We start from the raw sequence: 57,671 nt of genomic DNA, 5'->3' as shown, positions 1-57,671 counted from the left end.
GGTTTATCCAGTAAGTTCTGCACGATCAAGGCAATACTCAGCTCATTTTGGGGAGAGAGTCTGAAGCCTTTGGATATTTTCAGATCAGTTCGATGGTAAGGGGCATTGGGTGTTTCACTGTCTTTTCTGGTTGCCTCAATCCAGCGGACAGAGCTTAAATAGTAATGGCTCAGGCTGATCTGCAGATTGTCCGGCAGCGTTATGCTGGTGAGTAATGATGCCGTATGTTCCGGGTTACGTGTATCTAAAGAGTCATGCCAATAGTGGTCGTAATTGTCGCTGGTGCGGGCATCCAGAATTCGATAACCTCGGCTTTGGATAAAACCATAATTGAAAATAATCAGGGGCTTGTAGCTGCTATTGCCCTGATATTTCAGCTGTAGCTCTACCCCTTTGTTGTTCCATGCAGACTGGTTCGTGTAGGTGAGTGTGCCATCGTTATCGCCTTCCCGTTTGGTTTCAGTGATGCCATCCGTAATCTCTTCATAAAACCAGCGAATGTCCAGATCACTGTTATATTGTGGCCATACTAAGAGCATTCCCAGATCGATAGAATCCAGCTGTTCCGGTTTGAGGTTTTCATTGGCTTCATAGACGGTATCATAGATGGTGCCAAAGAGATCCTGAAGGTTTCCGGGAGGGAGGGTGAGCGCTGGTGTATAGATCCTGATGCTGGAATTGGACTCCAGCATTGATGGCATTCGATAGGCGCGATTCGCTGAGGAGCGCAGAGTCAAATCATTACTGAGTTGATAGTTGACTGCGAACCTGGGTGATACTCGGGTCGAATTTTCCCCCCCATGTTCTGCAGAGACACCAAGATTAAAGGTCCAGTCTGGTATCCGGGTGTTTTCCCAGTGGGCGAATAACCTGTAGTTGTCCTCTGATACCATGTTATGCGTATCAAACATCTGATAGTTCCGGGCTGATTGGTGATGGTACTCCGCTCCCGTTAAGAGTTGATCGTAATCAGAGGGGGTTGATTTGATATTCAGTTCCAGCTGGTGTTGTTCGATGTTGCCAAATTCCGATGTGACTCTGTATGGATTAGCCTCCATAAATGCGGTTCCCAGAGATTCTTTATAGATATCAGGAAGTCCGTTGTCATCTGCGACATTATCAGTGTATTTAGCTCTGATCTCGGCAACGGAAAGGCGTGCTGCGTCATAATCCGTTGTGCTATGGGAGTAGCGAATCTGTACCTCATTCTGGTTATTTAGCTGGTGCTTCCACTCGATATTCTGGAATGATGATTCAAACTCCCTGCGTTTCGGGTCCGGCTGCTCTGGATCCTTAGCGGTACTTTTTATATCACCAACTGAAGAATAACCAGCATTCACCCCCAGATTGACGGTGAAAGTATCGAGTAACGTTGGTGAGATGGAGGTGTTGAAGGTGAGGTGCCGATTAAAATAAGGATCGGAATTTCCACTACTAAAGCGGTTGCCTTCGTTACCGGTAATGCCTGCTGAAAGGCTGTAGTTACCTAAGTCATGGGACGCACTATAGCGGCTATAGACCGTTTTATTGTCAAACTCTCCCTGTTGGTATTTCACAATATTTTCCCGGGGCGAGAATGCTGAGTGGGTAATAATATTGATGGCGCCAAGAAATGCATTTGATCCCTGAGTAACGGTATTGGTACCGCGAACCACTTCGATTCGTTCGATATCATCGATACTGATTGGCAGGGATTCCCAGATGACAGCAGAGAACAGGGGAATATAGACTGACCGGCCATCGATCATTACCTCCATTCGGGAGGGAAACTTGTCACTCATACCGTGATAGGCGACCGCAGACGCGTTTGTAGCGATATGGTATGACTGCATACCCGGAACCAGTCTGAACAGTTCTGAGATAGTGGTCGCGCTGGATGCTTCTATCGTTCGTCGGTCAATAATGGTGATTGAGGCGGGTGCTTCGTTGAGGGTTTGCGGTAAACGTGTTGCTGAAAAGGTAACCGGAATATCACTAAGATAATCCAGCTCGGAGAGTTCGCTCTGAACTGCACAAAATGCAGGCAGGGAGATACAGGTAAGAATGACAGACAGCGCGCTGACAGTTCGGCGTATATTCACAAATGACATGGTTGTGGTTTTACCTGCAATTAGGTTTGATCAGATCCGTGTGCCAACCCAAATAACAATAACACCCATCAATATTGCTTCGATAATAAAACCGTTGTGTTCGATTATCCATTGCATACTCAGAACCTACGTCATGTTTACCTGTTCCTGATAAACAAATGGTCAGATGAATCAGGGAAAATAAGGGCTACGAATATACCTGATATGATTAAATCGGTCGATTGAGATTCCGGCGAATGTTTGAAGAAAAAGTAAACATCCGTTTTAAAACAGGTGGGTATTGAACGCTTCTGAGCTAAAACCTTGTGCAGACCTCTGTTTATAAACGATCTTCGATACCTGTCAGACCGGCCGGGATAGTTATCGTTTAATCGCTTTCAGGATAACAAATTTGCTATTGCTGGCGACTGTTGTGCAGTTACCGAAAAGTTTTTTCAGTTTGGCGTGGTAGTTAAGGTGGCGGTTGCCGATAACCCAGAGTTCGCCGCTTGTTTTAAGTGTTGTTTTGGCTTCGGTGAACATCTGCCAGGCGATAAAGTCGCCGATGGCGTTCTGTTGGTGAAAGGGCGGATTGTTAAGGATCAGGTCACAGCTGTCTGGTGTTAATCCGTAGAGGCAATCAGTGACTCTGAATATGGCCTGGCGCCCAGGAAATGCTTCGTTAAAGTTAGTTTCAGCAGAAGCGACCGCCATATAAGACTCATCGACAAAGTGGAGGGTAGCGCCGGGGTTTGCCGCTGCAGCCATGAGTCCGACAATGCCATTCCCGCAGCCAAGATCGACTATCTGTTTAAAGCGGTTATCCGAGGGCAGGTTTTCAATCAAAAAACGGGTGCCAATATCCAGTTTTTCCCGTGAAAAGACATTGGCATGATTGAGAATCTGATACTCAGTATTTTCCAGTCGGTACGATTTTGGATAGCTATTTTCAGGAGGATAAAGTGCCCGGTCGAATTGGGCGAAGATCAGTCGGGCTTTTTTTCTGGCCAGTGAGGTTTTTGTCTCACCAATAATTTTTTCAAATAACTGCAGGGTTGAACTGTGAATGCCCTTGACCATGCCAGCGGCGATGATCCGGCTGCTCGGTGTCAGGTAGGGGCGGAGACGATGCAACTGATCCTCCAGTTGTCCCAGGCTTTTAGTCACCTTTAAGATCACCAGGTCGTAAGGTTGATCTATCTGCCCGTAATCCATCAGCGAGTGCCTGAATTCAACCGACCCGTTGTCAAGCTGGTTCTGGCTGAGATTAAGCTGTAAACCCTGTTGCGCAATATAGGAGTCACTGATAGAAATAACCGGGTATTTGGAGAGCGCACAGGCCAGCGCGCCGAAGCTATCGTTCAGAATCAGGATGCGGCTGGCGCTGTGCAGCAGTTGTGCATCATCCAGATAACCCAGCAGATATTCGTCTGCTGCATCCCAGGCACGTAGTGTTTCCTGCGGCCGGATGGGAAAGCGAGACAGTTCAAAACGTCCCTGAGGGACAGCAAGGGTTTCCATTGTGATCCTGTGGTCTGAAAGCTGGAGCGCTGATTATAAAGGACTAACTGCGTGATACCAGATAAACACCGGCACCCATCATAATACTTCCGGCAGACTGATTAAGCCGTTTCATTGCCGTTGGTGACTGTAATCGCTTACTGGCCCAGTGAGCACAAAAAGCGATGAGCATCAGGCCAAGCATCAGGGCAAACAGGGTCAGTCCTGCCGCCAGGGCAATGTCATTATGGTCGAGAGCTCCCAGATCCATAAATGTGGGTAGAAAGGCGATATAGAACAGGATCACTTTTGGGTTGGACGCCGAGATAAGAAAGCCCTGAATAAATTCCAGTGAAGAGCGTTTGGCAACGGATGCGGTTGTAGGGTCAATATGGGGTTTACTGGTAAACAGCTTGAAACCCAGATAGATCAGGTAAGCGGCACCAACCCAGCGGATCAGGGTGAACAGTCCACTCCAGTGCTCGGCGATAGTCGCCAGGCCCAGGCAGGCAAGGGTAAGGTAGATAATGTCGCTGCAAGTCATTCCCAGTGCCAGCATAAAACAGCGCCGGGAGCCCTCTACCATAGCCTTTGCCAGAATAGCAAAGACGCCGGGACCGGGGGTTATACCGAAGATAAATATAGCGATAAAAAAGGTGATGGCACTTTCGAAAGACATGAAGATTCCCCTCGGTGAACAGGAGAACAGTTTACCGCTCGACGGCGTTTATGGCTATCCTGGTAAATGGGATTAGTCGCTGAGCTGCAGCTCGCTGACCGCTGTTTTTTGCGGCGGTGATTTTTGCATAGCTGAATAGTTGAAATATCGATCGCCTGAGCGGCATCAGATGATCTGTAGAGTGTTGTGATGGGGAGTGCCGGGTACTGCGAAGTCAGTTACTCAAATCCGGTTCGTCTTAGCCTGTCCAGCATCCGTATTCACCAACATGATCTTTGCCATCTGATCATGACTGCAGTGCAGCATAGCTGGTTGTTTATATTTTTTGTCTAAGAGTCTAAATATATCAAACAGATGTTGATGTTCGGGATTGGATTTTTTAGCTTTAATGATGAAACAAGCTGCATTCATATAGGGGATTGTGCGAAAATGGCCGCCTTAATTTTACTGCTTTTTCAGGAATAAAAATGCTTAAAATATTGCTCCGTGGGTTATCTCTTATGTTGCTGGCAGGTGCGGTTCATGCAGCGCCAGCTTTCGTGTTTACCGCTATTCCTGACCAGGATGAAACGCAGTTGAAGCAGCGTTTTCAGAAAGTTGCTGATTATCTGCAGCAACAACTGAATACCGAGGTGAAGTTTATTCCGGTTAAATCCTATGCTGCGTCTATTACCGCGTTCAGAAATAATCAGGTGCAACTCGCCTGGTTTGGTGGACTGTCAGGTGTGCAGGCCAGAGAGCTTGTGCCGGGGTCCCGCGCTGTGGCTCAGGGGGTTGAAGATCCTGAATTCAAATCCTTTTTTATTGTCAATACCAGTACCGGTATTCTGCCTTCTGATCACCTGCCGGAATCTCTGCGGGGGCTGACCTTTACCTTCGGTTCAAAGGGTTCTACCTCCGGGCGTCTGATGCCTGAGTATAACCTGCGGGAACAGTTTGGTATCAGCCCCGATGAGTTGTTCAGCCGGGTCGGTTTCAGTGGTAACCACTCCCGTACGATTGCGCTGGTCGAGTCCGGAGCCTATCAGGTCGGTGCGCTGAACTATAAAGTCTGGGAAAAGGCCGTTGCCGATGGCAAGGTTGATACCTCTAAAGTCCAGGTTATCTGGGAAACACCTACTTATCCTGACTATCAGTGGACCGTGCGCGGCGATCTCGATGCGGCCTACGGCGAAGGTTTTACTGCCCGGCTGGAGAAAGCGTTGTTGGATATGAAAGATCCTGAACTGCTTAACAGCTTTCCACGTTCTGGCTTTATTCCCGCATCCAATGAAGATTTTGCACCGGTACGCAAGGTTGCCAAACAGGTAGGTTTGCTGGATTAATGACGGTACTGGCGATACAGAGCAACGCGCTGGGCTATGCTGGTCAGCGTGTTCTGGGGCCCGTCAGTCTGGATATCCGGGCTGGCGAGCACCTGATTCTGTTGGGCAAGAGTGGTTGCGGTAAATCAACCCTGCTGAATCATATCTATACCGAAAATCGGAGCGAGTGCGCTCTGATTCCGCAGGGGTTAGGGCTGGTTGAAAGCCTGAGTGTTTTTCATAACGTCTATATGGGGCGTTTATCCCGCTACAGTGTTTGGCACAATATTCGTAATCTGTTACTTCCGTCTCCAGCGCGGGTTGCCGAAATTCTGCCGCTGCTTGAGCGGTTGGGTTTAGGAGATAAGTGTTTTTCCGCAGTAGCTGATCTCTCTGGTGGGCAGCAACAGCGGGTGGCTGTTGCCCGGGCTCTTTTTCAGGACGCTTCGGTGTTACTTGCAGATGAACCGGTGTCAGCATTAGACGGGCCGGAAGCAGATCGGGTAATGTCGCTGCTGGGGCAAAACTTCACCACCGCCGTAATAACCCTGCATGATGTTGACCGGGCATTACGCTATGGTCAGCGAATTGTTGCCATTCAGAATGGTGAGCTTGTTCTGGATGAGCGCGCTGAACGGCTGACAGTCAGTGTTCTGAATGAGTTCTACTAAAATCGTGTCTGCGCCACGTTACCGCTGGCCTGGCGGTGTGCGTACTGGTCTGTGGTTTGTGCTGGTTGCGCTGATCTGTTTACCATTTGCGGATCTTGAGGTTTCCAGCCTCGACCCCTGGACCGATCTGGGACGTTTATTACAGGGCTTTATTTCGCCAGGGCTGATGGCTGCAGATCAGGTTATCGAGGCGCTACTGGCAACACTGGCGTTTGCTTTTGCCGGGGTGGCACTGGCGGTTGTCTGTGGTTTTTGCTTGGCACTGGCTTTTCAAAATACCGCTATCCGTGCGCTCTGCGCTCTGACACGCTCAATCCATGAACTGTTCTGGGCATTGATCTTTTTACAGTTTTTTGGTCTGCACCCGTTAACCGGCCTGTTGGCGATTGCTGTTCCCTATTCCGGGATATTTGCCCGTATGTATGCCGAGATTCTCGGGCAGGTGTCAAAGCAGCCGGGATATGCTCTACCCGTGGCGAGTGATTTTTTCAGTGCGTTACTCTATACCCGGCTCCCCCTGGCCTGGCCCCACCTGGTGAGCTATACCTCATATCGCCTTGAATGTGGTATCCGCAGTAGTGCGATTCTCGGATTTGTTGGACTGCCAACCCTGGGCTACTACCTGGAGTCCTCCTTTTCTCAGGGTTACTATCCTGAAGTTGCGGGTTTGATGATCCTTTTTTATCTGTTAATTGCGACAAAGAAACTCTGGCTCAGGCGCTGGACTCTGCCGCTATTTCTGCTGGGGGCGCCGTTTTTTATGGGTTCGGGGATGCCGATTATCTGGGGGAATGTCGGACGCTTCTTTTCTCAGGATATTATCCCGGCGCCTTTGCGTAATGGAGACGCAACTCTGCACTCTCTGGCGGATTGGGCGGGCTCGATTATTATTGATCAGGCACTGCCTGGAATCTGGAACACTCTGCTGCTGTCGCAGATTGCACTGGTGCTAACCGGATTATGTGCCTTGTTGTTTTTTCCATTGATCAGCCGCCACTGTTTTGGCCCCGTGGGACGCTTTCCGGGCCATATATTTCTGGTGATTGCACGTTCTACCCCGGAATATCTGCTGGCATATATCCTGTTGCAGTTGCTGGGGCCCTCAATGCTGCCTGCGGTGATCGCTCTGGCGATTCACAATGGCGCCCTCATCGGTTATCTGACCGGGCGTAATAGCAATGAGATACAACTAAGACCCGATGCGCCAGTCAGGCGTATCGACCGATATTTTTATGAGCTTCTGCCCCGTAGTTATCCGGCATTTTTATCCTTTATGCTTTACCGCTGGGAGGTGATCATGCGGGAGACTGCTATTCTGGGAATTCTGGGCATTCAGACGATCGGATTTTTTGTCGATAGCGCGATCCAGTCGATCCGATTTGATGTTGCTTTGCTGCTGATTCTGATCGCGGCGATGATGAATATCATGGTTGACCTGCTGTCGCGAAAGATTCAACAGCACATCTGATAGATATCCCTCATACATCCTGTTCTGGGATGATCTGCTAAAGCCGCCTGGCAACAGGCTGTTTTGAGTTTCCCCTGGTGCGCTGCTATTGTTCTACCGCACTGATGATCCCGTTGCCGTCCAGGATGTGGCTGGATATTGTCGTTGTTCAGGGGCGGCCGGTATTTGATTTATTGTGTGAGCAGATGGTAGATTGCTGCTCAAATAATAATTTAAACATTTGTTTGGTTTCTATTATCTTTAGACTGACCCAGGTATAGCCTCGCTGCGGATTAGGGAGTTTCTGTTTTCTGCCAGGGCAATGTGTTTTTCAGGCTGTAATCCTGACAGGCCGAATTTATACAGGTCAGGATACTGAAGCATTAAACCAACACTATCGGGAACCTTTATGAAATTAGTTCCGTTTGTGAAGTACACATCATGCGGTAACAACTTTGTTATCGTGGATGCAACGGAGCAACTCCTGCTCTCCGAGGCTGAAATGTCGCGGTTTGCTTTTCAGGCAACCAGTACCTGTTTTGGTGTGGGTTGTGACAACTTGCTGGTTATTCAGCGTTGCACCGCCGAAGCATTAAAGTCGATTGCGGACTCAAGAGAGTATTGGCCCACCCTGCCGGATGCCCATCAGGCTGATTATCTGTTTCGGATGTTTGAGCCGGATGGCAAAGAAGCGCTGTGTTGTGGTAACGGTCTGATGTGCGTGGCCAGCCATCTGTTTAACCAGCACGGGGTGTCATCTGCTTCGATTCTGACGGAGATCCCGCTGGAGACGCCGAAAGTTATTCAGATTGGGGCGGGTAAAGATAAGCAGGGTGGCTGGGTTAACCTTGGGCATCCCCGCCGGACGCCAGCAGAGCTCGCAGTGCCTGAACATTCTCTCTCTTTCAATAGCAGTATTGATCTGTACCCTGAAATCACTATCCGTTTTCGTGAGGGCGATCTGCGCAGTGCCGGTAATACAAAACAATTAAAAGTTAAAGCGCATCTGGTGTTTACCGGTGAGCCCCATTTAGTCATCTTTCCGGATACCGACTTTTCTATTCCTGAACTGGCGGATTACATTTTCAGCCGTTCGGAGCAATGGCCGGCCAGGGATCGCCGTGAGAGTTTTGGCACCTGGCTGGTTGAGCATATTGGTCAATATTTTAATACTCGCTATAAAGGGCTATTTCCGGCAGGTATCAATGTTAATCTGGCCCGGCAATTAAGCTCATGCATTATTGAAAACCGCTGTTTTGAGCGGGGAATCAACCGGGAAACGCTGGCCTGTGGTACCGGTGCCCTGGCGGTAGCGTATATCTATAGCCAGATAAATCAGCTCAGCCCGGAGACCATTGATATCTTGCCGCACCGTTGTCGTTGGCATGATAACCAGGCACAGATTCGGATCTGTCGCAGCGATAACGGGTGGTCTTTGGCCAGCGTGCCGGTGATGCTGTTTGACGGCGTTTATCGGTTGTTACCCGTTAATCATCGGGCGCTGGAAAATTTTGCAGTTTCACCAGCTCCCCTGACGGCGCTTAAGAGACTGACGTCGTGAGGGCCGGGCCTGCCCGAGCCGGATCGCTCCGACTGCTGTTAGCCGGTTGCCTCCAGCTGTTGGGTGTCCAGATGCTGGCGGTGTTACTGCTATTTGCGGCATATCAGCGTGGAGGCTTCGATATATCATTAACTGAGATTGCCCGCTGGGGAGTCTTTGCGGCGTTGGCTGCGTCGTTGCTCTTAGTGATCGTGTTGATCTACCGCCGCAATATGGACGCTTTCGGGGGGAAAGGACTCAGCCGGTTGATGATGGGGCTGAGTAGCCTCTCACTGGTATTACTCAGTTTGCAGCATCTCTGGTTCGGCAACATACAGCTGAAACTGTTTGATCTTGCCACTGTACTGTTAATTGCGTTTCTGGTGTCGCTGGAGTTGGCCGTGTTGCAGCAGGGGCGTTGCCAATATCAGCGATCGGACTCCGAGCGCTACAAGCAGATGCGGCCAGCGATTTTTCTTTTTCTGTTTGGTATCGACCTGTCGATGGCATTTATTCCATTGCATATGGAGGCGTTACCCCGGAGTTTTAATGGGTTTAGCCCCGATCTGCTGATCGGATTACCTATATCAGTCGAATTCTTCTGCGTTGGCATGGCCATTTTACTCTGTGGCGTATGGCTGGACAGGCAGGGTTGGAAGCCGCCGTTTTATACCGGCCTGGCTCTGACCGGGCTGGGCTGTTTGTATTCCTGGCTGGCACCGGATGCCTTGCAGTTTATTCTTTCCCGGGGGGTATTGGGTTTTGGTTATGGTCTGACCCTGCTAGCGTCTCAGAGCTATGTTATCCGGCATACGGATAATCGTAATAAAGCCCGGGGGCTGGCGCATCTGTTTGCCGGCCTGTATTCCGGCAGTATCTGCGGCGCGGCGACAGGGGCTGTGCTTGCCGATCAGTTTGGTTATGGCCCGGTTTTCTTACTGGGAGCTGTAATTGTGTTTAGTGTTATGGTTTACGGTTGGCTGGTGCTGAACGCAGCCCGGGTTGTCCCGCTGGTTCAGAACGTTCCTCCGGGGGGCGCAGCAAAACTGCGCAGTACTACCTCGTTTCTCAGATTTCTTGGTGACCGCCAGGTTTTGGCGACGGTGTTATTCAGTAGTATGCCCGCGTCAATTGCGGTGGTCGGCTTTCTTAACTATTTCAGTCCGGTTTACCTAAACCGGGCAGGGGTGAATGATGCATCTATTGGTCAGGTGCTGATGCTGTTTGGCGTTATTCTGGCACTGTTTGGGCCAGCCATCGGACGTCTGGCTGATCTGAGTGAAACGAAGCGCATCCCGATCATCGTTGGCTGTATTCTGGGAGGTCTGGCCTTTATGGTGTTCACCGTATTTGATGGCGTTATTGCCGTGACTCTGGCAATTCTGTTGTTGGGACTTTCCAACTGTCTGGTGCTATCCGCCCAGAGTGCATTTGTATTGAAACAACCGGTTACCACTGAATATGGCGAGGGCAAGGCGATGGGGATCTTCCGTTCCAGTAGTCGGGTTGGTCAGATGCTTGGACCAGTGCTATTTGCCAGTATTATCACCCTGGCCGATATTGAATCCGGGGTTATGCTGTTTGGTATTGCCTATCTGATAACCGCGCTTCTGTTTGCTTTACTAACATGGGCACCAAGAGGCCAGAGAGTGTCCTCTCAGGTAACGGTTGTCTCTCATGAGTAGTTCTGAGGTCGCTGCCGCGATGAGTATGGTTCAGCAGTTACTTAGTGCGGTGCGTCAACAGGTTCCGGTGGTTGACAAGGTGTTGACCTCGGCGGGTGATTGCTCGGTGTCTGAATATCTTCAGCAAATCTGTGAAGTGAGCCAGCAGAGTTATCAGCCGCGCTCCGATGTGGCTGAAGTCATCTATGAATATCTGGCCCCTCTGTTGGGCGAACAACTTGCCGAACGGAGCGCTGCTGATTTTCTTCAGCATCCGGTAGCCCTGACCACTAATCATCATGGCGTGGACTTTTTTGCGCAGTCAGTGCAGGGCAGCTTACTGTTTGGCCTGGCTAAACGACGGATCGAGGGTGTTACCACCATTCCGGTATTCTCCTGTGCGAATATCCCGCTGGATAATCTGACCTACCCGCGCGGAGCATTGCTGTATGCCTGCCATACGGATGATGGCAGCTGGCCGCTACGGGTTCCGCTATTTACCAACAAGTACAGACGGCAACTGGTGGCTCGGGTTAAGGGACTGGACCGTTCAATGTTAGAACAGGCAGCTAAACGGCTGGATGGAATCTCGGTAGCAGGGATCAATCCTCTGCTGTCAGAGACGTTGCGGAACCTTTTACTCAGCGAGTATCAGGCTGACGATGTACTGTCACAGAATAGCTACGCTGCCCAATCTGTGATCTTAAATCAACGGATATGGAACCGACTCTTTTGTTCCTCTGCTACTATGCCTGAATTGGTGACGATTGAGTTGGAGCGATTAGCTGAAGGGTTGTTGCTGAAAGATTTACTTAACCCTAGCAGCCTGATCTCGGTATTGTTTACCAAACCGCTGATAGTGGCACTGTATCAGCAGCTGGATTCGGTTTCCGGATGTTGGAGTCCGTCCATGTTGGAACAGCGCTGGGCGAGCAGAGCTGCAGCTGAACAACTGAGAACATCCGGTTGCGGGACCTTCTGTTTTTGGGGGGTTGATAGTCGTTCTCGGCGGATTCCACTTATGCTGAACGATCAACTGGGAGCGCCAATATTATCGGGTTGCGATGATAATGGAACCGAGTACCACTATAGCCTGGATCCCGACGCGCTAGCGGTAGCGCTAAATACGGGTCAGCTAATCCCCTCGGTGTTCAGCTGCTTTCTGGTGATTGCGCTGGCCCGGGGGGTGACCTGTCTGGGGGGCTACTATCAGGCAGCGTACCTGCCGCAGATGCAGGCGGGGGTTACTGAGGTGTTGCAGCGGTATGATCAGGCGCAACTTGCAGAGGTCATTTCTACAAGTGTGACCGATGGTTATCTATCCGGTATGCAAACGATCATGGTTGCAGAGGGAGACACTCTGTTGCCTGCCGGGCTGCTTGAGATACTGGGGAGCGGTGCCATTACGGCAGCAGAACTTGAGTTGATCTCAAATACCACCCTGCACGATGCACATGTTGCTTCGCTGGCAGAAACGGTTGCTGATGTGATGCCGCACAGCGGACTGGATGAGAATTGGCAGAGACAGTTGTCAACAGAGCAGCGGAGCCTGTTATCAGCGAAAATAGTTTTAAGATATCTGGGTCAATGTCATTCTGTTTTAAACGGGTGTATAAAAGAAAATAATATTCCTGTGACTGTATAGGAGAGAGTATGAGATCTATCAAGTATTTTGGTCTGGTGTTGCTCTGCCTGTTGATCATGCCTGCCACGCAGGCTGGTGTACCAGCGGATAAAGACGTCTTTTCAACAGCACCGGTAACAAATAATGGTGAGCGCTGGAGAGTTGGATATTTCGAGGGTGGAGAGTACATCGATTACCAGAAAATCTTCATAGAAACGATTAAGGGATTAATGCAGTTAGGCTGGATTGAAAAGTCTGAAATTCCTGAACAGCAGGGCGAGCAGACCGCACAACTGTGGCAATGGCTGCAGCATGGTATACGTAGTCAGTATATTGAATTTGTGCCGGATGCACATTACTCCGCAGAATGGAACGAAGCTCTCCGCAGCCAGTTAACTGAAAAGATAATTACCAGGCTCAATAAAAAGGACCTCGATCTGATGATCGCCATGGGGACTTGGGCAGGTAAGTCTCTCTCCAATGATCGTCACCATACCCCGACGATGGTGTTGTCTGCCAGTGATCCGCTTACCACTGGCATTATCAAAAGCATTAATGATTCAGGGCATGATCATGTTCATGCCACGGTTGATCCTAACCGCTATGACCGTCAGGTGCGGGTGTTTCAGGATATCGTTAATTTCAAAAAGCTGGGTGTCGCCTATGAGGACACTGAGAATGGCCGCAGTTATGCGGCGTTAGATGTTATCGAAAAACTGAGCAGGGAACGGGGCTTCGATATCGTTCGCTGCCACACTCTGAGTGATATCAGCGAGATTGCCAGGGCTGAAGCCAGTGTGGTGGATTGCTTCCGTTCACTTGCGCCTAAGGTGGATGCGATTTATGTGACCGCCCAGGGTGGGGTGAATGGTCACAGCATTGCTCAGCTGGTCAGGATCGCTAATAAATACCGGGTGCCGACCTTTTCCCAGTCCGGATCGGACGAGGTAAAAAAGGGCTTCCTGCTGAGCTTATCCCAGGCAGGCTTTCGCTATATCGGTGAGTTTCATGCTTCCACTTTCGCCAAAGTATTTAATGGTGCCATGCCAAATCAGTTAACGCAGTTTTTTGAAGAGCCGCCGAGAATGGCGGTTAACCTGAAAACAGCCGAAATTGTCGGTTTTAATCCGCCGTTATTGCTGTTAGGCGCAGCTGATGAGGTGTATCGGGAAATTCCTGAAGAATAAAGCCATTTAAGGATATAAAACTGGCTATGAAATTAATACCAGGAAAAAATAGATTGTTTGCCTGGCTGACAGGAATTTTTCTGTTGCTATCAGGGATCGCCCTTCAGGCTGCTGAATTGAACGATCCTTCCATGCTGAATAAGCAGCATAAATGGCGGATAGCGTACTATCAGGGTGGAGAATACTATGATTACTACCAATACCTGAAGGCCACTACTGAGGGGCTGATGGCGCAGGGGTGGATTGCCCCGCAGACCATTCCTAAAGAGTTGAAAACAGCCAGGGAGTTGTGGCATTGGCTGGCAGTAAATAGCCGCAGTGACTTTATCGAGTTTATCCCCGATGGTTTTTACAGTGCAGACTGGGACCGAAGCTACCGCTTGCAACTACGACAGATTACGCTGCAACGGCTGCAGCAGAAACATGAGGTCGATCTGTTGTTGGCAATGGGCAGTTGGGCGGGGGTCGATATGGCCGTTGATCGTCACTCAGTTCCGACCATGGTGATCTCTGTTAATGACCCTCGCAGTTTAGGTCTGATACGTGATCAGGGGGCTGCTTATCAGCATGTCTATGTTACTGAGGACCCACAGCGTTATGAACGCCAGGTTAGCTTGTTTCATGACCTGATTCGTTTTGAAACCCTGGGTGTTGCCTATGAAGACAGTTTTGAAGGCCGAAGTTACGCTTCAATAGATATCATTGAACGGTTAGCTGAAGAGCGAGGCTTTAAAGTGATTAGCTGCTTCACCAAGAGTGATGTGGCGGATCAGCAACAGGCTAACGATTCAGTGATTAGCTGTTTCAGAGACCTTGCTGAGCAGGTGGATGCGATCTACGTGACGACACAGGGCGGGGTTAATAATGACACTATTCCTCTGTTGGTGGAGATTGCTAACCAGCACCGTATTCCAACTTTTTCCCAGTATGGCCAGCGTGAGGTGAAGCAGGGGTATCTGATGAGTCTGTCACAATCCGAAGGGTTTATGGATGAGGGCAAGGTACTTTCTGATGTCGCAATACGTATTTTGAAGGGGGTGGAGCCAGCGTCATTAGCGAAGCGCTCTTCAGAGGCAAACAGGATAACCCTTAACCTGAAAACGGCAGAGCAGATAGGACTTTACCTGAATGCAGAACTTTTAGCCGCAGCTGACCAGCTTTACTGGCAGATAGAGCAACCTTGAGTACTGAGTATGTTGTCCAGTTTCAAATTTAAAATTATCGCCCTGATTGTGACAGTGCTGCTGTGTACTGCTGCAGGGGTTATGTATTTCACCCAACGGGATGTGGGGCAGGCGATGCTGGTGGCAGAGCAGAAGTCTGCCCGCAATGTGCTGCAATTGGCGGACCTGAATATCCGTGCCGGATATGATCAGCTGATCAGTCAGAAGGTAGATATTCTCAGTAAGATTAAAGCCGATATGCGTCAGTTGACGCGCCTGGGGCAAACGGTGCTGGATAGCTATGCAGGGGTCTCGGCGAAGGGGCTGCTGAGTGAGGATGCGGCGAAAGAGATTGCCCGCCAATGGCTTTCGGATGTGACCTTTAATAATGGTGATCTGATTTTGTTTGGCCCGGATGGGATGATCGTGGGGTCAACTGACCCAAAGCTTACCGATACTTCGATCGCGGGTTTGCGGGACTTAAAGGGGCGCCAGCTGCATCAGTCGATGCGTTTCGATCAGTTAAACCCTGAAGGCGACAGCGGTATCTTTTTCTGGCACAAGCCTGGGGAGCCCGAAGGGGGACGGTATATGGGGTATTTTCTCCCATTAACCAACTGGGGCTGGACCATGGGGATTATTGTCAGTTTTGCAGATGTTGAAGAGGAGAGCCAGAAGCAGATGAACCGCATTGTCGATGCGTTGCGTCTGACTTTCAACAAGCTTCAGGTTGCCGAGTCCGGCTATGCCATTTTGTTCACGGGAGACCGGAAAATACTGATTGAACCCCCCAGGCAGACCCTGAGTGAAACAATTACAACGGATGATCTCGACTGGAATAAAGCTGGCGTGCTGGAGCAAATTATTGCTGCCGATAAACGAGGGGAGAACTCTGTCAGCCATCAGAGTGCCTTTACCGGGGGGCGACAGGTACAGATCTTTTTCAGCTACTTTAAAGCGTTCGACTGGTATTCCGCGGTGGTGGTGCCTGTTGAGGAGATCGCGGCGCCAGGGCGGGCCGTGGTGGCTCAGCAGAGCCTGATTATCGGGCTGATCTTTCTGGCCAGTATCAGTGCTGCGTTTATTCTTGTACTGCGCATGGCGGCACCGTTAAACAGTCTGGCATCGTATGCCAAATCGCTTCCCGATCAGGACTTCATCCGCCCCGGCGAGCAGAGCCAGAAAATACTGAATCTGGCACTGAAAAATCCAGATGAGATCGGCCGCCTGGCAGAGTCATTTCTATTTATGGAGAAAGCGATCAGGAGCACCATTCAGCAGGTGCATAAAGAGAAAGAGATTGCGGTGCAAGCCAGTAAAGCGAAGAGTGAGTTTCTGGCAACGATGAGCCATGAGATTCGCACCCCGATGAATGGTGTCCTGGGGATGACTGATCTGGTATTGGATACCGATCTGACCAATGAACAGCGCCGTTTTATACAGATGATTCGCTATTCTGGTGAAGGTTTGCTGGAGATCATCAATGACATCCTCGATTTCTCCAAGATTGAAGCGGGGAAATTACACCTGGATTATCGGCCACTGAATCTGGCCGAGCTGATTCAGACTCAGGTCTCAATTCTTAATCTTCAGGCACAGAAGAAGGGCCTGACGATGACGAGCAACCTGCCACCTGAGCTGAGTACCGTGATTATGGGAGATACGGTACGGTTGCGGCAGGTGCTTACCAATCTGATCGGTAATGCGATTAAATTTACCCCGGATGGCTCCGTGACAGTGAGTGCGGTGGTGTTTGAAGAGACGGCTGAATCTATCTCTTTTCAGCTACGGGTTACTGATACCGGAGTGGGTATTTCGCCTGAATATCAGAGTGTTATTTTTGAATCCTTTGCTCAGGCTGATAGCACCACAACCCGAAACTACGGTGGTACCGGACTGGGGCTGGCGATCTCTCGTCAGCTGATTGAGATGATGGGCGGAACGATAGACTTCTCCAGCGAACCGGGCAAAGGCACAACCTTCTGGTTTGGTCTGCAACTGGCGAAAACCGATCAGCCGCCTGAAGCCGAAATGCCTGAATTCAAGCAACCGGTAGCGTCGGGGGGGATAGAGGGGCATATTCTGCTGGTTGAGGATCATCCTGTTAATCAGGAGTATGCACTGCAGACGCTCAGGGGGTTAGGCATAGGTGTTGATCTCGCCGCCAATGGGGTGCAGGCGTTAAAGATGATCTGTGAGAATGACTACCAGTTGGTGCTGATGGATTGCCAGATGCCGGAGATGGATGGCTATCAGGCGACTGCCGAGATTCGTAAGCGGGAAGCGGCGGAACAACGTCCCCGTTTGCCGGTGATTGCGCTGACCGCGAATGCCATGGCGGATGACCGGCAGCGTTGTTTGCAGGCGGGCATGGATGACTATCTGGCGAAACCGTTTAATAAAACGCAGATCATGCATATTCTCAAACACTGGTTGCCTCAGAGTATACCTGTCGATACCGGCGTTACCCCCACTGGGGCTGAACACCCGGGCAGCCACGCCGACAGGCAGTTGTTCCTTGATAAAGCGGTCATCGATGAGCTGGTTATATCGCAACTAATTGAGATGGATGCCGATGGCGCATTTCTGCGCAAAATTATCGCGGCCTATCTGGAGAAGTCCCCTGATGACCTGAACCGTTTGCAAGTCGCAGTGTCAGAGCAGGATCAGGAGATGCTGAGAGTTGCGGCCCATAGTTTCAAATCCAGCAGCTATAACCTGGGAGCGACAGCACTGGCGGAGCTGTGTAAAGCGCTGGAACAGGTTGGCAGAAGCGGAGTGCTGCAGCAAGCGCCAGCATTGTTGCAAGAGATAGAGACAGAGTATCAAAAGGTTGAACAGGTGTTGACGAGGATCAGACAGACAGAGGGTGGGCATGACTGACGTAAGTGAAAACAAGCAGACCTCTTTCAGGGTACTGGTTGTTGACGATGATCTCACAGCCCGCATTCTGGCGACTCACTCTCTTGAACAGGAGGGTTTTGAGGTCTTGCTGGCCGACAATGGCGTGATGGCGCTCCAGACGTTTCAGGAGGCGCAGCCGGATATTGTCCTGATGGATGTGGAAATGCCCGGCCTTAACGGCTTTGATGTCTGTCGGCAGTTGCGCAAAATGCCCTGTGGCAAATTGGTACCGATTCTGATGGCGACCGGGCAGGATGATATCGATTCCGTCCGTGAAGCCTATGCCGCTGGTGCCACTGATTTCGTTGCCAAACCATTCAACTGGAAAGTGCTTGGGCATCGTCTCAGTTATATGATTCGTGCCAGTAACACCACGGAGCAGCTGCGCCAGCTGCAGAAGAGTGAAGCGCGGCTGGGCAATGCTCAGCGGATTGCCCGGCTGGGCAATTGGGAGTGGCATCTGAAAAGCGGAGAGATCTACTGGTCGGATCAGTTTTACCACCTGCTGGGCGGTAAGCGGGGGCTGACTCATACCGGTATGCGCACGTTCTTGCGCTGTGTTCCCGCGCAGGAACGGCCGCAGGTACGCCACTGGCTTAAACAGCTACTCAACTGTCATTATTCTGGTTTTATGTCAGGAATTAATCACAGTATCAGCCTGCCGGGCCAGTGTGTTAAGAGTGTTCAGCATCAGGCCGAAGTCTTTTGTGACGACCAGGGCAGTGCAACGATTATTGCTGGCACCATGCTGGATGTCTCTGAACTGAAGCGGGCGCAGGATCAGGTTCTGAAGCTGGCACGATTCGATAGCCTGACAGGCCTTTCAAACCGCAGCGTATTTTGTGATCGGGTGCAGCTGGCCATCGATCAGGCGGAACGCAAAGGCTGTCTTGGCGCAGTACTGTTTCTTGATCTGGATAATTTTAAGCGGATTAACGATACTTTTGGTCATGGCATCGGTGACCTGTTATTGCAGGAGGTAGCGCAGCGCCTGACGTACAGCGTGCGTTTCAATGATCGGGGTGATGACGATGCTACCCCGACCGAACCGACAGAACTGCCCGACGGCGTTGAAGCGCAAATGTGGGAGGGCGACCGGGGTGTGCCGCTGGTGGCCCGTTTTGGCGGTGATGAGTTTACCGTTCTGCTGCCGGAAATTAATCAGATTCGCGACGCTGAAAATGTTGCCCGCCGGGTTCTCGAAGCGATAGGGCTTTCTATCGATCTTGCGGGTCATGAAGTCGTCATTACCCCCAGCATCGGCATCGCCATCTTTCCCCATCATGGAGAGAACGTCGACAGCCTGATGAAAAATGTTGATGCCGCTATGTATTATGTAAAGCATACGGGCAAAAACGGCTATGAACTGTTTGTTAAGTCGATGAATGTTGTGGCGAAGCGCCGTCTGGAGCTGGAAAGTCACCTGCGTCACGCCATTGAATTGAATGAACTGTCAATTAACTATCAGCCCCAGGTGGAGATGTGCAGCGGTAAAATCGTTGGGGTTGAAGCTCTGCTTCGCTGGAACTGTCACCAGTTGGGGTTTATTTCACCGGTAGAGTTTATTCCCATTGCTGAAGAAACCGGGCTGATTACACCGATTGGCGAATGGGTGATGCGTGAAGCCTGTCGACAAACACGGCAGTGGCAGCTGGAGGGGCTGCCGCAGATCAGGGTTGCGGTTAACCTGTCTGTGCGTCAGTTTGCCAAGCAAAATCTGGAAAAGCTGGTGAGTCAGGTGCTGCAGGATACCGGATTGCCGGTTAATTGTCTGGAGCTTGAGATCACTGAAAATATGCTGATGGATGATGTTGAAGGCTCTGTTGAAACACTGCATCGGCTAAAAGCGCTGGGTGTACAGCTGGCAATAGACGATTTTGGCACGGGCTATTCAAGCCTGAGTTATCTGAAGCGCTTTCCGATCGACCGTTTAAAAGTGGACCGCTCTTTTATTACCCATGTGACCACCGATCAGGGTGATGCCTCGGTAACTCAGGCGATTATTGCGGTCGCTCATAATCTGGGGTTGAGTGTTACTGCAGAAGGTGTGGAAGACGAGGCTCAGCTGGCTTTTCTGCAGCAATACGCCTGTGAAGAGGTGCAGGGGTTTCTGTTCAGCAAACCGCTCGTCGCGGACGACTTAGCTGAGTTACTCAGAACCACTCATGGCTATATGTCACTTAATACTGATACTAGCGCGGACTAAGAGACGTTGTTAGCTGTAGACAACGCTATTCCGTCAGTTTTGTCTAGTCATAATTTAATCGCCGTTAGTGCCCTACATTTTCGTTATTCCCTCACTTTTATCGCGTAATTATTCTGATTTAACGCTTCTTTTAAAATAGCCCGTCTACACTGTCTTTAACTAAACAGTTAAAGATGGCTATGAACTATCTCGTGTTAGCAGTGGTTATTTCTGCCTTGTTGCTCTCTGGTCGAGTCTTTGCCGACCCTCGGGACAGTGTGGATCCTGATTATGCGGTTGAGCTTGTTAAACAGGGATTGATTGTCTCGTTTGATCAGCTATTGGCGCGGCATCAGGTGCTGGCCCGTAACCGGGTATTAGATCTTGAGCTGGAACAGACCGATGGGGTATTTACCTATGAGGTACTGGTGTTTCATTGGGACGGGCATATCAACGTATATGTCTTTGATGCGGTAACCGGTGAGCTGTTGAGCAACGATTAGGAGAGTAATCGTCATGGGTGTATCTGACTTTGATGAGAAAACCAAAAGTTTGCCGCAACTTTTTGCGTGCTGTAGCCAGTCCGGCTGGGAGGGCAACCGTTTTAAGGCAGAAGGATTAGCGTCATGAACCCGCCAGGCTCGTCGCTGGAACATCGGATTCGACGGGAGTTGATGATACTGATGGTGCCTGCATTTGTACTTCTGCTGTTGCTGTTGCACCTGACGATGAGCCGTATCACCGATGAGTATGTCGGCTCCCGGCTGGGGGATGATGTTGAAAATATTATCACCGCGCTGAAGTGGACGGATCAGGGGTGGCAGATTGATGATAACCAGCTTGGCGAAGCATTTAAGCGGGTCAGAAGTGGTCACTACTTTATCGTGGGTTGGGATGGTGGGCAGATACGTTCCCGCAGCCTTTGGGATACCGCCCCAGATGTCGGCCTGTTGCCTACCGGTAAACAGTTACAGTTTCAGGTTACCGGATCGGGTGACGAGCGCTGGCTGGTGTGGCAGCAAGGGGTCAGCAAAGGGGCCCGGGATTTTACCATCTGGGTGGCTGAAGATATTACTGCGTTTATTGCTAAACAGAATGAATACGAATACTCATTGCTAACGATTCTGGTTGGGTTAACCCTGTTGATTATGTTGCTGCAGCGACGCATTTTACACTGGGGTTTTGCCAGCCTTAAACCGATGCAAACCGCGTTGCTGAGGGGAAAGATTGATGGCGTACTGACGCTGCCGAAAGCGGTTCCGCAGGAGGTTCAGCCCTTGGCGGATGCGATTGAGCGTCTGGTGGATCATTCCAGAAAGCAGTTAAGCCGTTCAAGAACTGCAACCAGTAATCTGGCTCATGAGTTAAAACTGCCGCTGCAGCATCTTAAACTGCTGGCGGAGGCAACCGGGGTTGAAGATAACCGTGACAGTCTGAAGCAGATATACACTCAGCTGCAGCGGCGTATTGAAGGGGAGTTGCGACGGGCGAAAATATCGGGTTCGCCTGCGCCGGTTGATCTGTTCAATCCCCAGGAGGAACTGCCCTACCTGGTAGAGCTATTAAACCGGAAGCGGGGCGGCGATGAGATCGATTTGGTGCAACATATTCCAGAGTTTGCCATTCCGTTTGATCGGGATGATATGCTGGAACTGGTGGGAAATCTGCTTGATAACGCCTGGGAACACGCCAATTCCAGAGTCTTACTGAGCATCCGTGAGAGTCGGGGGGTATGGACCATTATCGTCAGCGATGATGGCCCGGATATCGCTCCGGAAACGATTGCGGCGATGGAGAATACTGAATCACCTCAACAGCACGACCATCATGCTCTGGGGCTGTCAATATGCCGCTCGGTGGTACATAGCTACGGGGGCAAAATGCAGCTGCATGCGGCGCGTTTAGGTGGTCTGCAGGTGATTATTGATCTGCCGCTGTCTGGTAGTGAATCCCCGGATGATAACGACAGCAACAGGGAGGTGTGACAGCTGTGGGGGCCCTTTGTCTTCAGGTTAAATGTGCAGCCAGATGATCAACCAGCATGCGGACTTTAGAGGACAGGTGGCGATTTTGGGGGTAGAGCGCCCAGACCCCTTCGCTTGAATGCTGGTAGTTTTGTAATAACGAGATCAACTCTCCCTCTTTGATGTAGGGTTCGACATAGTAGTCGGGCAGCTGCACGATGCCAATTCCTTTCAGAGCAGCATCCAGGAGTGCCTGACCACTGTTGCAGTGCAGATTGCCGCTGACCCGGATATTACGCTCCTGTCCCTGTTCCAGAAAGCGCCAGTAGTCCAGCGTGCCCAGCAGACAGTTGTGATGTTTCAGTTCGTTCAGCACATGGGGTTCACCATGGGTTGCCAGATAGACCGGCGCTGCACAGACATATAGCTGTCGTGAGATCAGTTGCCGGGCGATCATGCTGGAGTCTTCCAGCTTGCCCAGACGAATGGCCAGGTCGTAGCCGGATGCGACCAGATCGACGGTCTGATTGGTCAGATGACATTGCACCTCCAGTTCCGGATAGAGACGGATAAAGTCATTGATCAATGGGGCAATTTTTTGCTCCCCATAAGTTGCGGGGGCGGTGATTTTTAACTTACCCCGGGGAGTATTCTGCAGGTTAGTCACGGCCCGTTCTGCTTCTTCCAGCCCGCTTAGCAACTGCCGACAATATTGATAATAGGTTTCGCCCGCCTCGGTTGCGGTCACCTTACGGGTGGTGCGGTAGAACAGCTTGGTGCCAAGACGGTTTTCCAGCGCGCTGATCTGACGGCTGACCTGCGCAGTCGAAACCCCCAGCTGTTTAGCTGCAGCGGTAAAACTTGCGGTTTCGGTAACGGCGATCAGTTCGGAAACCCCTTCCCAGCGGCTCATTGTTACTCTCTCGTAAAAGTATATTGATAAAACGCTAGATTATCTTGTTTCCATTAACAACTACAATGGCTAGTTATTAATTGTTGCTACTATTACGTTCTATCCTGAAATTTAACCCGCAAAGAGTTGACGAAAATGACCATGATTAAATCTAGAGCGGCTATCGCCTGGGGGCCAAATCAGCCCCTGTCTATTGAAGAAGTGGATGTTATGCCACCTAAGGCGGGCGAGGTGCTGGTGCGCATCGTCGCTACCGGTGTGTGTCATACCGATGCGTTTACCCTGTCCGGTGAAGATCCTGAAGGTATTTTCCCGGCGATTCTGGGCCATGAGGGCGGTGGTATTGTCGAGCAGATCGGTGAAGGCGTGACCAGTGTTGCTGTGGGTGATCACGTTATCCCGCTGTACACCCCTGAGTGTGGTGAGTGTAAATTCTGTAAATCGGGTAAAACTAACCTGTGTCAGAAGATTCGTGAGACCCAGGGTAAGGGCCTGATGCCCGATGGCACCACCCGTTTTTATAAAGATGGTCAGCCGATCTATCACTACATGGGTTGCTCTACCTTCTCTGAATATACCGTCCTGCCTGAGATCTCTCTGGCGAAGGTGAATAAAGAAGCGCCACTGGAAGAGGTCTGCCTGCTGGGTTGTGGTGTGACCACCGGTATGGGCGCGGTAATGAATACCGCTAAGGTGGAAGAGGGCGCCACTGTGGCGATCTTCGGTATCGGTGGTATCGGCCTGTCCGCAATTATCGGTGCAACGATGGCAAAAGCCAGCCGAATCATCGCGATCGATATCAATGAATCGAAGTTTGATCTGGCGCGCAAACTGGGTGCGACCGACTGCATCAATCCAAAAGATTATGACAAGCCGATTCAGGACGTGATTGTTGAACTGACCGATGGTGGTGTGGATTACTCCTTTGAGTGTATCGGTAATGTTAACGTGATGCGTTCTGCGCTGGAATGCTGCCACAAAGGCTGGGGTGAGTCTGTCATCATCGGTGTGGCCGGTGCCGGGCAGGAGATCTCTACCCGTCCGTTCCAGCTGGTGACCGGGCGTGTATGGCGTGGTTCAGCGTTTGGTGGTGTTAAAGGCCGCTCTGAGCTGCCAGAGATCGTTGAACGTTACATGAACGGTGAGTTCGCGCTGAATGACTTTATTACCCATACCATGGGGCTGGAAGATATCAACAGTGCCTTCGATCTGATGCATGAAGGTAAGAGTATCCGTAGCGTTATTCATTACGATAAGTAACCGTCAGCGTAGCGGCTGTTGTCATCAGGACGACAGCCCTTAAGGAAAGCATCTATGAGTCTTGAACTTGTAAGCCAGACGAAGAGCTTTGGCGGTTGGCATAAGCAATATAATCACCACTCTTCCGCATTGGGTGTCAGCATGCGGTTTGCCATCTATCTGCCGCCGCAGGCGCAGAGTGGCGAGAAGGTGCCGGTACTGTACTGGCTCTCCGGGCTGACCTGCAGTGATGAAAACTTTATGCAGAAGGCGGGCGCACACCGCATCGCCGCTGAACTGGGTATCGCCATTGTGGCACCGGATACCAGCCCCCGTGGCGATGGTGTCGCCAACGATGAAGGTTATGATCTCGGGCAAGGTGCAGGTTTCTACGTCAATGCGACAGAAGCCCCCTGGAGCGAGCATTACCGGATGTATGATTACGTTGTCGAGGAGCTGCCAACGCTGATCGAAACGACCTTTCCCGTGTCACAGAAGCGTGCCATTGCCGGTCACTCAATGGGTGGGCATGGTGCATTGATGATCAGCCTGCGTAATCCCGGGCGTTATACTTCGGTTTCCGCCTTTAGCCCGATCAGTAATCCGGTCAACTGTCCCTGGGGACGCAAAGCGTTTACCGCCTATCTGGGGACGGATGAGAGCTGCTGGCAGCAATATGATACGACGGTGTTGTTGCGTAACAACCCGGTCGCGCTGCCAACCCGTGTCGATCAGGGGCTGGCGGATGATTTTCTGGCTGAACAGTTGCAGCCGGAAAAACTGGTAGCGGCAGCCGCAGAATCGGGTTATCCGCTGCAGCTTGAACAGCATGAAGGCTATGATCACAGCTACTATTTCATTGCCAGTTTTATTGAAGAGCAGTTGCGGTTTCATCAGCGTTATCTGCAGGCTGACTGATAACAGCCAGCTTTACCTGTTGAGGTATGTTTTGGGGCTCTTAATGAGCCCTTTTTTTATATCTGTGGGGGCGGCCTAGCTCAGCACACTCAAGAGCAGGGCGATCAGCGAATCACTGCTGTTCTGATACTGGTCGAACAGCAGTTTGGCCGACATAATCAGCGTCACCACGACCACCAGTGGCCGGATCAGACGGGTTCCCTGATTAACCACCATTTGTGCGCCTATCTGGCCACCAATCAGCTGCCCGGCTGCCATAATAAACCCTGCCAGCCAGAGTATATTGCCTCCCAGAGCAAAGAAAATCAGCGCAGCCAGATTGGAGGTAAAGTTGAGAATTTTAGTATGGGCGGTGGCCCGTGCCATGCTAAAACCGAGCAGTGATACAAAGGCGAGGGCAAAAAAGGTGCCAGTGCCCGGCCCGAAAAAACCATCATAAAAACCGATTGCGCTGGTAAACAGGAAGGCAAACAGAGCGTGGCTGATTTTGCGGTCGCGATCCAGGTCGCCAATCCGTTTGGAAAACATAAAGTACAGCGCAATGATCACCAGCAGGAGCGGCATAATCGATGCCAGCAGGTGGGTGTCTAATCGCTGCACAATCACCGTGCCCGACACTGCTCCGAGGAAGGTGCAGAGGATCATCAGCTTCATCTGTGTCAGGTCGATCAGCTTTTTCCGGATAAAGTAGACAGAGGCGGCAAAGGTGCCAAAACTGCCCTGCAGCTTATTGGTCGCCAGCGCTTCCACCGGGCTCATACCGGACGCCAGCAGCACTGGCAGAGTAATCATTCCGCCACCACCGGCGATCGCATCAATAATGCCCGCACCAAGGCCGGTCAGCACAAACAGTACTACGAGCGTTAGGTCCAGCTCCATCGTTACCTCCTTGATTGAAGCTTCGCACTTTAGCAGCCACGCCCTGTCAGTAATAGCTAAATTCAGCGGGTAGTTTGATAAACCGGTTGTTGTTCCGTTTAAAACTTAAACCGGCTGATCAGGTCGTTCTGTGCTCTGCCCATCGAGGTGATCTCATCGCTGAGGCGGGCTGAATCTTTTGCCAGGCCGGTGACTTCATCGGCAACTGTGCGGATAGTCTGCAGGGTCTGACTGATATCACCAGCTACCATGCTTTGCTCCTCGGCTGCGGTAGCAATCTGAGTCGAACGGTGGTTAATCTCTTCCACCGCACTGCCGATGGTATCAAACATATTACTGGCATCGAGCACCTGCACGGCGGAGTCTTTGGCTAAAGAGGAGCTTTCCTGAATGCTGCTGACCACCGAGCTGGTGGCTTTTTGCAGGTTATTAATCACCGTTTCAATTTCGCTGACCGACATCGCTGTGCGTGCTGCCAGCGCCCGGACCTCATCGGCAACTACCGCAAATCCACGGCCCTGATCACCGGCTCTGGCGGCTTCAATGGCGGCGTTGAGTGCCAGCAGATTGGTCTGCTCCGCCACCGAACGGATCACCAGCAACACTTCCGCGATATTTTCACTGTCGGCAGCCAGTCCCTCAACCTGCGTCATCGAGACCTGCATCTGTTGCGCCAGCGCTTCAATATTGCGGGTGGTGGTCTGGATCGACTGTCGTCCGGAGAGTGAGGCCAGCTCTGCCCGGTGAGAAGCGTCGGCTGCGTGGGCCGCATTTTTTGCCACATCCACTGAGGACTGAGACATCTCTTCAGACGCAGTAGCAACCATGACGATCTGTTGCTGCTGTTGCTCGACGTCGTGATTGGTTTTGAATGCAAGTTTTGTCGCTTGTTCCGATTTGGCCAGTGCCTCCTTAATGGAGTAGGCCATGCTCTGTATCATCTCCGCCAGCTGGGCAACAAACAGGTTAAAGTGGCCGGACAATACACCGACTTCATCCTGCGACTGCACGGCGATGCGTTGAGTCAGATCGCCTTCGCCGCTGGAGATCTGCTCCAATGCGTTGGTTACCTGACGCAGCGGTCTGGTAATACGGATGGCCAGCCAGATGACGATCAGTGAGCCAAACAGGACAATCAGCAGGCCGGCAATGATAACCCCGGTGGTCTGTTTGCTTTGTCCCTGTTGGAGCACGGAGATAACACTATCGACCCGTTGTAAAACATGGCTGGCGGGGACGTCAATATAGAGTTTCCAGGTGGCCAGTTTATTCAGGTTTAGGTGACGGATCAGGGTGTAACGTTCATCGTTCTGTTGTGTCACTGGCTGGTTGAGCTGAACATCTGGTGGTAGCAGGTCGGTAACTTTTTCTCCGGCAGTGCCTTTGTTCTGACTGTCTGCTACCAGGGTATTGGATGCGGAGATCAGCATCACCCGGCCCTGACCGTCCGCCAGTTTACGGCCAAAGGCTTCCGCCGAGGCCTGCATCTGCGACATTGGCAGGTCGATTCCGATCACACCGACCAGGCGGTCTGCAAAGTAGATTGGCACTGCGACTGAGGTCATCAGCGTTTTTTTGCCGTCCACTTCATCGGTATAGGGGTCGATAATGCAGGGGCCTTTGCGTTCAATCGGACAGCTGTACCAGCTATTGTATGGTTGCCCACTGCTGCTGGGGGTTGTGTCACTGATCATCTGTTCTGTGAGGATCACCTGAATGGCTTCCCCTTTGGCATTATGTGCCCAGTACACAGCGAAACGTCCGGCGTCATTGGACGCCAGATCATCTTCCCCTTTATGCTCATCGTCAGCTCCATCCAGTGCTTTAGGCAGAAACACCGCATAGATACCCAGCACCTCGGGGTTGTTTTGCAGTGCGCCTGCAATGTACTGATTGATGATATGACGCACATCATCCGATGATATATACAGTGAGCGAAACTGATCGCGGAGGAAAGCGATGTCGCGGGCATAACCTGCCGCGGCTAAAGCGTTGGAAGCAAACAATTTCTCAATGCGCAGCTGTTCTGCGCTGGCAACGGTCTCCATTTTATCCTGCGCCGCCCGACTTAATTCGGGTTCAATGGTGTTGCGCAGCTGCTCGGTGGTCGAGTTGATTAGCAGGGTGGAGATGATCAGCTGGATGATTACGGTCAGTCCCAGCAAGAACGCAACAGGCAGGGAGATTTTACGTATTAAAGAGGTCCAGCGCATAGGTCACCTGTTTTTTAATTAAGCTCTGGATCGTCTAATCTATTGGCTTGATGTTCAATACCCATCTTGGGGTATGGAGGGGTGAGATGAAGAACTTTCCAGCTTTCTGGTCGCAGACTTTCTCCGTCTCCAGGGGAACAGGCTGATTGTCCACGCAATCACCGCCACCCCGGCGGTGCTGCAACCTGTGTTGCTTCGGCGCTTCAAATCTCTGCATTCAGAGCGGCACTTTTAAGGCTGCTCATGACAACCGCAATGTTTAAAATAAGCTGGAAAAATCACAGGCCAGTTTCATAATTCAAGGCCAAAAGTTGGGCTGTTCTGATCCAGTTGCGTAACAAAATCGCTGATTAGCGCCTGAACTTTAAGTACCTCGGGACGTTCATTATGTTCCAGCGATGACCACAGGGCGATATCGCGACGGGATGAGTTGACACCGTCTATCCTGAGCATCTGCTCTGGCGCGATCTCTTGAGTCATTAATGCTAACCGGGCAGGCAGCCAGACCAGCATATCGGTGGTGTTCAGCAGATGGATCACCGAGCGGATGCTGCCGGTAAAGGCGATCTGGGCGGCATTGGCACCGGTCACTTCCGCCTGGCTGCCAAGAAACCCGGCACTGGCACCGGCGATAAACCACTTTTGCCGGGCGATATCCTCTTTAGTGACGGGCTCTTTTGATCCGATCAGTTTAGATTTTTTACCGGCAAAAATGCCAGACCGGTCGCGGAACAGAATCTGCCGCTCCAGTGACTTCTGCGACACTGATAAATGTGCCGGTGCCAGCAGAAAATCCAGTTCGCCCTCCTGTAACAGGGAGATCTGTGCCGCGGCAGAACCGGTGCGGAAATGAAACGCATAGCGTTTTTCCTGCAGAAAGTAATCGGTCATGCGATTCACCGTGGCAAACTCCCAGAGGGGATCAATGCCGACAACAAACTCGCTTTTATAACCGCTGTGAAATTGACGGATAACCTCTTCACCCCTGACCGTTTCTGCCAGAATCCGTTCACCAATCTGCGATAGCCGCGCTCCGATCTCCGTGGGAATAACGCCATAACGGGTGCGCTTTAACAGCGGTGCACCCACCTTCATCTCCAGTTGCTGGATGCTGCGGGTGAGGGTGGGCTGAGTGACGTGCAGCTGTTCGCAGGCGCTGGTGAGAGATCCCTGCTTAACGACGATCGCTAATTGCTTCAACAGGTTAGGGTTCATATATACGTATTCTTTGTGTCTTGGGTTAAAAACTGATTATTCCTTATATTGTCTGTGGTTTAAAGTGATCATTCTAATAATAAGAACGGCAGATTGACGATGCAGCTCTATGGTGAAAATTCTCATCGGGGTTATCCCCACCTCTCTGATCCTCAGGATCGTTTTTTTAGCGCCTGTTACCAGGCTTTACCCATTAAAGAACGGGGCGCGGTCAGCGGGTCTGGCGTTAAATTCTAATAAAACAGAACAAAAATAATCTAAATGGAATCTATGCAATGAAAAAATTAATTCTAGGCAGCGTTCTGGCTTTAACAGCAGGGGCGATGGTTCAAACCGCTCAGGCGGCTGATTACACCTTGCGTCTGGCGCATTTCTTTCCGCCAGTGGCGGGGATCCACAAAAACGTTGCTCAGGCCTGGGCAGACAAGGTGACCGCCGACTCCAACGGCCGTATTGCGGTAGAGGTGTATCCCTCTTCAACGTTAGCTAAACCTCCGGCGCTCTATGATGCGGTGACCAGTCGCATCGCCGATGTGTCACTCACCGTACAGGGCTACACAGCCAACCGTTTCCCGCTGACTCAGGTGGTTGAACTGCCGGGTATTACCAAAAGTGCGGCTCAGGGCTCCTGTATTCTTCAGCACCTTTACGATGAAAAACTGATCAGTGATGAGTATAGCGATACCCGGCCCCTGTTTCTCTTCACCCATGGCCCTGGCCATATCCACACCACTGAAAAAATGATTAAAGAACCCGCTGACTTTGACGGGCTGAGAATTCGTCGGCCTACTGCGGTGGTGGCAAAACTGTTGGAAGGATTGGGCGCGCAGCCTGTAGGAATGCCTGCGCCGCAGGCGTTTCAATCGGTTCAGCGGGGCGTTATTGACGGCGTTGCATTGCCATGGGAGGGACAACTGACCTTTCGTATGAATGAGCTGACACCGAAACACACAGAGGTAGGTGGTTTGTACACCCTGTCGTTTCTGGTCACTATGAACAAGGATGTGTACAACAGTATGCCCGCCGATTTGCAAAAGGTCATTGATGAGAACTCCGGTGAAACCTGGTCTCAGATCGCCGCCGGTGTGTTTGATGATGCAGATATTAAAGGGCGTGCCCAGGCGGTAGCGCTGGGACATGAGATCTATACGGTTGTCGGGGGCAGTGAAAATCCGGCCTGGAAACCGGTGTTGGATAAAGCGTCTGAAGACTATCTGGCCGAACTGGAAGCGAAAGGATTACCTGCAAGGGCGGTCTATGCACGTGCCAAGGAACTGGCTGAAAGCTGTCAATAACGGCTCTTCAACTGGCTTGTGAATAAACCGGCGTGGTCTGCTCTATCAGACCGCGCCGGTTTTTTTTGACCGGCTGTGAGCCCAGATCGTCAAAAAGGGCTTGCTCCTAAAAGGCTGCTAAGGGTTTAACCACAGCACTTTTTGTATTTTTTGCCGCTGCCACATGAGCAGGGGGCGTTACGTTCCGGTGTTTTTTCGATCTGCACTGTTTTAGGTGTAGCTAACAGCGCTGTCAGCTCTACGATGTTCTCTTCTGCCTCAGCATCGACAACAATCGTTGCCACCAGATCGTGCTCTGCAACAAGGGCTGCAACCTCCTGCTTGCGCTCTTCCGAGGGGACGCTCAGCAATAATGGGCTGCTTTCGCTACCCGGTTTCACTTTCGCCTTGGTGTTGTAACCACTCTTACCGTAGTTACCCATAATATCGGGAGTACCTTTATAGAAACATTTAGACATGGGTGACTCCTGAAGTTGTGTCATTGTGCTGAGGGGGCAGCATTCTAGCAGGAAACGGAGGGAAGCGGTGAATTGATTGATCTCATTCTCAGGTTGGGGCGTATAGTCTATTGCGTTTTGTAGTGTAAATCAGGACATGTTTACTGAGTCAGACTATTTTTCACGGGGAATGGTTCTTCACGTATAAAGTTAACGATTCCTTTAGTCTTTATGATTTGCTCTATATGATTTACTTATAGGTTTATATGAACCTATAATTAGTTCATTTGACCTGATGTAAGTGCACAAGGCTTAATAGGTCTTTGGCTTCAAGTCGGTAATCTAAGCGAGTGAGGCGATGCTGGAAGGTATTTTAGGCAATATTAACAAAGAACGGGTGCTCGTTTATGTGATCGCACGTGGCCAAGGCTATCCTCGAGAGATCGCTACATTCTTTGATGCACCCCTTACGCCTATTCAGAAGCAAACAGAGAAGCTGGAAACCGCAGGGGTACTTTACAGCCGGTTTGTCGGTAGATCCCGAGTCTATGCACTAAATCCAAGGTGCGTATATATTAACGAACTGAAGGCATTGATAAACCGGATACTGGAATTCTATCCGGAAGATGTCCAGAATGCGTTGATGAATAACCGTCGTCGTCCCCGCAAACCTGAAAAGCCATTGACGAGAACCGGTGCTAATGGCTGATCTGGCTGTAATCCATAAAGGTATTAGCGCCAGAGATCTGGCAGGGTTGATTGCTTCACATCTGGCGCTAAAGGGGATTGATGTGACTCTGGTGGGTGGAACCTGCGTATCAATCTACTCAGATAATTTCTATCAATCTGACGATCTGGATTTCGTTGACCGTTCCTATACTCCCAGCAAAAAGCTCAAAGGTGCCATGTTAGAAATTGGATTTACACCGATTGGACGATACTACGAACACCCGGATTCCCCTTTTGTTGTTGAGTTTCCGCCGGGACCCTTGTCAGTGGGTGATGAGCCTGTCCGAAAATGGTCAACGTTGGTTACTCCACTGTGAACCTTCACATTAATAACGCCGGAAGACTGTATAAAAGATCGTCTGGCTGCTTATTTCCATTGGAGTGACAGGCAGGCTCTCGATCAGGCAGTGTGGGTTGCCAACGATCAGGTTGGGAAATATAGCCTTGAAGAGATTGAACAGTGGGCTGAGCGGGAAGGGGAAGTAGAAAAGTTTAAGAAATTTATCACTCGCCTGGACGGCTAAAAAGACCTGCTCCCCCTTATTACCAGAATGCCATGATGTAGCAAATAGTGGGGAAGCAGCGGTTCTGTCCACGTTAAATGAAGGTGTCTCTATGAAAAATCGATTCTCCCAGGAAAATTCGGCAACCGTTGAGACCCTCGAAGATCTCGCCGCGTTGTCAAACTACTCGCTCATGGACAGGCTCAACGCCGACCCTAAGGCGACAGCAAACGGGAATGATCATCAGCCGCGGCAGGTGTTCTCGGGTCACTATGTCCCGGTAAAACCCACGCCAATCGCCGATCCGGAGTACATCACTCACAGTAAAGCACTCTTTAGTGAACTGGGTTTTGCTGACACTCTGGCACAGTCGGACGACTTTATGCGGATGTTCTCCGGTGATCTCTCTCAGGTGCCTGCGCCTCTGCGCAGGGCTGGCTGGGCCTGTGGTTATGCACTGTCTATCTATGGCACTGAATACTATCAGCAGTGTCCGTTCCAGACCGGTAATGGCTACGGTGATGGTCGTGCAGTGTCCGTACTTGAGGCGGTCATCAACGGCAAGCGCTGGGAGATGCAGCTCAAAGGTGGCGGCCGGACGCCTTACTGTCGTGGTGCGGATGGTCGTGCCGTGCTGCGTTCCAGTGTGCGGGAGTTTCTGGCACAGGAACATATGCATGCCCTTGGCGTGCCAACCTCCCGCTCGCTGAGTCTGTATGTGTCTAAAATTGAGCAGATCCGGCGGCCCTGGTACACAGAGGGTTCGCACTCGTTGGATCCTGACACCATGGTATCGGAGCCAGTTGCCATCTCAACCCGCGTCGCACCGTCGTTCCTGCGGGTCGGCCAACTGGAGCTGTTCGCTCGTCGTGCCCGCAAGCAGGAACACCCGCAAGCGCTGCAGGAGCTGGAGATGATCGTGTTGCACCTGATTGAACGTGAGTACGCTGAGGTCATCGACACGACACTGAGTCTTGCCGAGAAAGTGGTGCTGTTGGCGAATGAGTTTCGCGACCGCCTGACCTCGCTGGTGGCGAACTGGATCCGTGTCGGTTACTGCCAGGGCAACTTCAACAGTGATAACTGCGCTGCTGGTGGCTTCACCCTTGACTACGGCCCCTTCGGATTCTGCGAGCTGTTCGACCCACAATGTCAACCCTGGACCGGCGGCGGACAGCACTTCTCATTTCTCAATCAGCCCGCGGCAGCCGAACGTAACTTCCACATGTTCTGGACCGCCTTGCGGCCGTTGCTGATGTCTAATGACAATGCTTTGCAGCAGCTCGACGAGATTCGCAGCGGTTTTGATGCCGTGATGCAAACGAAAATGAGACAGATGTGGGCGACCAAACTAGGACTGGACAGATTCGATATGGCGCTGTTCAGAGAGCTTGCCGCTCTGATGATGGCAACTTCCGTGGATTACACCATCCTCTTTCGTGAACTCTCGCATCTGCCTGACGATATCGCACCACTCCAAAAAAGCTTCTACAACAGCGCGGCCTATCAGGCAGACCCGCAAGGGATGGACCAACGCTGGTCAGCGTGGTTGGCACAATGGAATGCGCTGATCGACAGCCAGCCCCTCTCCCGTGAGGAGATCTCTGTGCAGATGAAAGGCGTCAATCCAAAATACAGCTGGCGCGAATGGTTCGTGGTGCCCGCCTATCAGCTGGCAAGTGTTGGCAATTACGCACTAGTGCGGGAGCTACAGAAGGTGATGACCCAGCCCTACGCTGAGCAATCAAAAGAGGTGGAGGATAAATACTACCGGCTGAAACCGTCTCAATTCAGTGAGCTTGGCGGACTGTCGCACTACAGCTGTTCGTCGTGAATTTTTTGCAGCGGGTGGGGTGGTTACTGTTGGACTGCCCCGATACCTTTCTTCATCTTAATAAACAGATCTGTTTCCTTGGTTTTTCTTTATCCTGGGCGTACCCAGCGCCCTTTCTTTTGTGACTGTCTGTCGTTAACGCTTAAGATCCCTGTAGAAATTTTCATGACTGCCCAGAGCGATCAGTTGTAGTGTCAGTTCGCCCTCTTCGAAGCTGTAACCCAGAAGTGTGAGCTGACTCACCATTTTGAACTTATATACACGCAGATAAGCCAGATCACCTTTCTTTTGTTCTCCGGCCTCCGGGGTCATCTGTAGTTGTTTGACGGCGCTGTCTAAGTCTTTTTTCTGGTTTGCTTTGAGCTTTTTGACTGCTTTAGAGAAAGAGCGGGTCTGCAGAATCCTGATTGTCTCAGCCAAACTGGTATTCCTCTACCAGACCTGCATCAGCTTCAGCCTTTGCGATCATAGCGTTGCGCACGAATTCGTAAGTCAGATCCGGGTTTTCTTCCATGATACGACCGATCTTCGCCCAGTGTTCAACCTGCTTGGCAGCAGAACGACTCATGACTTCACCCATAATTTTGGCGTTAGAGACTAGCTCTTGATCAAGACGTAAGTTTGCGGTGGACATGACACACTCCTGCTAATCAATGTTGTTTATAGCTAAGTGTAGCATATTGCCTCAATATGTAACTATGCGCATCGTTAATGCAGGTCAACTCAAACAAGAACTGTCGTGTACAGAGTCTGCCTTTCTTCTCTTAATAAATAAGGGCGCACCCTTTTCTCATTCTCTGTGTTCTCTGTGGTGGAAGGCTCTTCTATCAGCAGGTCGACGGCTGATAAAAGATAGTCGTTTATGATCATTATGCACATATATTGTCAAAATAGTGCTTTATGCACTCATGTCAGCCTATTACCGCTTTGTTTTCCTGCGGGCGATGGAGGGCGAACCACCCGCTAAGCGACTCAATACAGAGCATACACTGTTTACCATCGGCTACAGTGCTCAACGGGGGATACAGCTTCAGCATCCACCCTTTGAGGACTATACCAATCAGCTCACCCATCCCCGGGATTACGCCCCGTCGCAGACGCTTGGCGCGCAGATGCGAGAGTGGAAGCGTTTCAGTATCGCTCTGCCCATTCAATGGAGTCAGGAATATGCGCCGCACTCTATACTGCCGCCTCGTTTACCAACACTCAGCCTGACACCACCTGTTGTTACAGTTTGAAGTCGATGGTGAGTTTCCATTGCCTGCGTGATTGGTTGAGGTTTTGGGCCGGGATACGATAAAACTTAGAAAGAGAATGGTCGTCTGACTTCAATAAATAAATCTGTCCTCTTTTTTACCTATTTGTGATGCTACTTATAGTCTGTAGACCTATAGGCATCAATCGCGTTGAAATGTTGCACAAACCTTTGCGGAACGACAATGCGAAAGCCTAGCACCGACATAACTCAAACCCTTTCTCACAATATCAAAAAAATACGTGATGAAATGGGGCTGTCGCAAGAAGGGCTTGCTGATAAATGCGGCCTACATCGAACCTATATAGGGGCGGTTGAGCGCGGCGAGAGAAATGTTACTCTTAGTTCACTCGAACTTATTGCTTCAGCTTTGGGCGTTGATGTTCCAACCTTGCTAAGCAATAATTCGGAGTGAGCTACATGGATGGTGAGTTAAAAGTTCCACCAAAAGAAAAAAGTTTTTTAACCCCGCCGAGAGAATTAGCAGAAAAACTAAATGTTCTAGTTGGGCAGCGTTTTGAGTTAACTGGCAAGTCAAGAACGGATGGCTCCAATTTAAGAAAGCTAGTTGCTTCGACCTTGCTGGCGAACAGTGCGCCCGATGGTGCATCACGAAATACTTTTGAAGTAATTCCCCCAAAGGGTGTACCAAAAATATTACTGGAATATGTTGATACGTATATCGCAACCAGTGGGAGATCGTACAATTTACAGGTATGGAATCGAAACCCAAGCTCTGAGTCAGTTCAGGTAGAGTACACTTCTGGTGAGACGCTTCAGTCTGGCGAAGTTCGATTTGTTCTGGTTAAAGTTTCACCTTTGACGAGTCTTATTACTGCTGTAGCAGTTTTAACACCTGACTATGTTGTGAATAAGTTTGGGGTTTTCGGAAAGCCTACAGTTAAGCATCAACTTATAATTTCGTCATCAGCGCGGCGATCAGTTTTAGCTAACCCTGAAAACATTTTTTTTTATGACGACCCTGTGAGTGTAGGGTGTTCTTCAAATATTTCAAATTTGTCTAAGTATAGTATCCACGATAAGCCGACCAAAGACTCATTACTTCCGTTATCAACAATCAAAGATATTATTCAGGATCAAATAATTGGGTTAACAATAGAGTCAGCGGCAACAAAAAGCCGCGGCCAGATGTTAGAAGGGATCTTTGCTAAAGCACTTGGTTATAACGTCCAAGATGGTGAGTTGTTGGCGGGTGGCTATCCTGATATTCGCAATCAGGCTTTAGAGGTTAAGATTCAAGATTCCGCTACTGTAGACTTGGGAATGTATAGCCCAGAGTTTGAAGTGGCTGTTCCAGGTTGCGATGGCTTTACAACGCGAAACATGCGCTACTTTATCGCTTTAACTAATTCAGATACAAATCTAGTGGTAGGTGGGATTCTGTGTTCGGGTAGTAAGCTTGGGCTGCACTTTACCTATGTTTCTGATAAAAGTTACAAATGTCAAAGGTCGATTCCTATGGCATTTTTTGACGATATTTATGGGCGGTCAGTGTTTAATCCATAATATTTTCAATGTGCGGTACATCGAATATTGACCATACTATTTTGTCAATTTTTTGTTCGATTATACCGCGCTTTATTTCATCATTTTCATCGTAACACTGCTTTGCTAGGGTGATTAGCTCTATTGATTTCGTCAGGCTAGGATCAGGTATTGGGAATTGCTCGACGTACTGGGTGATAAATCTCCGCCTATTAGAATAAAGCTTATTCTGAAACTTAATGTCATAGAAATCTTCTATGAAGCGTGAGTTTGCAATGGCCAGCACCAACCATAATATATCGTTCGGGGCATCCTTATTGTCTTTCAGCATCCAGTAGCAATCGCCATTAACAACGGTTCCATCGTTGTCCATCCAAAAGGTTGGCTGCTCGGTAATATCTCGGAATATGATTTTTGGTTCTGACCAAAATAAAGGGTTTTGTGGGACCCAAATTTCAAACCACTGTCTATTAGCTTCGATCACATACTTTCTTCCAGCAAGCTGTTCCTTGTTATCTTCAAGATATTTCTTACTTAGTGGAAAGTCGTCAAGATTGTATGCATTTCGTTTACCCTCAACTACGGTATGGGTATACAAGATAGCCTTCTTGTCGTCTTCGGTGCATTTGAAACGGTTAGCTACGTGGTGAGTTGTTAGCGGTAGTAGTAATTCTGGTTTATAGCCAATATCAGACTCCCAATCTGATCTAATGAATACATTATCAGCCGTTGTTTTTACGCCAACTCGAATCTTTCCGATGTCTTTGAAAGAGCACCACGTGTTGCTCGCTACTTTGCCTAACCATTCTTCTGACTCTTCATCTTGAAGTCGCCATAAGTCGGACGGCTTAGAGTCAAATGTTAAGTGTCCATTTTTTACTTTGTAATTAACTTGTTTTGAACGTACAGTCCCAGTATATCTTAGTGCATCTATTTGATTTTCAACGAAGGGTAGATCTGTTTTTTTGTTTTTGTCATCAATGTAGGCTGATAGAAAGGGAACGTGTGAATTGTTTTTCTTTGTGCATGGGGAGAGTAACATCACAGCGGGAAGAACTGCGGCTTCAAATACTTTTGTATCGCCAAAGTCCCATATGCCTTTTATTTCATACTGATTATAAAGTATCTCGCGAAATTTACCTGCCCCTTTAGTAGTAAGAAATCGGTTTGATACAATAACTCCGGCTATTCCGTCACGGCTTAATACAGATTTCATTGCAACTAAGAAAGCTTGGTATATGTCTACGCGACCTTTAAGTCCAAAATTTTTGCTTAATAATTGGGCTTGTTCAGCACCAAGTACTTGTGTTCGAATGTAGGGGGGATTTGCAATTAATAAGTCAAAATCCGGTATGTTACTTGAAGCGAATAGATCTTTTGAATCAGACAGTCCGCCTTTTTCCAAGCAAGCTTGTAGAAAGTCTTTATGATGCAAGAAAGGTGTTATATCCGGGTGGGATTCTTTTAGGCGTTCCCTGGTTATTTCGATTGATACTGGGTTAGTATCAAATCCATGAGCTTCAATATTGCTGATGCCGTGAAGCTTAAGATTTTTGATTAAGCTTATTAATAGCTCTCCATCACCAACAGCAGGATCCACAATCTTAACTGTTTTCCCAAGCTTAGCGTTAGAAATGATGTTTTCGGATATGAAATCAGAAAAAATTACGGGAGTGTAATGAGCGCCTTCGCGCTTTCGAGATTCGACGTGACTATAGCGTTCGACAGACATTTAATTCTACGCCTCAAAATGCTACTTATCGTATTCACAACTTAATGCAAAATCAACCTTTATCAAGTGTTCACTTCTTTGTGAATCCAGCTGTGGGCATATACCAGTGGTCTGATCATTTCCGTAATATTGGGGGGCAGTGTAAAAACTCTAATATTTGTAATATTTGGGGTCAGTGTCTGTGGTATCCCCACGAATTTTCAATAAATAACAAATGGTTAGCTTAAGAAGGGAACGTTCTGAAAAAGGGGACAAATTTATTTAATAACCAGTGGCCGCCGATTCCAGAGCTTGAACCGGCACGCTTTTAAGGGCGGGCGAAGATCTTTTAGAAAGTGAATCCCCTACGTCTTTCTGTTCAAATTCCAGACACAAAAAAAGCGGTAACTTTTCAGCTCCGCTTTTCTATCACGTTCGTGGTACCAGTGGCCGGAGTCGAGCTGGCACGCTTTTATGGGCGGGCAAAGATCTTATAGAAAGTGAATCCCCTATGTGTTTCCTGCCCAAATTTCAGACACAAAAAAGCCCCGTTTCTTTAGGTTAAAGAGTAACGAGGCTAAAAACGTGGCCGGATTGATTGTTGCAGCTTGTTGGCTGCAACAACCCCTTTGGGGCTGCGCCGCAAGCGGCTTGTCCAAAGAGTTTCCTGGAAACTCTTTGTCGAACCTCCGGTTCTCGTCCGACGATTCAAGAACAAATAAAAAAGGGCCCTACAATGCAGGACCCTTTTTTATTTGTTCGTGGTACCAGTGGCCGGACTCGAACCGGCACGCTTTTAAGGGCGGGGGATTTTGAATCCCCTATGTCTACCAATTCCATCACACTGGCACAAACGTGGAGCGTATTATACGTCTCGTTTTCGGCCGGTCAATGCGATTAGTGAAATATCTTTGAAATCGTTGCGTCACAGCCCCTTCATTCAAGCAGGAGGCTGTGACAAAGTCCTGATTTCAACGTTCGACAAAGGCGCGTTCAATTACATAGTGTCCCGCATCGCCGGAGCGGGCTTCTTCAAACCCCATCTGGTCCAGCAGACGGGTGGTGTCTTTGAGCATGCTGGGGCTGCCGCAGATCATAAACCGGTCATTCTCAAGGCTCAGGTCGGGCAGGCCCAGATCCCGGGTGAGTTTGCCGGTGGCGATCAGGTCGGTCAGCCGGCCCTGATTGCGGAACGGTTCGCGGGTGACGGTGGGGTAGTACAGCAGCTTGTCGCTAACCATATCACCGAAGTATTCGTTGCTGGGCAGGTGCTCCTGAATCACATCGGCATAGGCCAGTTCTGACAGCTGACGCACTCCGTGGGTGAGAATCACTTTGTCATACTGCTCATAGATTTCCGGGTCTTTGATGATGCTCATAAACGGCGCCAGGCCGGTGCCGGTGCTGATCAGGTAGAGATGCTTGCCTGGCAGCAGATGATCATTGATCAGGGTGCCGGTGGGCTTGCGGCTGATGAGAATCTGGTCGCCGACCTGAATGCTCTGCAGTTTAGAGGTCAGCGGGCCGTCCTGGACCTTGATGCTGAAAAACTCCAACTGGTCTTCGTGATTGGCGCTGGCAATGCTGTAGGCGCGCATCAGCGGGCGGCCTTCGTGTTCCAGACCGATCATGGTGAAGTGACCGTTTTTGAAACGGAAGCCGGGATCTCTGCTGGTGGTAAAGCTGAACAGAGTATCGTTCCAGTGGTGTACGCTGAGAACCTCTTCGCGACCGATATTTGACATGGCACTACCTCACACTTATTCGACGGATAACACTGTTGATTCAGGTTATAAAAAAGGGGTTATCTATTTCCTGAGTGCATAGTAGATCGCTCTGCTATATTGTTAAAGACGCTTATTATGGTAACAGTTATCGGAAAAACAGGTTATGAAGTATAGCTTACGGCAGTTAGAGGTGTTTCTGGCGGTCGCCCATTTCGACAATATCTCCCGCGCGGCGGAGAGTCTGTCGATGTCGCAGTCGGCGGCCAGTGGGGCATTGCGTGATCTTGAGTCACAGTTTGATATCCAGTTGTTTGACCGGGTGGGTAAGCGGCTGAAGATTAATGAGCTGGGGCGGTTGCTGCGTCCCCGGGCGGAGGCATTGCTAGAACGGGCCCGCAGTCTGGAACAGGATATGGCGCAGCATGAGGCGGTGGGGCAGTTGAAGATTGGCGCCACCATGACCATCGGTAACTATCTGGCGGTGGGGCTGATCGCCCGTTATCTTGATGAGCAACCCCGGGCGAAGCTGGACCTTCAGGTGGCCAACACCTCGGCTATCGCCGCCCGGCTGGTCAATTTTGATCTGGATATCGGCCTGGTGGAAGGTGAGGTGCAACACCCTGATCTGGAGGTGATTCCCTGGCTGAGTGACCGGCTGGAGGTGTTCTGTGCGCCGCACCATCCATTAACCCATAAGCATCAGCTGAGTGATACTGATCTGCTCTCGGCACGCTGGATATTGCGCGAGCAGGGCTCCGGCACCCGGCAGGCGTTTGACTGGGCACTGCATGGTTTATTGCCCAACCTGAATGTGTTGCTGGAACTGGAGCACGCAGAGGGGATTAAACAGGCGGTGGCGCAGGGGTTGGGAATCGGCTGTTTATCGCGGATCGCGTTACAAGAGTCGTTTGACCTGGAAACCCTGGTGCCCTTGCGGGTCGCCGGACGTGATTTTAGTCGTCAGCTGTATCTGGTGATCAACAAGCATAAATATCGCAGCGCCGGGATTGAACGCTGGATCGAGCTGTGTCATCAGGCCTGAGGCTTGCTTGATGAGGCTCGATTAAAGAGCTCTTACAATAAGGGGTTTGGATTTTACAAATTTCTTACAAAATCGATAACCTGATCTGACTTTTCTCTGTCTGACTGAGCGTAGAGTCAATACAACGGTGGAAGGGCTCCACTATACTCTCAACTCAGGAATGTGATCATGAACTCTCAATCTGACAACTATATGCTAAGACGAACGCTGCAATCATTCGGATTGTTTTTACTCAGCCTGTTGCCGTTGCTGGCCGAGGCTAATCAGGTGAGTCTGAATATTAATCTGGCAACTCCGGTGATGGAAGCGGGGCAAAGTCACCGGGCGTTTATTAAAGTATCGCTGGAAGGCTTTAAGCAGCAGGATAAACAGGCACGGATACCGGCCAATGTGGCGATTGTACTGGATAAGTCGGGTTCCATGGACGGTGATAAAATTCAGTATGCCCGTGAAGCCGCTATCATGGCGATTAAGCGTCTTGATGAACGGGATATCGTCTCGGTGGTGAGTTACGACTCTCAGGTGCAGGTGGTGGTGCCAGCGACCGCAGTACATAACCAGCAGGCTATTTATGCTGCAATCCGTCATATTCAGGCGGATGGTAATACCGCGCTGTTTGCTGGCGTGAGTAAAGGGGCAAACGAGCTGCGTACTTTTCTCAGCCGGAACCGGGTAAACCGGGTTATTTTACTCTCCGATGGTTTGGCTAATGTTGGCCCGCAGTCGGCGTCTGAACTGGGGGAGCTGGGGGCTTCGCTGGCGAAAGAGGGGATCAGTGTCACCACGATAGGTCTGGGCCTTGGTTATAACGAAGACCTGATGACCCGTTTGGCGGGTTACAGCGATGGTAATCACGCGTTTGTCGAAAACGCTGAAGATCTGGCGTCTGTATTTCAGTATGAGTTTGGTGATGTGCTGTCCGTGGTAGCTCAGGGGGTCAATATTGAGATCCGTTGTCGCAACGGTGTAAAGCCCATTCGTCTGTTAGGGCGTAAAAGTGAGATTATTGGCGACCGGGTGACAACCCGCCTGAATCAGTTGTATAGCGAGCAGGAAAAGTTCGTTATTCTTGAGGTTGAAGTCCCCGAACAGCTGGCTGAAACAGAGCTTGAGCTGGTGGCGGTGGAGGTGCACTACGATAACCTGTTTACCCAGAACGAAGAGCAGTTATCCGGCCAGAGCGTCGCCCGTTTCAGTGGCTCAAAGCAGGAGGTCAGGGCCGCCCGGGATGATAAAACACTGGAAGCGGCGGTTGAGCAGGTGGCTAATGAATATAGTCGTGATGCGATTAAGGCACGGGACAGCGGTGACCTGGAAGGGGCTAAAAAGATTCTTCAGGATAGCGCATCCTATCTGGGGTCTCAGGCCGAGTCGCTGAACTCACCCAAGTTGCAGAAACAGGAAGCGGAAGCCCTGCAGGATGCCGACTCTCTGGAACTGGAACAAGACTGGAATAAACAACGTAAAGAGCTGAAGGCACGACAGTATAAGCGCGCCACCCAGCAGGCGTATTAATACGCCGATATAAATAGTGTGACCGGGGGGATTGAACCTCAGGGTTTAATCCCCGCCCACACCACCGGAAGGATCTGTGAACAGACGAACACCCCTATTACTCGCCGTTATTATCGCCCTGCCTCTGCTATTGCTGGCCTGGTTTGGCGTGCGCTTGCAGCTGGATCAGCAGCAGGTTGTCGCGCACCAGTTAAGTAACCTGGCAACCGGGCGGTTGCAGAGTATTGATGCGCAGTTTCAGGAACATTTTTTCCGCCTGCAGCAGCTTTTTATTCGTCAGGCAGAAACATTGCGGCAGGAAACCGCAGGGCAATACCGGGTTGAAGCGATGCGCCGGTTTATCCAGCAGTCGGCTGCAGTAAAACAGCTCTTCGTACTATCGCCCAGCGGCGAGCGTCTGTTTCCTCCCTCAGATCAGCCGTTGAATCATCAGGAGCAGGAGTTTGTCGCGCTCACCCGTAATCTGCTGCGCCAGCCTGAGCGTTTTACCATGCCAGCAGTGGATCCGGTGGGCGGGATAAGTCAGGAATATACCGGTGGGAGCAACGACAAGTTAAAGAGCGCCAGACTGAACAGCTCGGTGGCGAAAAAAATCCAGTATGGTGGCGATGTTGCCGCGCAGGGGTTATCTGAGTCTGCCGGGCTGAACGCGCCGGAACCGCCCCATGGCTGGATCGCCTGGTACGCCGAAGTGGGGTTGCAACAGATTTTCTGGTTGCAGGATAGTGACGGCAATACCGTGGGGTTTGCGCTGAACTCCGCGCGGCTGCTATCGGATCTGATCGATCTGCTGCCGTCCAGCACGGTTGCCGGTGTCGCGGCGGATGTGTCGATCGCGCCGCAGATGGACAGTGAGATCCGTCTGCTGAATGACCGGGGCGAAATCGCCTATAGCTGGGGTGGCGGGCAGGTCGCTGAGAGTGGGCAGAAACCCTTGCAAACAGTGCCTTTGAGTCATCCTTTGGCGAGCTGGCATCTGGCCTACTATACCTCCGAGCTACCGGTGGCCAGCACTGGATGGCTGGGGCTGATCGTGTTGCTGGTGTTGCTGGCCGCGGGTTTATCGACGCTGGCTTACCTGTTGTATCGCGAGCATAACCGCGAGCTGAGGCTGGCGGAGCAGCGGGTTAATTTTGTTAATCAGGTGTCCCATGAGCTGAAAACCCCGCTGACGAATGTGCGCTTATATACCGAGATGTTAGAGCAGGAGCTACCCGATGATGAGCTGGTAGCGCAACGTTATCTGGGGGTGATCACGAGTGAGGCGGGGCGGTTGTCCCGATTGATTGAGAATGTGCTGAGCTTTTCACGTTCAAAACGGGAGGGCGTCAGTGTCAGATATCAGCAAGGGGTTATCGATAACTGTATTGGTCAGGTGGTGGAACTGTTTACGCCGGTCTTAAGTGCGCGGGCATTAAGTATCCGCTTTACCGCTGAAGCTAAGCAGCTATGTTATTTTGACGGTGAAGCGCTGGAGCAGATTCTGAATAATCTGCTGAGCAACTGTGAAAAATATGCCTCAGAGGGGCGCTTCGTTGATATCAGTAGCTGGCAAGAGGAGCGGTCTGGTTGTTTGCAGAGTTATATCCGGGTTCGCGATTATGGCCCCGGCGTCCCGGTGGATGACGCAGACAAAGTGTTTGAGCCTTTTTACCGGGGCAGTGAGAAGCTGACCGAGGGCGTCAGTGGTACGGGGATTGGGTTGGGGCTGGCACGTGACCTGGCGAGGGCCCATCAGGGCGAGTTGAGGGTTGAGCCGCGAGGCTCAGCAGAAACCTCCGGAGCCAGCTTTTTACTGACGCTGGCAACCCCGGTTGCGCTCTCAACTGAGCTGCGGGACAGAAAGCCGGATTATTAGACAGGAAGGGATATGAAACTGTTAATTGCTGAAGACGATCTGCATATCCGCCAGGGATTGACGACCTTACTGGCGTCTGAAGGGTATGAGTGTATCGCGGCGGCGGATGGTGATCAGGCCTGGCAGTTATACCTGCAGCATCAGCCTGACCTGGTGCTGTTGGATATCATGATGCCGAAACAGGATGGTTATGCGGTGTGTCGGCGAATTCGTCAGCACAATGAAGTGCTGCCGGTGATCTTTATCAGTGCAAAATCGGAAGAGATCGATCAGGTACTGGGGCTTGAGTTAGGCGCTGATGATTACATCAAAAAACCCTTTGGCAGCCGTGAAGTGATCGCCCGGATACGGGCAGTGACACGACGCTCTCAGCGTCCGCTAGCGAACATAGCTGAAGATGACAGTTTTATCATGGATGACCTGCAGATCAGACCCTCTGAGTTTCGCGCGCTGCGCGGTGATCAGGTGATTGAGTTAAGCCTGAGGGATGTGAAAATTCTGCGGCTGTTATATGAACTGAAAGGCAAGGTGGTGGACCGTGATGCGCTGTTCAACCACTGCTGGGGGCGGGACTATTTTGCCAATAGCCGTACGCTGGATCAGCATATATCCAAGCTGCGCAAGGCGATTGAGCTGAATGCCAGAGCGCCGCGCATTATCACCACGGTGCATGGTGTGGGTTATCGTTTTGATGGTTAGTCGTGCCGATTAAACAGGGATCTGCCTGCACAGATCCCTGTTAATCCGTGTTTAACTTTTAACTCTTTTCCTGCTGTGCCAGACGTTCCTGCAGTTTCAGTTGACGGCGTTTGCTGCTGGTATCGTTGGCGTCGGCACCCAGGTGGGCTTCACCGCGCTGCTCTGCCAGTTGCATCTGTTTCTGCCGCTCAATAAAGCGCTCGCGCTGTTCATCGCTAAGGCGGTCATAGCAGTTAGGGCAGCTGATACCCGCCTGATATTGTTCACTCTGCATCTGCTCCGCAGTCAGGGGCAGGCGGCAGGCGTGGCACTGATCGTAGCTGCCTTTCTCCAGCTGATGATTGACTGTCACCCGATTATCAAACACGAAGCATTCACCCTCCCAGAGGGAGTTCTCCTGGGGTACTTCCTCCAGGTATTTAAGGATGCCGCCCTCCAGGTGATAGACCTCATCGAAACCTTGCTCTTTCAGGTAAGCGGTGGACTTTTCGCAGCGGATACCGCCGGTGCAAAACATCGCCACTTTACGGTTTTTCTCTGGATCGAGATGCTCTTTCACATACTGAGGAAATTCGCGAAAGGTTTCGGTGTTCGGGTTGAGTGCTCCTTTAAAGGTGCCCACCTGAACCTCGTAATCGTTGCGGGTATCCACCAGCACCACCTCCGGGTCTGAGATCAGCGCGTTCCAGTCCTGAGGTTTAACATAGGTGCCGACCACCCGCTTCGGGTCGATCCCCTCTACGCCCATGGTGACGATCTCTTTTTTCAGCTTTACCTTAGTGCGGTGGAAGGGGTTGCTGTCATCTATCGACTCTTTATAGACGATATCGGCAAGGCGGGGATCACTTTGCAGCCAGTTTAGCAGGGCATCAATGCCCGCCCTGCTGGCGGCGACGGTACCGTTAATCCCTTCGCTGGCGAGCAGCAGGGTGCCGCGTACATTGTTATCCAGCATCACTTTATACAGGGGTTCACGCAGGGTTTCGAAATCTTCCAGCGCAACAAATTTATACATTGCGCAGACAATAGTCTGTGACATGGGTTCTCCTCAGCCAGTCGGAACGTAAATCCGCAGCCTTTGGTGTTATTAATCAGGGGTAACTAAAGAAGGAGCGGCATTGTACCTGCATCTGCGACCGAGTAAGACGGACAAATTGTAGGGGCTCTTAAGTTACAACGATCATTCACGTTGTGTTGATGAGGGGTTCTGCTCAGGTGACTGGGCACGATAAATATGCGCCCATTTGTGTGCGAAGGTCGCGTTTGGCGCGTTTATGAACTTAGCTATACATAATGGATAAGATAAAAAACAGGGAGGGCGTTCGTCTGCTTCACTCAGCCTGAGGATCAATGTATGAAACGTTTCATTAAAACCCCGATTGGCGGTTATGTCAGCTCGCTGTTCATCCTGAGCGGTGTTTTATCTACCACGATAAGCGGTGCAGTACAGGCGGCCAATGCGACGCTGACCAGCGTCAAAACCGATAGCACCATTGTTCTCGATGGTTTGGCCGAATCAGCCTGGGACAAGGCTCCCGTACTAAGCGTCCGGCTCGATAATATGCCCTATAAAGCGGACAACTATGGCGGGATGACCAGCACCAACGTGATGTTGCAATCGCTTTATGATGAGAATTTCGTCTATTTTCTGCTTCAGTATGATGACCCCACGAAAAGCCTTGCCCGTTTCCCCTGGGAAAAACAGGCCGACGGCACCTGGAAACAGTTAAAAGGCAAGGATCAGACCGGCCACGACAACCTTTACTATGAAGATAAGCTGGCTCTTTTCTGGAATATTAACGCCCGGGGCTTTGCTAAGAAGGGCTGTGATGTTGCCTGCCATATGCAGGATGATGACGGCAAAATTAATGGTTTTGATCAGAAAGGCAAAGCGCCGGGACGTAAATATACCCGGGAGGGTCAGACCATCGATATGTGGCACTGGAAAAGTGTCCGTATGAATCCGCTGGGGCTGATTGATGATCAGTATGTGGATAGCGTTAATGACCCCGCCGTGAACAGCAACTGGGGACGGCATGGCGATAGTAAAACCGGCGGTGGTTATGTTGACAATATCAATGCTGAGAAGACCGGGCCTGCCTTTATGAATCGCACACAGGGCAGTGTGGATGGCTATACCATTACCCCTTCGCAGAAAACTCCGTTCGTTGATACGTTTAGAGAGGGTGACCGGATCCCCGGCATCATGTCTGAACCCTTCACCGGCTCACGGGGTGATATCTGGGCGAAAGGGGAGTGGCAGGATGGCAAGTGGCGCATCGAAATCAAACGGGCACTGGTGACCCATGGCGATAAGGCTGAGATTCAGGATGTGCAGTTCAGTGACCTCACTAAGGTTTATAACTTCGGCATCTCGGTGTTTGATAATTCACAGATTGATCATCTCTACCACGAAGGCGCCTATGATCTGATTTTTCAGTAACCTGATCGTTGTAACGACCGGTTTCAAATAGAAAGACTCTGCCCTCTGTCAGGGGGCGTTGTCTGTTTTTTTGAGGTTCTTTATCAGGGGGCATCTATGCGTATTGCGACACTGAATTTTTCGGCAAAGCTGGGACTGTCCGGGTTTCTGATTACCGTTCTATTGGGGGCGCTCAGCGCAGTAACCCTGATCGGTTTACTCTATTCGCAGCATGATCGGGGCTTCAATATTCCTGCGATGGACCGGATTCAGTCACACTACAGCGACTCACCGTTGATCTCAGCGATGAAAGGCCCGATGTATCAATATGTCACCGAGGATGGTGATATTGATGTGATCGCTAAATGGATTGCCGCCGGGGCGAAGAATGATGCTTTCTTCAAAGATGAGGTGATGTATATCCTCGGTGAAGACTGCCAGAAGTGTCATAGTCGCCGCTCGCAGATGAGTAATGCGATGCCGTCGATGCCGTTCAGCAGCTATGAGGATGTTGTGCAATATACCGAAGGTGGGTATAGCTGGACGCAGATGGCAAGAACCGCGCATATTCACCTGTTTGGTATCGCTGTGTTTCTGGTGCTCGTGTCGCTGATTATGGCATACAGCAGTTATCGCCCATGGATTAAAACCCTGCTGATCACGGCGGGGTGGATCGCCTTGTGGCTGGATATCGGTTCCTGGTGGCTGGCTAAGTTTTACAGCAGTTTTGCGTTTGTTATATCGCTGGCGGGCAGTGTTGAAATCGTTGCAGTGTGTGCCATGAGCGGGCTCTGCTTGCTGAATCTCTGGGTGCGTTTACCGGCGGTACTGCTTGAACCTGTGGAGCAGCAGGCAGCGTAGCCCGGCCTTCCCGTTGTCTGATCTGTTAGTTTTATCGGCTGAGTGCCTGAGATCATCTTTCATCGTGTAATTTAGCTGAAGTTTTGCCGCAAATCGGGTAGGATACGCACCCTTTTTATCGGCTGTGCAAAGATGGGACAGCCGGTTTCAGCTAATTATTGCGTCTCAGGTTAACGTTTCTCTATGCAGGTTAAAGATTTTCATTTTGATCTTCCCGACGAGCTGATTGCCCGCTATCCACTGGAAAAGCGCAGCGACAGTCGTTTGTTCTGTGTGGACGGTAATAGCGGCGCGTTTCAGCATCGGCAGTTTTTCGATGTTCTGGATCTGCTTGAACCCGGCGATCTGGTGGTGTTTAACAACACCCGGGTGATTCCGGCGCGGATGTTCGGTGAGAAGTCCTCCGGCGGGAAGATCGAAGTGTTGATTGAACGGGTGCTCGACGAGCGTTCTGCGCTGGCGCATATTCGTTCCAGCCGGTCGCCCAAAGCGGGTGCCCAACTGACCATGGATGGTGGCCTGAAGGCCACCATGGTCGCCCGCCACGATGATCTGTTTGAGCTTGAGTTTGATCTGGCTGAAGGCCATCTGATTGAAGCCTTAGAGCAGTTCGGACATATGCCGCTACCGCCCTATATGAAACGCGAAGATGAACTTTCCGACCGCGAACGCTATCAGACGGTGTATAACGAAAAGCCGGGTGCCGTGGCTGCACCGACGGCGGGTTTGCATTTTGATGCAGCCTTGCTGAGTAAGCTGGAACAGAAGGGAGTTAATAAAGCCTTCGTTACCCTGCATGTAGGGGCGGGTACTTTTCGTCCGGTCAAAGTCGAAAATATTCAGGACCATAAGATGCATGCTGAATATATCGAAGTGCCGGAAGCTGTTTGTCAGGCGGTAAGAGATACCAAAGCACGGGGTAAACGGGTGCTGGCGGTGGGCACAACCTCGGTACGCTGTCTGGAAACCGCCAGTAAAACCGGAGAGATTCAGCCGTTTTTTGGTGATACGGATATTTTTATCTTCCCGGGCTATGAGTTTCGTACCGTGGACCTGTTGATCACTAACTTCCATCTGCCGGAGTCCACTCTGCTGATGCTGGTGTCAGCGTTTGCCGGTTATGAGCAGATGATGGCGGCGTATCAGGAGGCGGTCGCGCAGCGCTATCGCTTCTTCAGTTATGGCGATGCGATGTTTCTGTCGAAAAAGACGGACAACGGCTAAGCGACTTACGTGAAAAAACGGTGATTAGCCTTTAATTTAATTTATTCAGCCTTATATAAGGGAGAAGATCGCAACTCCCAGGGCTGAACCTGAGTTCAGGTAACTTATTTAGGACCGATTGTGACCAGAGAATGTTTTATGAAGTTTGAGCGCCTGGCGACCGATGGCAAAGCCCGTCGCGGCCGCTTAAGCTTTCCCCGCGGTGATGTGGAAACCCCTGCGTTTATGCCAGTGGGCACCTATGGCACGGTTAAGGGGATGTTGCCGAAGGATATCGAGGCGATCGGTGCGCAGATTATTCTGGGGAACACCTTTCATCTGATGTTGCGTCCCGGCACTGAGGTGATTAAAGCCCATGGCGATCTGCATGATTTTATGAACTGGAAGGGGCCAATTCTGACCGATTCCGGTGGTTTTCAGGTGTTCAGCCTGGGGGCGATGCGTAAGATTACCGAGGAAGGGGTGCACTTTCAGTCACCGGTGAATGGTTCCAAAGTGTTTATGGGGCCGGAAGAATCGATGCAGGTGCAGCGTGATCTGGGCTCCGATATTGTGATGATCTTCGATGAATGTACCCCATACCCGGCCACTGAGATTGAAGCGGCAGATTCTATGCGGCTCTCTCTGCGCTGGGCAAAACGCTCAAAAGCAGCTCACGGCGATAGCCCGTCGGCGCTGTTTGGTATTGTTCAGGGTGGCATGTACCCCCATCTGCGGGATGAATCCATTGACGGGTTGAATGAGATCGGCTTCGATGGCTATGCCATTGGTGGCCTGTCGGTCGGCGAGCCGAAAGAGGAGATGATCCGGGTACTGGACCATCTGGCGTATAAAATGCCGGAGGATAAGCCCCGCTACCTGATGGGCGTCGGCAAGCCGGAAGATATTGTTGAAGGTGTGCGTCGCGGTGTGGATATGTTCGACTGCGTGATGCCCACGCGTAATGCGCGTAACGGCCACCTGTTTACCCGTCACGGGGTGGTCAAACTGCGTAACTCGGCGAATAAAACCGACCCCCGTCCGCTGGATGAACAGTGCAGTTGCTACACCTGCCAGAATTTTAGCCGTGCCTATCTGCATCATCTTGATAAGTGTAAGGAGATCGTCGGTTCACAGCTGAATACGATCCATAACCTGCACTACTATCAGGAGCTGATGGCTGGATTGCGTCAGGCCATTGAACAGGGTAAATTGGACGACTTTGTTGACCAGTTCTACCATCTTAAGGGGATGGAAACACCGCCTCTTAACGTTGAAGTTTGACTTTAATTTATTGATTTTATTAAGTATTAGGAGAGGCCTTAATGAGCTTTTTAATCGCTACAGCTGAAGCAGCAGATGCTGCCGCACCAGGTGGTATGGATCCAAGTATGTTCAATCTGATCTTTCTGGTTGGCTTCGGTGTTATTTTTTATATGTTCATGTGGCGCCCACAAGCCAAACGGGCTAAAGAGCATAAAGCACTGCTGAGCGGGCTGAGTAAAGGTGATGAAGTGATCACTGCCGGTGGTCTGATCGGTAAAGTGGTTCGTCTGAATGATGACTACATCGTACTGAGCGTAAACGACACCACTGAGCTGACTTTCCAGAAGACTCATGTGAGTGCTGCGCTGCCAAAAGGCACCATTAAACAGATCTAGTAACAAATCCATAACAAAACGCCACTATCGTGGCGTTTTTCAAATGTGGTGGAACAGCGTCTGTTAATTGCAGACTTTGTTTTTTTAGCTGTTTTAATCTAAACAATGGTGCCCGGTCGGAAGTGAGCGTTTTTTGCTAGAAAACGTTTGTTCTGATGTCCGGGCTAGTTAGGGACAGAGCGCCATGCTCAATAAATATCCACTGTGGAAAAATGTGCTGATCGTGCTGGTATTGCTGATCGGTGGCATCTACGCCGCGCCCAACCTTTTTCCAGACGATTATGCTGTTCAGATTTCCGGTACACGGGAGTCGAATATTGTTAACCAGCCGCTGCTGGATCAGGTGACGCAAGCGTTGCAACAGGCTGATGTCAGCGTTAAAGGCGAAGAGCTGACGGATAAAGGCGGGTTGCTGCGTTTTAACGATAGTCGTACTCAGCTTGAAGCGAAAGAGATTATCAGTCAGACGCTGAAAGAGGACTATGTCGTCGCTCTTAACCTGGCACCCACGACACCGGAATGGTTGCGTTCTCTGGGGGCTGGGCCGATGAAGCTGGGCCTCGATCTGCGTGGCGGGGTGCACTTCCTGCTGGAGGTGGATATGGTGTCTGCGGTGGCGCAGCGTCTGGATGTCTATGTCAGCGAGATTAAAACCAAGCTGCGCACCGAAAAGCTGCGTTATCGTTCAGTCGAACATCGTGAAGATGGCAGTCTTGAACTCAAATTTGCTGCTGCGGATGTTCGTGATCAGGCTGCCGCTTTGCTGCGTAAAGATTATTCCGAGTTTCTCATCAATACCGAAGACCTGGATGGTTCGTTCTATCTCACTATCAACCTGCAGGAAAGCAAGATCCGTGAGATCGAAGACTACGCAATCAAGCAAAACCTGACCACCCTGCGTAACCGGGTTAACGAGCTGGGCGTTGCCGAGCCGTTGGTGCAGCGCCAGGGCCGTAACCGTATCGTGGTGCAGCTGCCGGGTATTCAGGATACCGCTGCGGCTAAGCGGATTATTGGTAAAACCGCAAACCTCGAATTCCGTTTGGAAGCTAAAACAGATGCCCCCCGGGTGACCACTGAAACCTATGAGTTCCGTGATTCAAATCGTGAGGCCACCCTGGAAAAAGACGTAATTCTGACTGGTTCCAGCGTGTCTAATGCCCAGTCATCGTTTGATGAGAATGGCCAGCCGCAGGTGAATATCTCTCTGGATGCTAAGGGTGGCCAGATGATGAACCGGACTACCAAGAATGCGATCAAGCGACGCATGGCGGTGCTGTTTGTCGAGCATAAGAGCCGTGTTGTCTACGAAACCGTCGATGGCGAGCAGGTGGCGAAGCGGATCCCCTATGTCGAGAAGAAGATCATCTCGCTGGCAACTATTCAGAGCATTCTGGGTGCCAGCTTCCGTATCACCGGGCTGGATAGTGCCACTGAGTCTTCTGAACTGGCGCTGTTGCTGCGTGCCGGTGCGCTGGCGGCACCAATCTACTTTGTCGAGGAGCGGACTGTCGGTCCAAGCCTGGGTGAGCAGAATATCCAGTTGGGCATGATGTCGGTGCAGATCGGTTTTGCCCTGGTGCTGCTGTTTATGGTTGCCTATTACCGGGTGTTTGGTCTGCTGGCGAATATTGCGTTGAGCTTTAACCTGGTATTGTTGCTGGCGGTGATGTCGATTATGTCGGCAACTCTGACCCTGCCAGGTATCGCGGGTATTGTGCTGACCGTGGGGATGGCGGTGGATGCGAACGTGCTGATCTTCTCGCGAATACGGGAGGAACTGAAAAACGGTATGCCGGCTCAGTCGGCCATCAGTGCCGGTTTCGACCGGGCGTTCTCAACGATTTTTGACGCTAACATCACTACCTTGCTGGCGGCTGTGATTCTGTTCGCGATGGGCTCTGGCCCGGTGAAAGGGTTCGCGATTACCCTGTCGGTCGGTATCCTGACCTCCATGTTCACTGCGATCATGGTCACCCGGATGCTGGTTAATCTGGTCTACGGCGGTCGTGCGCTGAAGAAACTGTCGATCTGACGGAGTAGAGTAAGATGACGACTGAAAAAATCTATAACTTTATGGGGCTGCGAAAGATCGCCGCCGCCTTCTCGATCACCTTGCTGCTGATTTCGGTTGCTTCGCTGGCGATCAACGGGCTTAAGTTTGGCCTGGACTTCACGGGTGGCTCACTGATCGAAGTGGGTTATCAGCAGGAGCCAGACCTTAATGGCATTCGCGATAAATTGCAGCAAGCCGGTTATGAAGATGCCATCGTGCAAACCTTTGGTTCACCGGTTGATATCCTGATCCGCATGGGGGTTGCTCACGATCCCAAGCTGGGGGATACCGTGTTGCAAACATTGCAGAGCGGTGAAACTCAGGAGCTAACCCTGCGTCGTAATGAGTATGTGGGCGCTCAGGTGGGTGAGGAGCTGCGTGAACAGGGCGGTTTAGGTATGTTGCTGGCGCTGTTTATGGTGATGGTATATGTCGCCTTCCGCTTCCAGCTGAAGTTCTCTATTGGTGCTGTGACCGCGCTGGCCCATGACGTGCTGATTGTGCTGGGTTTCTTCTCGGTACTGCAGCTGGACTTCGACCTGACGGTGCTGGCCGCGATTCTGGCGGTGATCGGTTACTCGCTTAACGATACCATTGTGGTGTCTGACCGTATCCGGGAGAACTTTCGCCGGATGCGTAAGAGTGAGCCGATTGAGATCATGAACGTCTCCCTGAGTCAGACCCTGGGTCGTACGCTGGTAACCTCGTTGACCACGTTGCTGGTGCTGGTAGCGCTGGCGGTGTTTGGTGGCGAGATGATCTTTGGTTTTGCGGTTGCGCTGCTGGTGGGTGTGTTTATCGGTACCTATTCTTCTATCTATGTGGCTGCAAATATCCTGATTTTGCTGGGTATCTGTAAAGAGGATCTTATTCCGCCAGAGAAGCCGGATGGTGATGAGATCGATGAAATGCCGTAAGTTGCATTTTGTTCTGTAAAAAAGCCGGCGGATAGCCGGTTTTTTTGTTTCTTCGTCTGGCCATCTGAACATCCCCCGGTTTGTAATTGTTTGACTAAACTGCAGGTACGGGAAAACGCTCCAGATTCAGCAATGGTTGGAGTATAGTTATTCAAAACGGATATAACAGAAGATGATTAATGTCTGATTCAAAGCACTTTTCTGAAGACCCTTATGCCGACCGCGAAGCGGAAAAATATGATCGACCGATAGCCAGCCGGGAGCTGATTATGCAGCTGTTGGCTGAGCAGGGTGAGCCTCTCACCCGGCCGCAGCTGGAAGCGTTGCTGGACATTGAGGATGAAGAGACGTCCGAAGCCCTGCGTCGTCGCCTGCGGGCGATGGAGCGGGATGGTCAGCTGATGCGCAACCGCAAAGCCCAGTATGTATTGTTGAGTAAGCTGGACCTGGTGGCTGGCCGGGTTATGGGGCACCGGGATGGCTTTGGCTTTTTGATTCCCGATGAAGGGAATCAGGATATTTTCCTTTCAGCCCGGGAGATGCGCCAGGTATTTGATGGTGATCGGGTGCTGGTCAGGGCCACCGGCGAAGACCATAAAGGTCGCACCGAGGGCACCATCATAGAGGTGCTGGAACGCAAAACCCGCAAACTGGTCGGCCGTTTTCAGGGGCATGGCGGGTTTGGCTATATGACCCCGGAAAATCAGCGCATTACCAATGATATTCAGATTCTGCCCGACCCTGACAGTGGTATTGACTACAAACAGGGGCAGCTGGTGGTGGTTGAACTGATTACACCACCGTCAAAACGGGCCAAAGCCACGGCACGGGTAACCGAAGTGCTGGGTGATCATATGGCGCCGGGGATGGAGATCAAGGTTGCCATCCATAACTATGATATTCCCAATGAGTGGACCGATGCGATTCGTCAGGAGGTCAGTGAGTTTGGCCCTGAAGTGCCTGATTCTGCCATCGAAAACCGGGTCGATCTGCGTGACCTGCCGCTGGTGACTATCGATGGCGAAGATGCCAAAGATTTTGATGATGCGGTTTATTGTGAAGCGAAACGTTCCGGCGGCTGGCGGTTGTGGGTCGCCATCGCCGATGTCTCCTCCTATGTGCATCCTGACACGCCGCTGGATGTTGAAGCGCACAAACGGGGTAACTCTGTCTACTTCCCAGAGTTTGTGGTGCCGATGCTACCGGAGATGCTCTCCAATGGACTCTGCTCGCTGAACCCCGATGTTAACCGTCTGGCGATGGTGTGCGAGATGACTATCAGCGCCAGCGGTAATCTCAGTGGTTATACCTTCTATGAGGCGGTAATCCGTTCTAAAGCCCGACTCACCTACACCAAGGTAGGGGCGATGCTGGAGGAACCTGATTCCGATTTCGGTGCCGCGATGCGTCAGCAGTATGCTGAGGTGGTGCCGCATATTGAAACTTTGCATGAGCTCTATTGTGCCTTGCGCAAGGCGCGGGAAGAGCGGGGTGCGATCGACTTTGAAACCACCGAAACCCGGATTCTGTTCAGCGAAGAGCGCAAGATCGAAAAGATCATTCCGGTGGTGCGTAATGATGCTCATAAGATTATTGAGGAGTGTATGCTCTGTGCCAACGTTGCTGCTGCACAAATATTACAAAAGCTGAAGCAGCCGGCACTGTTCCGGGTGCACGATGGCCCGAAAGAATCAAAACTACAGTCACTGCGTACCTATCTCGGGCCGCTGGGGCTGAGTCTGGGCGGTGGTGATGAGCCCACCCCGCCGGACTATCAGGCGCTGTCTGAATCTCTGGAGGGGCGTGCCGATACACATGTTATCCAGGTGATGATGCTGCGCTCAATGTCGCAGGCGGTCTACAGTCCTGAGCATAAAGGGCATTTTGGTCTCAACTATCAGGCCTATACCCATTTCACCTCGCCGATTCGCCGTTATCCTGACCTGCTGGTGCACCGGGCGATTCGCGGCCTGATTCACTCCGATAGTGATAGCCGTCATATCACCCGGCCGGCTAATTTCCGGCCTGATAAGCGCTTTATGCATCGCTATACCATGGAACAGATGGTCGAACTGGGTGAGCACTGTTCGATGACCGAGCGGCGTGCCGATGATGCCACCCGGGATGTGATGGCCTGGCTGAAATGCGAGTATATGCAGGACTGTGTTGGTGAGGAGTTCAGCGGGGTTATTTCTGCGGTTACCGGTTTTGGCGTATTTGTCGAACTGGAGGAGGTTTATGTTGAAGGCCTGATCCATATCTCGGCCCTGCCGGGGGACTACTATCACTACGACGCCGCACTGCAGCGCCTGTATGGTGAGCGTAGCGGGAAGTCTTTCCGTCTGGGTGACCGGGTGCAGGTGCAGGTCGCCAGAGTAGATCTGGATGATCGTAAAATTGATTTTGATCTGGTGAAAAAACTGGATGCCGCCGATAAGCAGCTGTCTGGCGATGCCGGGGGCGAGACCAAAGCGGCCCCTAAACGGTTGAGTAAGCGGGAGCTGTTGCGCTCCGGTAAGATTGCGATGGCCGAGCTGGAAAGTCGCCAGGGACGCAAACCGTCAGCTAGCCGTCACTCTGACAGGCCGGGTGCAGGCCGCTCCGAGCCAGAAAGAACGGGATCAGCCAGGCCCAAGCGGTCAGCACCGCGTAACGGTGCAGAGAGCGAAACTCCCTGGGGGGCATCGAAAGAGCGAAAACCCTCGGCTAAGCCTGCCCGTAAACGTTCAGCCGAAGCGAAAACGGATAGAGGCTCGCGGCAGAAGTTAGAGGCCCGGCCTGACAATGCCGGAGGTTCACGATTGAGCGAGTCTGAGCTGGAAGTGATCCGGCTGTCGAGAAAACCATCTAAAGGCCTTAGCAATCGGGCTAAAAAACGTAAACTGAAAAAGCTGCGCGGTAAAACGTCACACAAGTCCTAGAGTCTGAGGGGGCATTGTCAGGTATATTTTGTTGCAGCAGGCGTCGTTGCTGATGGCGCCTGCTTTTTTGTGTCTGCTCCTCTTCCTGTGGTGATTGTCTGCTAAGGACTGCTGGTTAATAATTGTTCTTTAGGAGCCTGTTGCCAGATGGTAACGGTCGTGTCTGTGTATGATTCGCGGGCTTGACATCACTTAGTGTAATTTAACAGTGCGTAATATTAGATTTTCTTAATATATTGTT

The 57,671-nt window shown here is 50.9% G+C and carries 46 protein-coding genes and 1 tRNA gene (1 of these 47 only partly in view); 33 read left to right on the top strand and 14 right to left on the bottom strand.

The window, feature by feature from the left end; translation table 11 throughout:
- From ACQY8X_RS00980 to ACQY8X_RS00970, 3 genes are all read right to left on the bottom strand, one after another.
- On the bottom strand, positions 1 to 2,090 hold the 5' portion of the coding sequence (locus ACQY8X_RS00980; RefSeq protein WP_428033268.1) for a TonB-dependent receptor plug domain-containing protein. 70 nt of this gene lie to the left of the window's left edge; the window shows 2,090 of its 2,160 coding nt (coding positions 1-2,090); the start codon lies at positions 2,088 to 2,090; its stop codon lies beyond the left edge, outside the window.
- Positions 2,091 to 2,450: 360 nt separating this feature from the next.
- Complete coding sequence (locus tag ACQY8X_RS00975; RefSeq protein WP_428033267.1) at positions 2,451 to 3,590, bottom strand: methyltransferase; 1,140 nt, start codon at positions 3,588 to 3,590, stop codon at positions 2,451 to 2,453.
- 43 nt (positions 3,591 to 3,633) lie between these two features.
- Positions 3,634 to 4,248, bottom strand: a complete 615-nt coding sequence (locus tag ACQY8X_RS00970; RefSeq protein ID WP_428033266.1) for a LysE family translocator — start codon at positions 4,246 to 4,248, stop codon at positions 3,634 to 3,636.
- Positions 4,249 to 4,715: 467 nt separating this feature from the next.
- Between ACQY8X_RS00970 and ACQY8X_RS00965 the strand changes: the two genes are divergently transcribed.
- The 12 genes from ACQY8X_RS00965 to ACQY8X_RS00910 all read left to right on the top strand — a co-directional run bounded on the left by ACQY8X_RS00965 (position 4,716) and on the right by ACQY8X_RS00910 (position 21,922).
- Positions 4,716 to 5,573 carry a putative selenate ABC transporter substrate-binding protein gene (locus ACQY8X_RS00965; RefSeq protein WP_428033265.1) on the top strand — a complete coding sequence of 286 codons (858 nt, stop codon included), beginning with the start codon at positions 4,716 to 4,718 and terminating at the stop codon, positions 5,571 to 5,573.
- On the top strand, positions 5,573 to 6,223 hold the full coding sequence (locus tag ACQY8X_RS00960) for an ATP-binding cassette domain-containing protein (RefSeq protein ID WP_428033264.1): 651 nt from the start codon (positions 5,573 to 5,575) through the stop codon (positions 6,221 to 6,223). The genes ACQY8X_RS00965 and ACQY8X_RS00960 overlap by 1 nt, the downstream gene beginning before the upstream one ends.
- Entirely contained in the window at positions 6,210 to 7,691 is a 1,482-nt protein-coding gene (locus tag ACQY8X_RS00955; protein ID WP_428033263.1) for a PhnE/PtxC family ABC transporter permease, read from the top strand. Before ACQY8X_RS00960 ends, ACQY8X_RS00955 begins: the two co-directional genes overlap by 14 nt.
- Positions 7,692 to 8,079: 388 nt before the next feature.
- Positions 8,080 to 9,231 (top strand): diaminopimelate epimerase, encoded by a 1,152-nt coding sequence (locus tag ACQY8X_RS00950; protein ID WP_428033262.1) that lies wholly within the window; start codon positions 8,080 to 8,082, stop codon positions 9,229 to 9,231.
- A gap of 71 nt (positions 9,232 to 9,302) precedes the next feature.
- Complete coding sequence (locus tag ACQY8X_RS00945) at positions 9,303 to 10,895, top strand: MFS transporter (protein ID WP_428033261.1); 1,593 nt, start codon at positions 9,303 to 9,305, stop codon at positions 10,893 to 10,895.
- Positions 10,888 to 12,519, top strand: a complete 1,632-nt coding sequence (locus ACQY8X_RS00940; protein ID WP_428033260.1) for a hypothetical protein — start codon at positions 10,888 to 10,890, stop codon at positions 12,517 to 12,519. Before ACQY8X_RS00945 ends, ACQY8X_RS00940 begins: the two co-directional genes overlap by 8 nt.
- An 8-nt stretch (positions 12,520 to 12,527) precedes the next feature.
- Positions 12,528 to 13,685 carry an ABC transporter substrate-binding protein gene (locus ACQY8X_RS00935; RefSeq protein ID WP_428033259.1) on the top strand — a complete coding sequence of 386 codons (1,158 nt, stop codon included), beginning with the start codon at positions 12,528 to 12,530 and terminating at the stop codon, positions 13,683 to 13,685.
- A 116-nt stretch (positions 13,686 to 13,801) separates the two neighbouring features.
- On the top strand, positions 13,802 to 14,869 hold the full coding sequence (locus ACQY8X_RS00930) for an ABC transporter substrate-binding protein (protein ID WP_428033258.1): 1,068 nt from the start codon (positions 13,802 to 13,804) through the stop codon (positions 14,867 to 14,869).
- A 9-nt stretch (positions 14,870 to 14,878) separates the two neighbouring features.
- Complete coding sequence (locus tag ACQY8X_RS00925) at positions 14,879 to 17,731, top strand: ATP-binding protein (protein WP_428033257.1); 2,853 nt, start codon at positions 14,879 to 14,881, stop codon at positions 17,729 to 17,731.
- On the top strand, positions 17,724 to 19,958 hold the full coding sequence (locus ACQY8X_RS00920; protein ID WP_428033256.1) for a two-component system response regulator: 2,235 nt from the start codon (positions 17,724 to 17,726) through the stop codon (positions 19,956 to 19,958). Before ACQY8X_RS00925 ends, ACQY8X_RS00920 begins: the two co-directional genes overlap by 8 nt.
- 179 nt (positions 19,959 to 20,137) lie before the next feature.
- Positions 20,138 to 20,440 (top strand): PepSY domain-containing protein, encoded by a 303-nt coding sequence (locus ACQY8X_RS00915; protein ID WP_428033255.1) that lies wholly within the window; start codon positions 20,138 to 20,140, stop codon positions 20,438 to 20,440.
- A gap of 123 nt (positions 20,441 to 20,563) precedes the next feature.
- Positions 20,564 to 21,922, top strand: coding sequence for a sensor histidine kinase (locus tag ACQY8X_RS00910; RefSeq protein ID WP_428033254.1), 1,359 nt, complete (start codon positions 20,564 to 20,566; stop codon positions 21,920 to 21,922).
- A gap of 22 nt (positions 21,923 to 21,944) precedes the next feature.
- On the opposite strand, the gene ACQY8X_RS00905 is transcribed toward ACQY8X_RS00910, so the two are convergent.
- Positions 21,945 to 22,814, bottom strand: coding sequence for a LysR substrate-binding domain-containing protein (locus tag ACQY8X_RS00905; protein ID WP_428033253.1), 870 nt, complete (start codon positions 22,812 to 22,814; stop codon positions 21,945 to 21,947).
- 135 nt (positions 22,815 to 22,949) lie between these two features.
- Between ACQY8X_RS00905 and ACQY8X_RS00900 the strand changes: the two genes are divergently transcribed.
- Both ACQY8X_RS00900 and fghA read left to right on the top strand, forming a co-directional pair.
- On the top strand, positions 22,950 to 24,074 hold the full coding sequence (locus ACQY8X_RS00900; RefSeq protein WP_428033252.1) for an S-(hydroxymethyl)glutathione dehydrogenase/class III alcohol dehydrogenase: 1,125 nt from the start codon (positions 22,950 to 22,952) through the stop codon (positions 24,072 to 24,074).
- Between the two features lie 54 nt (positions 24,075 to 24,128).
- The gene (fghA, locus tag ACQY8X_RS00895; protein WP_428033251.1) at positions 24,129 to 24,971 is read left to right on the top strand and encodes an S-formylglutathione hydrolase; all 843 of its coding nucleotides are present in this window, start codon (positions 24,129 to 24,131) and stop codon (positions 24,969 to 24,971) included.
- Between the two features lie 75 nt (positions 24,972 to 25,046).
- On the opposite strand, the gene ACQY8X_RS00890 is transcribed toward fghA, so the two are convergent.
- From ACQY8X_RS00890 to ACQY8X_RS00880, 3 genes are all read right to left on the bottom strand, one after another.
- Positions 25,047 to 25,850, bottom strand: coding sequence for a TSUP family transporter (locus tag ACQY8X_RS00890; protein ID WP_428033250.1), 804 nt, complete (start codon positions 25,848 to 25,850; stop codon positions 25,047 to 25,049).
- A 98-nt stretch (positions 25,851 to 25,948) separates the two neighbouring features.
- A complete protein-coding gene (locus ACQY8X_RS00885; RefSeq protein ID WP_428033249.1) occupies positions 25,949 to 28,063 on the bottom strand; it encodes a methyl-accepting chemotaxis protein in 2,115 nt (704 codons plus the stop codon).
- Positions 28,064 to 28,354: 291 nt separating this feature from the next.
- Positions 28,355 to 29,278: a LysR family transcriptional regulator gene (locus ACQY8X_RS00880; protein ID WP_428033248.1), complete on the bottom strand. Its 924-nt coding sequence runs from the start codon at positions 29,276 to 29,278 to the stop codon at positions 28,355 to 28,357.
- 275 nt (positions 29,279 to 29,553) lie between these two features.
- Between ACQY8X_RS00880 and ACQY8X_RS00875 the strand changes: the two genes are divergently transcribed.
- Positions 29,554 to 30,573 (top strand): TRAP transporter substrate-binding protein, encoded by a 1,020-nt coding sequence (locus ACQY8X_RS00875; RefSeq protein ID WP_428033247.1) that lies wholly within the window; start codon positions 29,554 to 29,556, stop codon positions 30,571 to 30,573.
- Between the two features lie 125 nt (positions 30,574 to 30,698).
- Here the strand turns inward: ACQY8X_RS00875 and ACQY8X_RS00870 are convergent, their stop codons facing one another.
- Positions 30,699 to 31,031 (bottom strand): PBPRA1643 family SWIM/SEC-C metal-binding motif protein, encoded by a 333-nt coding sequence (locus tag ACQY8X_RS00870; RefSeq protein ID WP_428033246.1) that lies wholly within the window; start codon positions 31,029 to 31,031, stop codon positions 30,699 to 30,701.
- Positions 31,032 to 31,368: 337 nt separating this feature from the next.
- Between ACQY8X_RS00870 and ACQY8X_RS00865 the strand changes: the two genes are divergently transcribed.
- The 3 genes from ACQY8X_RS00865 (at position 31,369) to ACQY8X_RS00855 (ending at position 34,076) form a co-directional block, all read left to right on the top strand.
- The gene (locus ACQY8X_RS00865) at positions 31,369 to 31,719 is read left to right on the top strand and encodes a winged helix-turn-helix domain-containing protein (protein WP_299200464.1); all 351 of its coding nucleotides are present in this window, start codon (positions 31,369 to 31,371) and stop codon (positions 31,717 to 31,719) included.
- Positions 31,712 to 32,056, top strand: coding sequence for a hypothetical protein (locus ACQY8X_RS00860; protein ID WP_428033245.1), 345 nt, complete (start codon positions 31,712 to 31,714; stop codon positions 32,054 to 32,056). The genes ACQY8X_RS00865 and ACQY8X_RS00860 overlap by 8 nt, the downstream gene beginning before the upstream one ends.
- 298 nt (positions 32,057 to 32,354) lie before the next feature.
- A complete protein-coding gene (locus ACQY8X_RS00855) occupies positions 32,355 to 34,076 on the top strand; it encodes a protein adenylyltransferase SelO (RefSeq protein ID WP_428033244.1) in 1,722 nt (573 codons plus the stop codon).
- A 135-nt stretch (positions 34,077 to 34,211) separates the two neighbouring features.
- Here ACQY8X_RS00855 and ACQY8X_RS00850 read toward each other — a convergent pair whose 3' ends face one another.
- Together ACQY8X_RS00850 and ACQY8X_RS00845 are read right to left on the bottom strand one after the other, a co-directional pair.
- On the bottom strand, positions 34,212 to 34,496 hold the full coding sequence (locus tag ACQY8X_RS00850) for a type II toxin-antitoxin system RelE/ParE family toxin (protein WP_299200467.1): 285 nt from the start codon (positions 34,494 to 34,496) through the stop codon (positions 34,212 to 34,214).
- On the bottom strand, positions 34,489 to 34,710 hold the full coding sequence (locus tag ACQY8X_RS00845) for a TA system antitoxin ParD family protein (protein WP_205211825.1): 222 nt from the start codon (positions 34,708 to 34,710) through the stop codon (positions 34,489 to 34,491). The genes ACQY8X_RS00850 and ACQY8X_RS00845 overlap by 8 nt, the downstream gene beginning before the upstream one ends.
- A gap of 274 nt (positions 34,711 to 34,984) precedes the next feature.
- On the opposite strand from ACQY8X_RS00845, the gene ACQY8X_RS00840 reads away from it, so the two are divergent.
- The 3 genes from ACQY8X_RS00840 to ACQY8X_RS00830 all read left to right on the top strand — a co-directional run bounded on the left by ACQY8X_RS00840 (position 34,985) and on the right by ACQY8X_RS00830 (position 36,858).
- On the top strand, positions 34,985 to 35,314 hold the full coding sequence (locus ACQY8X_RS00840) for an RES domain-containing protein (RefSeq protein WP_428033243.1): 330 nt from the start codon (positions 34,985 to 34,987) through the stop codon (positions 35,312 to 35,314).
- A 201-nt stretch (positions 35,315 to 35,515) separates the two neighbouring features.
- Positions 35,516 to 35,746 (top strand): helix-turn-helix domain-containing protein, encoded by a 231-nt coding sequence (locus ACQY8X_RS00835; protein ID WP_428033242.1) that lies wholly within the window; start codon positions 35,516 to 35,518, stop codon positions 35,744 to 35,746.
- A gap of 5 nt (positions 35,747 to 35,751) precedes the next feature.
- Positions 35,752 to 36,858, top strand: coding sequence for a hypothetical protein (locus tag ACQY8X_RS00830; protein ID WP_428033241.1), 1,107 nt, complete (start codon positions 35,752 to 35,754; stop codon positions 36,856 to 36,858).
- Here ACQY8X_RS00830 and ACQY8X_RS00825 read toward each other — a convergent pair.
- From ACQY8X_RS00825 to ACQY8X_RS00815, 3 genes are all read right to left on the bottom strand, one after another.
- On the bottom strand, positions 36,848 to 38,569 hold the full coding sequence (locus ACQY8X_RS00825) for an Eco57I restriction-modification methylase domain-containing protein (protein ID WP_428033240.1): 1,722 nt from the start codon (positions 38,567 to 38,569) through the stop codon (positions 36,848 to 36,850). The two genes, ACQY8X_RS00830 and ACQY8X_RS00825, sit on opposite strands and share 11 nt — an antisense overlap.
- 741 nt (positions 38,570 to 39,310) lie before the next feature.
- A tRNA-Leu gene (locus ACQY8X_RS00820) sits at positions 39,311 to 39,397 on the bottom strand.
- 122 nt (positions 39,398 to 39,519) lie between these two features.
- A complete protein-coding gene (locus ACQY8X_RS00815) occupies positions 39,520 to 40,293 on the bottom strand; it encodes a ferredoxin--NADP reductase (protein ID WP_428033239.1) in 774 nt (257 codons plus the stop codon).
- 145 nt (positions 40,294 to 40,438) lie between these two features.
- Between ACQY8X_RS00815 and ACQY8X_RS00810 the strand changes: the two genes are divergently transcribed.
- The 4 genes from ACQY8X_RS00810 to ACQY8X_RS00795 all read left to right on the top strand — a co-directional run bounded on the left by ACQY8X_RS00810 (position 40,439) and on the right by ACQY8X_RS00795 (position 45,389).
- Positions 40,439 to 41,317: a LysR family transcriptional regulator gene (locus ACQY8X_RS00810; RefSeq protein WP_428033238.1), complete on the top strand. Its 879-nt coding sequence runs from the start codon at positions 40,439 to 40,441 to the stop codon at positions 41,315 to 41,317.
- A gap of 168 nt (positions 41,318 to 41,485) precedes the next feature.
- The gene (locus tag ACQY8X_RS00805; RefSeq protein ID WP_428033237.1) at positions 41,486 to 42,832 is read left to right on the top strand and encodes a vWA domain-containing protein; all 1,347 of its coding nucleotides are present in this window, start codon (positions 41,486 to 41,488) and stop codon (positions 42,830 to 42,832) included.
- A gap of 76 nt (positions 42,833 to 42,908) precedes the next feature.
- Positions 42,909 to 44,690 (top strand): sensor histidine kinase, encoded by a 1,782-nt coding sequence (locus ACQY8X_RS00800; RefSeq protein WP_428033236.1) that lies wholly within the window; start codon positions 42,909 to 42,911, stop codon positions 44,688 to 44,690.
- A 12-nt stretch (positions 44,691 to 44,702) separates the two neighbouring features.
- On the top strand, positions 44,703 to 45,389 hold the full coding sequence (locus ACQY8X_RS00795) for a response regulator transcription factor (RefSeq protein WP_428033235.1): 687 nt from the start codon (positions 44,703 to 44,705) through the stop codon (positions 45,387 to 45,389).
- A 58-nt stretch (positions 45,390 to 45,447) separates the two neighbouring features.
- Here the strand turns inward: ACQY8X_RS00795 and ACQY8X_RS00790 are convergent, their stop codons facing one another.
- Entirely contained in the window at positions 45,448 to 46,428 is a 981-nt protein-coding gene (locus ACQY8X_RS00790; RefSeq protein WP_428033234.1) for a rhodanese-related sulfurtransferase, read from the bottom strand.
- 315 nt (positions 46,429 to 46,743) lie between these two features.
- Between ACQY8X_RS00790 and ACQY8X_RS00785 the strand changes: the two genes are divergently transcribed.
- The 8 genes from ACQY8X_RS00785 to rnr all read left to right on the top strand — a co-directional run bounded on the left by ACQY8X_RS00785 (position 46,744) and on the right by rnr (position 57,430).
- On the top strand, positions 46,744 to 47,832 hold the full coding sequence (locus tag ACQY8X_RS00785) for an ethylbenzene dehydrogenase-related protein (protein ID WP_428033233.1): 1,089 nt from the start codon (positions 46,744 to 46,746) through the stop codon (positions 47,830 to 47,832).
- A 96-nt stretch (positions 47,833 to 47,928) separates the two neighbouring features.
- Positions 47,929 to 48,672: a hypothetical protein gene (locus ACQY8X_RS00780; protein ID WP_428033232.1), complete on the top strand. Its 744-nt coding sequence runs from the start codon at positions 47,929 to 47,931 to the stop codon at positions 48,670 to 48,672.
- Between the two features lie 183 nt (positions 48,673 to 48,855).
- On the top strand, positions 48,856 to 49,896 hold the full coding sequence (queA, locus tag ACQY8X_RS00775) for a tRNA preQ1(34) S-adenosylmethionine ribosyltransferase-isomerase QueA (protein WP_428033231.1): 1,041 nt from the start codon (positions 48,856 to 48,858) through the stop codon (positions 49,894 to 49,896).
- A 138-nt stretch (positions 49,897 to 50,034) separates the two neighbouring features.
- A complete protein-coding gene (tgt, locus tag ACQY8X_RS00770) occupies positions 50,035 to 51,159 on the top strand; it encodes a tRNA guanosine(34) transglycosylase Tgt (protein WP_428033230.1) in 1,125 nt (374 codons plus the stop codon).
- Positions 51,160 to 51,200: 41 nt separating this feature from the next.
- Entirely contained in the window at positions 51,201 to 51,536 is a 336-nt protein-coding gene (gene yajC / locus ACQY8X_RS00765) for a preprotein translocase subunit YajC (RefSeq protein WP_428033229.1), read from the top strand.
- A gap of 184 nt (positions 51,537 to 51,720) precedes the next feature.
- On the top strand, positions 51,721 to 53,571 hold the full coding sequence (secD, locus tag ACQY8X_RS00760) for a protein translocase subunit SecD (RefSeq protein ID WP_428033228.1): 1,851 nt from the start codon (positions 51,721 to 51,723) through the stop codon (positions 53,569 to 53,571).
- Positions 53,572 to 53,585: 14 nt separating this feature from the next.
- Positions 53,586 to 54,509 carry a protein translocase subunit SecF gene (gene secF / locus ACQY8X_RS00755; RefSeq protein WP_428033227.1) on the top strand — a complete coding sequence of 308 codons (924 nt, stop codon included), beginning with the start codon at positions 53,586 to 53,588 and terminating at the stop codon, positions 54,507 to 54,509.
- A 179-nt stretch (positions 54,510 to 54,688) separates the two neighbouring features.
- Positions 54,689 to 57,430 carry a ribonuclease R gene (rnr, locus tag ACQY8X_RS00750; RefSeq protein WP_428033226.1) on the top strand — a complete coding sequence of 914 codons (2,742 nt, stop codon included), beginning with the start codon at positions 54,689 to 54,691 and terminating at the stop codon, positions 57,428 to 57,430.
- Positions 57,431 to 57,671: the final 241 nt, after the last annotated feature.

Origin of the sequence: Amphritea sp., assembly GCF_050300915.1 — a bacterium.
GTDB lineage: Bacteria > Pseudomonadota > Gammaproteobacteria > Pseudomonadales > Balneatricaceae > Amphritea.
Note: the sequence above shows the minus strand (reverse complement) of the source record. Positions and strands in the feature narration are given on the sequence as shown.

What these genes read in the sequence shown, in the direction of transcription:
- ACQY8X_RS00975 (WP_428033267.1), bottom strand. Translation starts at nt 3,590, where the DNA reads ATGGAAACCCTTGCTGTCCCTCAGGGACGTTTTGAACTGTCTCGCTTT.
- ACQY8X_RS00970 (WP_428033266.1), bottom strand. Translation starts at nt 4,248, where the DNA reads ATGTCTTTCGAAAGTGCCATCACCTTTTTTATCGCTATATTTATCTTC.
- ACQY8X_RS00965 (WP_428033265.1), top strand. Translation starts at nt 4,716, where the DNA reads ATGCTTAAAATATTGCTCCGTGGGTTATCTCTTATGTTGCTGGCAGGT.
- ACQY8X_RS00960 (WP_428033264.1), top strand. Translation starts at nt 5,573, where the DNA reads ATGACGGTACTGGCGATACAGAGCAACGCGCTGGGCTATGCTGGTCAG.
- ACQY8X_RS00955 (WP_428033263.1), top strand. Translation starts at nt 6,210, where the DNA reads ATGAGTTCTACTAAAATCGTGTCTGCGCCACGTTACCGCTGGCCTGGC.
- ACQY8X_RS00950 (WP_428033262.1), top strand. Translation starts at nt 8,080, where the DNA reads ATGAAATTAGTTCCGTTTGTGAAGTACACATCATGCGGTAACAACTTT.
- ACQY8X_RS00945 (WP_428033261.1), top strand. Translation starts at nt 9,303, where the DNA reads ATGCTGGCGGTGTTACTGCTATTTGCGGCATATCAGCGTGGAGGCTTC.
- ACQY8X_RS00940 (WP_428033260.1), top strand. Translation starts at nt 10,888, where the DNA reads ATGAGTAGTTCTGAGGTCGCTGCCGCGATGAGTATGGTTCAGCAGTTA.
- ACQY8X_RS00935 (WP_428033259.1), top strand. Translation starts at nt 12,528, where the DNA reads ATGAGATCTATCAAGTATTTTGGTCTGGTGTTGCTCTGCCTGTTGATC.
- ACQY8X_RS00925 (WP_428033257.1), top strand. Translation starts at nt 14,879, where the DNA reads ATGTTGTCCAGTTTCAAATTTAAAATTATCGCCCTGATTGTGACAGTG.
- ACQY8X_RS00920 (WP_428033256.1), top strand. Translation starts at nt 17,724, where the DNA reads ATGACTGACGTAAGTGAAAACAAGCAGACCTCTTTCAGGGTACTGGTT.
- ACQY8X_RS00915 (WP_428033255.1), top strand. Translation starts at nt 20,138, where the DNA reads ATGAACTATCTCGTGTTAGCAGTGGTTATTTCTGCCTTGTTGCTCTCT.
- ACQY8X_RS00910 (WP_428033254.1), top strand. Translation starts at nt 20,564, where the DNA reads ATGAACCCGCCAGGCTCGTCGCTGGAACATCGGATTCGACGGGAGTTG.
- ACQY8X_RS00905 (WP_428033253.1), bottom strand. Translation starts at nt 22,814, where the DNA reads ATGAGCCGCTGGGAAGGGGTTTCCGAACTGATCGCCGTTACCGAAACC.
- ACQY8X_RS00900 (WP_428033252.1), top strand. Translation starts at nt 22,950, where the DNA reads ATGACCATGATTAAATCTAGAGCGGCTATCGCCTGGGGGCCAAATCAG.
- fghA (WP_428033251.1), top strand. Translation starts at nt 24,129, where the DNA reads ATGAGTCTTGAACTTGTAAGCCAGACGAAGAGCTTTGGCGGTTGGCAT.
- ACQY8X_RS00890 (WP_428033250.1), bottom strand. Translation starts at nt 25,850, where the DNA reads ATGGAGCTGGACCTAACGCTCGTAGTACTGTTTGTGCTGACCGGCCTT.
- ACQY8X_RS00885 (WP_428033249.1), bottom strand. Translation starts at nt 28,063, where the DNA reads ATGCGCTGGACCTCTTTAATACGTAAAATCTCCCTGCCTGTTGCGTTC.
- ACQY8X_RS00880 (WP_428033248.1), bottom strand. Translation starts at nt 29,278, where the DNA reads ATGAACCCTAACCTGTTGAAGCAATTAGCGATCGTCGTTAAGCAGGGA.
- ACQY8X_RS00875 (WP_428033247.1), top strand. Translation starts at nt 29,554, where the DNA reads ATGAAAAAATTAATTCTAGGCAGCGTTCTGGCTTTAACAGCAGGGGCG.
- ACQY8X_RS00870 (WP_428033246.1), bottom strand. Translation starts at nt 31,031, where the DNA reads ATGTCTAAATGTTTCTATAAAGGTACTCCCGATATTATGGGTAACTAC.
- ACQY8X_RS00865 (WP_299200464.1), top strand. Translation starts at nt 31,369, where the DNA reads ATGCTGGAAGGTATTTTAGGCAATATTAACAAAGAACGGGTGCTCGTT.
- ACQY8X_RS00860 (WP_428033245.1), top strand. Translation starts at nt 31,712, where the DNA reads ATGGCTGATCTGGCTGTAATCCATAAAGGTATTAGCGCCAGAGATCTG.
- ACQY8X_RS00855 (WP_428033244.1), top strand. Translation starts at nt 32,355, where the DNA reads ATGAAAAATCGATTCTCCCAGGAAAATTCGGCAACCGTTGAGACCCTC.
- ACQY8X_RS00845 (WP_205211825.1), bottom strand. Translation starts at nt 34,710, where the DNA reads ATGTCCACCGCAAACTTACGTCTTGATCAAGAGCTAGTCTCTAACGCC.
- ACQY8X_RS00840 (WP_428033243.1), top strand. Translation starts at nt 34,985, where the DNA reads ATGTCAGCCTATTACCGCTTTGTTTTCCTGCGGGCGATGGAGGGCGAA.
- ACQY8X_RS00835 (WP_428033242.1), top strand. Translation starts at nt 35,516, where the DNA reads ATGCGAAAGCCTAGCACCGACATAACTCAAACCCTTTCTCACAATATC.
- ACQY8X_RS00830 (WP_428033241.1), top strand. Translation starts at nt 35,752, where the DNA reads ATGGATGGTGAGTTAAAAGTTCCACCAAAAGAAAAAAGTTTTTTAACC.
- ACQY8X_RS00825 (WP_428033240.1), bottom strand. Translation starts at nt 38,569, where the DNA reads ATGTCTGTCGAACGCTATAGTCACGTCGAATCTCGAAAGCGCGAAGGC.
- ACQY8X_RS00815 (WP_428033239.1), bottom strand. Translation starts at nt 40,293, where the DNA reads ATGTCAAATATCGGTCGCGAAGAGGTTCTCAGCGTACACCACTGGAAC.
- ACQY8X_RS00810 (WP_428033238.1), top strand. Translation starts at nt 40,439, where the DNA reads ATGAAGTATAGCTTACGGCAGTTAGAGGTGTTTCTGGCGGTCGCCCAT.
- ACQY8X_RS00805 (WP_428033237.1), top strand. Translation starts at nt 41,486, where the DNA reads ATGAACTCTCAATCTGACAACTATATGCTAAGACGAACGCTGCAATCA.
- ACQY8X_RS00795 (WP_428033235.1), top strand. Translation starts at nt 44,703, where the DNA reads ATGAAACTGTTAATTGCTGAAGACGATCTGCATATCCGCCAGGGATTG.
- ACQY8X_RS00790 (WP_428033234.1), bottom strand. Translation starts at nt 46,428, where the DNA reads ATGTCACAGACTATTGTCTGCGCAATGTATAAATTTGTTGCGCTGGAA.
- ACQY8X_RS00785 (WP_428033233.1), top strand. Translation starts at nt 46,744, where the DNA reads ATGAAACGTTTCATTAAAACCCCGATTGGCGGTTATGTCAGCTCGCTG.
- ACQY8X_RS00780 (WP_428033232.1), top strand. Translation starts at nt 47,929, where the DNA reads ATGCGTATTGCGACACTGAATTTTTCGGCAAAGCTGGGACTGTCCGGG.
- queA (WP_428033231.1), top strand. Translation starts at nt 48,856, where the DNA reads ATGCAGGTTAAAGATTTTCATTTTGATCTTCCCGACGAGCTGATTGCC.
- tgt (WP_428033230.1), top strand. Translation starts at nt 50,035, where the DNA reads ATGAAGTTTGAGCGCCTGGCGACCGATGGCAAAGCCCGTCGCGGCCGC.
- yajC (WP_428033229.1), top strand. Translation starts at nt 51,201, where the DNA reads ATGAGCTTTTTAATCGCTACAGCTGAAGCAGCAGATGCTGCCGCACCA.
- secD (WP_428033228.1), top strand. Translation starts at nt 51,721, where the DNA reads ATGCTCAATAAATATCCACTGTGGAAAAATGTGCTGATCGTGCTGGTA.
- secF (WP_428033227.1), top strand. Translation starts at nt 53,586, where the DNA reads ATGACGACTGAAAAAATCTATAACTTTATGGGGCTGCGAAAGATCGCC.
- rnr (WP_428033226.1), top strand. Translation starts at nt 54,689, where the DNA reads ATGTCTGATTCAAAGCACTTTTCTGAAGACCCTTATGCCGACCGCGAA.